Below are 55,758 nucleotides of genomic sequence, written 5' to 3'. Positions count from 1 at the left end.
CGAACAGCACGCCGATGTTGTTGGCGTTGACGGCGATGAGCGGCGCAACGGCCCCGCGGAGGGCGTGCCGCCGGATGATCGACCGCTCCCGGATGCCGTAGGCCCGGAAGGTCCGTACATGGTCCTCGGCGAGCGTCTCCAGCATCGAGGCGCGCGTCAGACGTGCGTAGGTGGCCGACTCGATCAGCGCGAGCGACAGCCAGGGCAGCAGCAGGTTCCAGGCCCACTGCTCCGGATCGTCGGAGAACGCGACGTACTGCGGGAACGGCAGCAGCTGCAGCTGACCGCAGACGACGATCATCAGGATCAGGCCGATGACGAAGACGGGCGTGGCCGTGCCCGCGAGGGTGAGGCCGGTCAGCAGCCGCTCGGTGAACCGGCCGCGCCGCCACACCGACAGCACGCCGGTGCCGACGCCGATGACCAGCCACAGCACCATCGCGCCGAGCGCGAGCGATGCCGTGACCGGCAGCTTCGCCAGGATCAGGGCCGTGACCTGCTGGTCGCTCCGGTACGACAGCCCGAGGCAGGGCGCCGCGCAGTGCTGTACGGACGTGCCCGTCGAGTAGTCCTGGCCGGCGACGAGGCCCTGGAGGAAGTGCCAGTAGCGCGCGTACAGCGGGTCGTTCAGCTGCAGTTGCTCGGCGACCTGCCGTACCTGGGCGGGCGAGCAGCGCGGACCGCAGGTGATCTGGGCGACGTTGCCCGGCGTGACGTAGAAGACGACGTAGATGATCACCGAGAGGGCGAGCAGCGTGACCACGGCGCCGAGCGCGCGGCGGAGCACGAAACCGCCGAAGCCGCTCATGCCCCTCATGCCCTGGCCTCCTTCTCTCCGCCGCTGCCGTCAGCCGCCCTGGCCTCCCGCTTGCGGCCCGTCCCGATCCGCAGCCGGGAGGCCGCACGCGGGTCCAGCGCGGTGCGCACTCCGTCTCCGAGGACGGTCAGCGCGAGCACGGTCACGAACAGCGCGCCGGCGGGCAGCAGCAGGTACTGCGGTGCCGCCTGGTACCAGACGTCCGCGGCGGTGAGCATCTGCCCCCAGGAGGGTGTCGGGGGCTGCACGCCCACGCCGAGGAAGGACAGGGCGGCCTCCACGGTGATGTTCTGCGGCACGAGCAGGGCCGAGTACGTGATGACGGGCGCCGCCAGGCCGGGCAGCAGCTCACGGCGGGCGATCCGCCAGGGGCCCCAGCCGCTGAGCCGGGCAGCGGAGACATAGTCGAGTTGTTTGAGGGTGAGGGTCTGCGCGCGGACCATCTTGGCCAGCGTGCCCCAGCCGGAGACCAGGCCGACGACGAGGGCGACGAGGACGGGCCGCGGGAAACTCGCGGGCACGATGGCGAGCAGCGCCAGCGCGATGACCATCAGGGGCATGGACACGAAGATGTCCGCGATCCGGGTGAGCAGGAGGTCCACCCAGCGGTTGCCGAGTCCGGCCGCGACGCCGATGGCGACACCGAGCACGACCTGCACCACGGTCGCCGCGAGCGCGACGCCCAGTGACACCCGCGCCCCGTACACCAGCCGCGCGAACAGGTCCCGCCCGGTCTGCGGTTCCACGCCGAGCCAGTGGTCGCCGCCGATGCCCCCGAAGGACCCGATGGGCACGCCGCCGCGGGCGGAGTCGATGAGGGACGGGTGGTAGGTGGTCGGGTCCTGGCCCTCGATCGCGGTGAGCAGCGGCGCGGCGAGCGCGACCAGGACGAGCAGCGCGACGACGGCCGCCGCGACGAGGGCGGCGCGCTGCGCCCGCAGCCGCCGCCAGAACTGACGGCCCCCCGAGGCCCCCGGGACGACGGTGTCCGTCCCGGGGGCGTGGGAGGCGAGAAGTGCCTCGCTCATCGCGTCACTTCACCGCGACCTGCGAGGGGTCCAGGACGCCGTCCCAGTCGCTGATCACGATGTTGCGGACGTCCTTGCCGTACAGCCGCTTGTAGACCGGGTGGAACAGCGGAACGGTCAGTGCCTTCTCGGCGATCTTCTTGTCCAGTGCACCCCACCGCTTGGCGGCCTCGTCAAGATCCGTCAACTTGTTGATCGAGTCAATCTCGGCATTGACGGACTTGTCGTTGAGGAAGCCGGTGTTGAAGTTCGCGCCGTCCTTCACGATCTGCCGGCCGTCGAAGATCGGGGCGAGGAAGGGGCCGCCCGAGGGCCAGTCGGCGCCCCAGTGGGCGAGGAAGAAGCCGGGTTCGGTCTTCACGTCGTGGATCCTGTCGGAGTAGTCGTTCTCCTCCAGACCCTGCAACCTGACGGTGATTCCGGCCTTCTTGAGCGCGTCCTGGACGGCGGTCGCGATCTCGGGGCTGGTCTCGAAGTCCTTGGCGTTGGAGTGGGTCAGGGTCACGGTGAGCCCGCTGCCGTACCCGGCCTCCTTCAGCAGCTGCCTCGCCTTCGCCGGGTTGCCGGACCTGCCCGCCGGGAAGAGGTCGTACGGCGTGTGGCCGAAGGACTTCTGGTCCGGCAGGAAGGTCGTCGCGGCCTGAGCCAGCGAGGAGCCGCCGGCCGCGTTGACCACGGACGACCGGTCGATGGCGTACGAGATCGCCTGCCGCACCTTGATGTTGTCGAACGGCTTCACCTTCGGGTTGAACGCGATGTAGTCGGTGTAGCCGAAGTGTCCGGTGCCGACGCGGGACGCAAGGTTCTTGTCGCCGGTGACCTTGGCCAGTTCGGCCGGGCCGAGGTTGGTGTCCGTGGTGACGGCGGCGGCGTCCGCACCCTGGGACGCGGCCAGCCGCTGGTTGATCACGGAGGAGTCCAGCCCGGACCGTACGTCGATCTTGTCCGGGTACGCCTTGCGCTCGGCGTCCGTGGAGGCGGACCAGTACGTGTTGCGCTCCAGAACGAGCCGCTCACCGTCGTTCTCGTTCCTGACCACCTTGTACGGCCCCGAGGAGATCGGGTGCTCCTCGTACTTGGTGCCGGTGTCCTTGTCCTTCGGCACGGGCGCGAACTGCGTCTGCGTGGCGAGGTAGGGGAACTCGCCCTCGGGCTTGTTGAGGCGGAAGACGATGGTCTGGTCGTCCGGCGTCTCGATCGACGCCAGGCCCTTCTTGTCCTTGTAGGGGCCCTGGTAGTCGGCGCCCCCGACCAGCCAGTCCCTCAAGTAGGGCGCGCCGCCGGAGAGTTCGGGCGCGAAGGAACGCTCGATGCCGTACTTGATGTCGGCCGAGGTGATCGGCGTGCCGTCCTCGTACTTCAGTCCCTTCTTCAGGGTGTACGTCCACACGGTCGCGTCCTTGCTGGGCCGCCCGGTGTCGGTGGCGAGGTCCGGCACGACCTTGGCGCCGGCGGCGCCGTTCTCGCGGTTGCGCGTGGTCAGCGTACGGAAGACCAGGGACGGGACCTTGCCGCCGCCGGAGGTGTACAGGCGGGCGGGGTCGAAGTCCTGCTGGGGCTGGGAGTTCAGGACCGTGAGCGTGCCGCCCTTGTGGGGCGTGGAGTCGCCACCGGCGCCCTTGGCATCGTTGTCCTTCGGCCCGCAGGCGGCGGCGCCCGCTGCCACGACCAGGCTCAGCAGGGCAGTCGCCACGCGGGCGCTGTGTACGGACGGTTGACGCATCGGAGACGACCTCTCGAATGGTGAGATGGATTGACGAAGGGTGAGACGAAAGTGAACAGACGTCTGCCCCGGCGCCGGGTCGTCGAAAGAGCCGTGACTCGGTCACGGAAGAAGCAAGGTTCGCGACGCGCGCCCGGGGGCGGACGTCAGCGACAGTGAATGTCGGCCACGCAGAGCGGGGTCACGCCGAAGAGCGCCAGCTCGATGGCGGCGCGGGAGGCGGCGTGAAGGGACGACATGCGCAGAAATATGAATGAACTTCCTGCGCATGTCAATGTGACGTAGGAGTCACCCGTCAACTTCCCGGATACGGCCAGGGGTTGGCCCGGCAGTGGATCCCGTCGTGGTCCAGGAACTTGGTCTGCTGCTGCATGACCGGCGCCAGATCGCCGTCCTTGTCGCAGGTCACGTGCGAGTGGCCCAGGCGGTGGCCGACCTCGTGGTTGATCAGCATCTGCCGGTAGGCGTGGATCTTGTCACCGTACGTCTTGGAGCCCTGTGCCCACCGGTAGGCGTTGATCATCACGCGCTCGGTGGCGGCGGAGTCGCAGGACACGTTGTCCACGGTGGTGTCCAGGCCGGACTTGGCGCACCAGACGGCGGTCGTGCCGGGGCTGGCCAGCGTGATGACGAAGTCGGGCTTGCCGGAGTAGACGCGCTCGAAGGTGCGGGCGCCGTTGTGGGCCCAGCTGCGATCGTCGTTGAGCGTCTTCTGCACGGCCTGCGCGAAGAGCTCGCCGTCGAGGCCGAGGCCCTGCTCGATGTCCACGCGGTAGGTGAACTTCTGCCCCGCCCCGGGCGCCTGGTCGATACCGGGGACCGCGTCGAACCTGCCCGAGCCCTTGAGCTCGGCGCTGAGCGGGTACTTCTCGCCCATCTTCTGCTCGTACGTCAGCGTCGCCACGCCTGCGGGCGTGGAGGGCGTCGGCCGCCGGTCCGTACGGGAAGCGGAGTCGCGGACGTCACGGGCCTGGTCGGCGGCGGACTGCGACCGCGCGTCGCCCTCGTCCTGCACGTCGGTGACCTGGCCGGCCACGATGACGGCCAGCACGGTGGTGACGGCGGCGGCCGCGATGCCGGTGAAGGCCCGCCCCTTGCCGCCCTTGGCCTGTGCGGGTCGGCCGGTGGGCGGTGGCTCCTCGGCGCCGTGCGCGGTCTCGGCGTCCGGGTCCCGGCGGGTGGCGGTGGCGTACGGATCGACCGGGGCGCCGGAGGCGCGAAGGGTGCCCGCGGCACGGGGCCTGAAGACGTCGTCGGCCTCGCCGAACGCGTCGAGGTACTCCTGCCGCGGTCCCGCCACAGGCGCCTGCCGCTGCCGCGGTATGGGCACACCGGGCCCCGCCGACGCACCGTGACCGAACTCGGTGCGCGCTCGCATCTCGCCCCAGCCACCGCCGGGTTCACGCTGCTCGGGGTGGCCGCCACGGACCTGGGGGGTGCCGTGGGCAGGTGTGCCGTCGGGCGAACGCGGCACACCGCGGGCCGGCGTACCGTCAAAAGCACGGGGCACCCCGTGCGCGGGCGTCCCGTCAGGCAGGCGCGGCGGCCAACCGCCCTGCCCCGCGCCGGGAACCGCCGTACCGGGTACGAAGCCGCGCGCCGCGTCCGGCGTCGGCCGGTCGTCCGGTGCTGTGCTGGTGTCCGCGGCGGCACCCTTGGGGGCCGGTCCGCGTCGGCTGTGGCGTCCCACGTCGCGCCTCAGCCTCCCGTGCTCTCGCCGGCGGCCGCGCCGTCGCCGGTCGCGTCCGCACGGGCGGCAGTCTCACGGGTACCCGCGGCCGGCCTGCCCGCTCCGGACCCCGACTCGCCCACGTCCCGCAGCAGTTCGCGAAAGGCCGCAGCCAGCGTCTCCGGATACTCCATCATCGCCACATGCCCCGCGTCCGGCAGGGTCAGCAGACGGGAGTCACGGAAGGAACGGGCCGCCTTCTGCGCCATGCGGTAGCCGACGAGCTGGTCCCGGCCGCCGTAGACGAGCAGCGTCGGCGCGAGGACGCGTTCGGCCTGCCGCCACAGCGCGTGCTGGCCGCCCACCGTGTAGGCGTTGACGAGCCCGCGCGCGGAGCGCGCCATCGCGTCCCAGAAGTACGGCAGCTGCAGCCGCCGCTCCATCTCCTCCACGGCGTGGCGGAACCCTTCCGGCGTCACCCGTCCGGGATCGCCGTAGCACAGCGCCAGGACCCCGCGGACCCGCTGCTCCGCCGTCCACTCCCTGGTGAGGCGGGTGAAGAGCGACGCCACTCCGGGCACCGCCAGCAGCCCGGTGGGCACGGCGGTGCGCTGGACGCGGATCTCCGGCAGCGCTGGTGACACGAGCGTGAGGGTACGCACGAGGTCGGGCCGCGCCGCGGCGACGCGCGTGGCGACCGCGCCGCCGAGCGAGTTGCCGAACAGGTGCACGGGACCGCGCTCGGCCGCGTCGAGATAGCGGATCACCGCGCGCGCGTGCGCGGTGATCGAGTAGTTGCCGTCGTCCGGCGGCGGGGAGTCCCCGAAACCCGGCAGGTCGATGGCTTCACTGTCGACGACATCGTCCAGGTACGGCATCATCGCCGACCAGTTCTGCGAGGAACCGCCGAGTCCATGGACGTACAGCGCGGGCGGCAGTCCCTCGCGCGCCGGTGGCCTCGACCGCACCGTCAGCGTGATCCCCGGCAGTCGGACCGACCTGAGCCGCTCGCCCTCCGCGACCCTGACGGCGGCCACCTTGGGAAGAACATTGGCGGGCGGCACGGACGGCAGCTCGGTCGAAGACATGCGGCAATGTTACGAGACGATCACACAGCGGTTCATGTGTTCGCCGTCACAACCACAGGTACACCCGCAGGTCTGTGGGCACTGCCATGGGTACTGCTCTCCGTCACGGAACGGCAGCAGATCGCATAGCGTCCGGATCGGGTGTCTCCTAGGCTCGTAGAAAGGGCACCCGCGTGTGGCCCCTGCATCTTTCAGGGACGTTCGTAGGAAGGGAGCCCAGCATGGCCGTAGACCCCACCGACCCCGAGACCTTCGCGGACGAGGCGGTCCAGGAAGCCCAGGAGTTCGGCGTCGAGGCCCCCGAGGTCGACGCGGCCGAGCAGCACGCGGACATCACGCCGGACCGGGACGACCCGCTGACCGGCGTGGACCCGGACCGCGCCAACGAGGCCGACCTCGCCGAACAGGCTCGCATCGTCTCCCTCGACGAGGACGACTACCGGTGACACCTGGCCGTCCAGGGTGTCACGGGAACGGGAAAGGGGCCGATTTTTGCCCGCTCTGAACCTGTTTGAAACCTTCTGCGCGTCTTTCGTCACCGTCCGGTCCGTGAAATTCTGCGCTCTCACCGCGCACACCACGGTTACCGAAAAGTACGATGGCGGCGCGGCCCACACCGCACATGGACGACTTTGGGAGGCGGCGTGACAGCCATCGAGCAGACAGAGGCGGTACGCCCGCGGGGCACGCGCCTGCCGCGTCGTGCCCGACGGAACCAGCTGCTGGGCGCCGCCCAGGAGGTCTTCGTGGCCCAGGGCTACCACTCGGCCGCGATGGACGACATCGCCGAGCGCGCCGGCGTCAGCAAGCCGGTGCTCTACCAGCACTTCCCGGGCAAGCTGGACCTCTACCTCGCGCTGCTGGACCAGCACTGCGAGTCCCTGATCCAGGCCGTACGGAACGCGCTTGCGTCGACGACCGACAACAAGCAGCGCGTCCGGGCGACGATGGACGCCTACTTCGCGTACGTCGAGGACGACGGCGGCGCCTTCCGCCTGGTCTTCGAGTCGGACCTGACGAACGAGCCGGCCGTGCGCGAGCGCGTCGACAAGGTCACCAACGAGTGCGCCGAGGCGATCTGCGACGTCATCGCCGAGGACACCGGCCTCTCGCGTGCCGAGTCGATGCTGCTGGCCTCGGGCCTCGGCGGCCTCGCCCAGGTGGTGGCCCGTTCCTGGCTGCACAGCGACCGCAGCGTGCCGCGCGACCAGGCGGTGCAGCTGCTGACGTCGCTGGCGTGGCGGGGCATCGCGGGCTTCCCGCTGCACGGCAGCGAGCAGCAGCACCACTGACGGGCTCGTTGTTCCCGGCCGTTGTTCGCTCGTGGCGTTCACGGGCGGAGCGTGTCCGTCCCCTCACCGGGCTAATGTGTGCGGGGTACGGCGCGGAAGGTCGCGCACTTCACTGACCGTCGGAGGGACATAGCCGTGGAGGTCAAGATCGGCGTGCAGCACGCGCCCCGCGAGATCGTTCTGGAGAGCGGTCAGAGCCCCGAGGAGGTCGAGCGCGTGGTGGCCGAGGCACTGGCCGGGAAGTCGCAGCTGCTCAGCCTTGTGGACGAGCACGGCCGCAAGGTCCTGGTCCCGGCGGACCGCCTCGCGTACGTCGAGATCGGCGAGCCGGCCCCGCGCAAGGTGGGCTTCGGCGCGCTGTAGGCGAGCACAGCACCCACAGCGGAGGGGCCCGGCGGTGTACCGCACCGCCGGGCCCCTCCGCTGTCAGTGCCGACCGGGGGTCTTCCTCCACAGATGGAGCACAGGTCGCCCACAGGTGATGATTGCATTCCGCAGGTCAGGGGTAAGACGGGCTACGACCGTTGTGGGCAGGCCGGCCATGTGGGAGGGACCCCGACATGCTCTTGGAAGCGCTCAGCTCCGCCATCCTCGGCCTCGCCCTGGCATGGGCCGCCACCCATCGCCTGTCGCACCGCCTCCCGGCCCGCGCCCTCGTCCTGCCGACGGGTGTCGCCGGAGCCCTCTTCGGCGCCTTCGTCACGCACAGCGCGCTGGACGCCGGCAACCTCCTGCTGATCCTCATCGGCGCGGCGACCGTCTCGGCGGCCTCGCTGTCGCTGCTGCTGCGCCCCTCGGGAAGACTCCGCCGCCGGTCGGCGACCGCCTGACCGGCCGCCGGCGGCGGAACCCCGTGCGTCTGCTCAGGCGCCGGTGACCGGCGTCAGGCGGCCAGCCCCAGCGCAGCCATCCGCTTGGTGTGCGCCTCGGTGATCCGGGAGAACATCTTGCCGACCTCGGCGAGGTCGAAGCCGTCCGCGACGCCGCCCACGAGCATCGTCGACAGTGCGTCCCGGTCGGCGACCACCCGCTGGGACTGCGACAGGGCCTCGCCCATCAGCCGCCGCGCCCACAGCGCCAGCCGGCCGCCCACGCGCGGGTCGGCGTCGATCGCCGCGCGCACCTTCTCCACGGCGAAGCCGCCGTGCCCGGTGTCGTCGAGCACGGCGAGGACCAGGGAGCGGGTGTCGGAGTCGAGCCGGGCGGCGACCTCGCGGTAGAAGTCGCTGGCGATCGAGTCGCCGACGTACGCCTTGACGAGCCCCTCCAGCCAGTCCGAGGGAGCCGTCTGCTTGTGGAAGCCGTCGTAGGCCGCGACGAACGGCTCCATCGCGAAGGTGGGCTCCTCGCCGATCTCGGCGAGCCGGTCGCGCAGCCTCTCGAAGTGGTGGAACTCGGCCGACGCCATCTTCGCCAGCTCCGCCTTGTCCTCCAGCGTGGGTGCCAGCTTGGCGTCCTCCGCGAGCCGCTCGAACGCCGCCAGCTCCCCGTAGGCGAGCGCACCGAGCAGATCCACGACCGCGGCGCGGTACTGCGGGTCGGCGGAGGCCGTCGCCCAGTCCAGGGCGGCGACCGAGGTGTGTTCGGCGGGGGCGTCTGCGGGGTGGTCAGGCTTGTCAGAGCTCGTCATGCAGCGCACAATAGTCCGCTCGCCGGGCCGAGGAAGGTCCTGGTCATCCAGTGTGACGACGACTACGTGACCAAATCGGCCATCGCGTGTGCGCGATTCCGGGGTATGGTGGTAATGCGCCTGCTGAATACTCCGACGTATTCGACAGGCCACACGTATGAGGATGCCCGGTCGGTGGCCCGATCGGCTCCGACCCGACAGCCCTCCATGACCGTACGGCGCACTATGCGTACGACGATCGGGGGGACCCCTCAGCGGTACGAGCGCTAGAGCGTCGGCAGTGGTCCCGTGCCCTACGGCACCGCCCGTAAGGCAGCCGACGTCCCCGGCACGGTCCGTACACGACCCCCGCGCTCGCCTCGCGCCGCGCACACAGAAGAGGCAGTAACCCTGACTACGACGTTTCGAGAACTCGGGATCCTCCCCGAGACCGCCGAGGCCCTGGAAGCCGTCGGCATCACCACTCCCTTCCCCATCCAGGAGATGACGCTGCCCGTGGCCCTCTCGGGCACGGACGTCATCGGCCAGGCCAAGACCGGCACCGGCAAGACGCTGGGCTTCGGCCTTCCGCTCCTGGAGCGCGTCACCGTCCCCGTCGACGTGGAGGCCGGGCGCGCCAGGCCCGAGGACCTCACGGACGCCCCGCAGGCGCTTGTCGTCGTCCCCACGCGCGAGCTGTGCACGCAGGTCACCAACGACCTGCTGACCGCGGGCAAGGTGCGCAATGTGCGGGTGACCGCGATCTACGGCGGCCGGGCCTACGAGCCCCAGGTCGAGGCCCTGAAGAAGGGCGTCGACGTGGTCGTCGGCACCCCGGGCCGGCTGCTCGACCTCGCCGGGCAGAAGAAGCTGAACCTGAAGCACGTCAAGTGCCTGGTCCTCGACGAGGCCGACGAGATGCTCGACCTGGGCTTCCTGCCCGATGTCGAGAAGATCATCGACATGCTTCCGGCCAGGCGCCAGACGATGCTGTTCTCGGCGACCATGCCGGGCGCGGTCATCGGGCTGGCCCGGCGCTACATGTCGCAGCCGACGCACATCCGTGCCACCGCGCCGGACGACGAGGGCGTGACGGTCGCGAACATCAAGCAGTTCGTCTACCGCGCGCACAACATGGACAAGCCCGAGATGGTCGCGCGGATACTGCAGGCCGAGGGCCGCGGACTGGCCATGGTCTTCTGCCGCACCAAGCGCACGGCGGCCGACCTGGCCGACCAGCTGAAGCAGCGCGGCTTCGCCTCCGGCGCGGTCCACGGCGACCTCGGCCAGGGCGCCCGTGAGCAGGCGCTGCGTGCCTTCCGCAACGGCAAGGTGGACGTCCTCGTCTGCACCGACGTCGCCGCCCGCGGCATCGACGTCGAGGGCGTGACGCACGTCGTCAACTACCAGTCGCCGGAGGACGAGAAGACGTACCTGCACCGCATCGGCCGTACCGGCCGCGCGGGTGCGAAGGGTACGGCGATCACGCTGGTCGACTGGGACGACATTCCGCGCTGGCAGCTGATCAACAAGGCGCTGGAGCTCGACTTCAGCGACCCGCCGGAGACGTACTCCACGTCCCCGCACCTGTTCGCCGACCTGGGCATCCCCGAGGGCACGAAGGGCGTCCTGCCGCGTTCGGAGCGCACGCGCGCCGGGCTGGACGCCGAGGAGCTCGAGGACCTGGGCGAGCCGGGCGGCCGGGGCCGCGGGCGCGGCCGGGACGGTCGGGGCGAGGCCCGCTCCGCCGACCGCGAGCGTCCGGCCCGTACGCCGCGTCGCCGCCGCCGTACGCGCGGTGGGGCTCCGCTGGACGCGCAGCCCTCCGGGACGGCCGTGGAGGCCGTGACCGGCGAGGAGACCGCCGAGGCTCCCCGCACCCTGCGCCGCCGTCGCCGCACCCGCGGCGGAGCGCCGGCCCAGCAGCCGGCGACGGCCACGGCCATCGACACCACGGCACCTGAGACCGCCGTCGACACGGCGGAGGGTACGGCTCCGCAGGCCACCGAGGCCCCGGCCGAGCCGCGCCGCCGCCGTACGCGCGGCGGGGCGCCGGCGGAGCGGCCGGCGACGGCGGCCGGCGACACCCCGGAGGCCGCGCAGATCGCCGTCGACACGGCGGAAGGCACGACCCCGGAGGCCACCGAGGCCCCGGCGAAGCCGCGCCGACGCACCCGCAAGGCGGCGGAGCAGCCGGTGACGGCCTCCCCGGCGCCGGAGGCCGCACAGGCCGCCGTCGACACGGCCGAGGGCACGACCCCCGAGGCCGCCGAGGCCCCGGCGAACCCGCGCCGACGCACCCGCAAGGCGACGGCCGCGGCGGAGACCGCCGTCGACAGCGCCGAGGGCACTGACGCCAAGCCGCGCCGCACCCGCAAGGCGACGGCCACGGACGAGGCGCCGGCTGCGGCTGACGCGGCCGAGGCCGCCGACGCCAAGCCGCGCCGCACGCGGAAGACGGCCGCCGCGGCGGAAGCCGCCGTCGACACGGCCGAGGGCACGGAGACCAAGCCCCGCCGCACCCGCAAGGCCACCGCCGCCGCGCAGGAGCCCGAGGCCACGGAGACCAAGCCCCGCCGCACCCGGAAGACCGCCGCCCCCGCGGACGAGCCGGAGGCCACGGAGGCCAAGCCGCGCCGCACCCGCAAGGCCACCGCCACGGCGGAGGCCGCCGTCGACACCGCCGAAGGCACGGACGCCAAGCCGCGCCGCCGGACCCGCAAGGCCGCCGAACCCACCGCCTCCGCCGACATCCCGGCGCAGACGGCTCAGGAGCCGGAGGCCGCAGCCGAGGCGAAGCCGCGGCGCACGCGGAAGACGGCCGCCGCGGCGGAAGCCGCCGTCGACACGGCCGAGGGCACGGAGGCCAAGCCCCGCCGCACCCGCAAGGCCACTGCCGCCGCGCAGGAGCCCGAGGCCACGGAGACCAAGCCCCGCCGCACCCGGAAGACCGCCGCCCCCGCGGAGGAGCCGGAGGCCACGGAGGCCAAGCCGCGCCGCACCCGGAAGACCGCCGCCCCCGCGGAGGCCGTCGACGGGACGGACGCCAAGCCGCGCCGCCGGACCCGCAAGGCCGCCGAACCCACCGCCTCCGCCGACATCCCGGCGCAGGCCACGCAGGAGCCGGAGGCCGCGCCGCGGCGCCGGACCCGTAAGGCCACGGCGGCTGCCGAGCCCACGGAGGGCTGATCTCCTGCCGACGGCCCGGTCCCCCACCACGGGGGCCGGGCCGTCGGCGTTCCCGGCCCTGCTCCGAGGCAGCCGCGGCCGCAACGGCAACGGCACCGGCAACGGCGGAACAAAAAGCCCCACCGCACTCCTCCGCCCCACCACACACCCCCACCCCACCCGATACCCTCACCCCGTGAGCAGGCACGTCACCTTCACCCCGCCACCCCACGCGCGCGCGTACCCACTCCGTACCGCGCGTGGTGAGTTCGCCGTCGTCGACACGTCCGTGGCCGACGGGGTGGAGCCGAAGGGGGTCGTGCTGATGCTCCCGGGGTTCACCGGGAGCAAGGAGGACTTCACGCTGCTGCACGAACCGCTCGCGGCGCGCGGGTACCGTACCGTCGCCGTGGACGGGCGTGGGCAGCACGAGTCCGACGGGCCGCAGGACGACGAATCCGCCTACGCGCAGAGGGAACTGGCACGGGACGTGCTCGCGCAGGCCGAGGCGCTCGGCGCGCCCGTGCACCTCGTCGGGCACTCCCTCGGCGGACAGATCGCCCGGGCCGCCGTCCTCCTCGACCACTCCCCCTTCGCCTCGCTCACCCTCATCGCGTCCGGCCCGGCCGAGATCTCCGTCTCGCAGCAGCAGCGCGTGAAGATCCTGCGGGATGCGCTCACGGTGATGACCATGGCCGAGGTCTGGGCGGCCATCGAGGCCATGGGCCCGCCCGAGGAGGTCGGCGGCCCCGCCCGCGGCATCGGCGGCCAGGAGCAGCTGCGCCGCCGCTGGCTGGCCACCAAGCCCGCGCAGCTCCTCGCCACGGGACGCCAGTTGTGCACCGAGCCGGACCGCGTCGCCGAACTCGCCGCCGTGCCGCTGCCGTTCCACGTGCTGTCGGGGGAACGCGACGACACCTGGCCGGTGCCGGTCCTGGACGACATGGCCGTACGGCTGCGCGCGCACCGGACCGTCATCGTCGGCGCCGAACACTCCCCGGCCGCCGACCAGCCCCTGCCGACCGCCGAAGCCCTCGCCGACTTCTGGGACGGCATCCTCGGCGAAGCCGCCTAGGCGCACCGCACCTCACGGCCGGCCTGATCCAAACGACAGGGCCTAGTACTGCGTCTGCAGATGCTCCCAGAAGCCGTCCCGCAAGGCCCGCCGCAGGTCGGCCTGGCCGCGCAGTGAGTACTGCAGCAGGCCCTCGGCCTCCACCAGCAGGTCCTGGTCGACCGAGCCGGGGAGATAGGGGTGTCCGGGCAGAAGTTCCACCAGCGATTCCCTGCCCCGCGCCGCCAGCCATTTCGCCGCGATCTGCGCGCCCACGAAGCGGACGTCCTCGCGGGTCGGCCGGCCCGCACTCGCCGCCTCGTACGCGGGGGCCGTGCGCCGGGAGACGTACGGCTTGAAGAAGTCGAGGTCGAAGGTGCGCTGGGAGTCGACCTCCCAGAGCAGGGGCTCCGCCTGGTTGCGGCCCTCGGGCGCCTCGATGCCCCACAGGTGGACGCGGGCGCCGTAGCCCTGCGCCGCCTCGACCGCCGACACCAGGTCCTCGTCGCCGCCGAGCAGGGCGGCGTCGCTGATGGCGCGGTGCCGGGCGAGGGACTCCAGGTCGGTCCTGATCAGGGAGTCGACGCCCTTCTGCTGGTTGTTGGCGTTGAGGTTGCCCAGGCGGACCTTGACATCCGGCAGTTCCGCGATGGACTGCTGCTCCGCCGTGTGGATCCGGCGCCGCGCACCGTCGTACCAGTAGACCCGCAGCAGCCGGCTGTCCGCGAAGATCGTGCGGGCCTTGTCGATGAGTGCCTCGATCAGCCCCTCGGCGTCCAGGTCGAAGGCCCGGCGGTCCTCGGTCCCGGCGACCAGGCGTCCCGTGGCCGCGTACAGATACCCCGCGTCGACGAAGATCGCATGGGTCGAGGGCGTCTTCGCCACCTCGGCGAGCATGCGCTGCAGCAGCTCGTTGGTGCGGTCGATGCGGGCGCGGAGGGCCGCGAGGTCGTCGTTCATCACGTCCATTGTCCCGGCGGTCACGCTGCGAACACAACCGGTCCCGGTCAGTCCTGCACCAACCGCCTTACCGGTCAGTAATTAGATGTTCGAAAAATTTCTTTAGCGTAGGGAATGTTTGTAACACGAAGCTCGTTGACTACATACGGAACACGGGGCACTGCGCCCCGTGGGCCATCCGCCAGTAGTTCTCCTCAGGAGGATGACCAGACGAAGGGAGAAGCCCATGCGCTTCGAAATCTTGCGACTCGACGACGTCGACGGCACGCCCGTGGACACCACCGTCGTGGACGCCGCCTCCGTCAACCGTATCGTTCAGCAGGCAGCCGCCATCGGACAGCGGCTGTGGATCCGCCCGGCCGGGACCTCGGCCTCGTAACCGCGGACTTTTCACACACTTCGGAGCCCCCGCCGGCATCGGTGCCGAGCGGGGGCTCCGCTGTTGTCGCTCCCGGGGAGGCCCCGTGGGACCGGTTGGACCCCTTCGGCTTGCGGTGCCGGTCGCGCCGACGAGTACTGGCTGAGGAACACAGCGGGAGCGAGAACAGGACGGTGGGTGCCATGCCCGTGACGGGTCGGTCGAACGAGGAGTTGCAGGAGCAGGCCACGGCGGAGGCCGCGCGGCGGTACCGGGACTCCGCCGCGCAGCGCGAGCAGGTCGAGGGCCGGCTGGCGGCGGGGGTGCGCTTCCCGGACGACCCGGAGGCGCTCGCCGTGCGCGCCGACCGGATCCTCGACCGGGGCGGGCTGTCGCCCTCGGCCGTGGTGGCCGGCATCCATGCCGAGGCCATGGACCTGCCCGACGCCAACGAGCGCATCATCGACCTGTCCAACGAACTGCAGGCCTGGAGCTTCCTGCCGCGCGGGGTCCGGGCCGGGGCCACCGTCGCCCGGATCACCCTGCGCCGCGAGGGCCGGGAGCTCCCGCACGGCACCGGCTTCCTGGTCTCGCCGCGGCTCCTGATGACCAACCACCACGTCCTGCCCGACGGGGACTTCGCCCGCCACTGCTTCGCGGAGTTCAACGCGCAGGTCACGGCCGACAACGTCCCCGACACGGTCGTCCGGCTGGAGTTCGACCCCGACACCTTCTTCGCGGCGGACAGACGCCTGGACTTCGCCCTGGTCGCGGTCGCGCCCAGCCCCGACGGCCGCCTGCCGGGGGAGATCTTCGGCTGGAACCGGCTCAGCGTTCAGCTCGGCAAGGTGGTGCTCGGGGAGAAGGTGAACATCATCGGCCATCCGGACGGGCGCCTGAAGGAGATCGCGCTGCGCGACAACGCCGTGCTCGTGCGGCTCGACGACTTCGTCCACTACAAGACCGACACCAGACCCGGCAACTCGGGCTCACCGGTCTTCAACGACCAGTGGGAGGTCGTGGCCCTGCACCACAGCGGCGTGCCGAAGAAGGACGACCAGGGGCGCGTGCTGCGCAAGGACGGCCGGCCGTGGGACCGAGGCGACGGCGACGACGCGATCGACTGGGTCGCCAACGAGGGCGTCCGCATCAGCTCGATCCTGGCGCACCTCGCGCGGCTGGACCTCGATGCCGGGCGGCGTGCGCTGCTGGCCGAGATGGGGCCGGACTCGGGCCTGGCCGCCGCTCCGGTCCGGCCCTCGCCGTCACCGCTACGGCCCGTCGCCGAGCCCCCCGAGCGCACCGCGACGGCTGTGACAGTGCCGCCACCGGGCGGCATCGGCGAGGCGACCGCCGCCGAGGCCATGCGGCACGGCAGCCGCGCGCGGAGCACCGCCTTCGGCGGCCGGCGGCACTTGGTGTTCCTGCACGGCAGGGACCAGCAGGGACAGGTTCCCGACGACCTGCGCCGGGCGTGGACGGCAGGCCTCAACCGGGGGCTGACCCTCGCGGCGATGGTCCCCCTCGACCCGGCGGACGTCTGGTTCCCGTTCTACGGCGACCGGTTGGACGCCCTGGTGAGCGGGAGGGAGAGCGTGAGCGGGGCGGTCGGCCTCGGCGCGGCCGGCCCCGCCGCAGCGGCGGCGGCGCAGGTGTTCGCCCGGGAGTCGCCCACCGGCTCCTACGAGCAGATGCTCCATGAGGCGGCCACCCGGGCGGGCATGCCCCAGGACGGGCCGGAGACCACGGAGGGATTCGGGGCGGGGCTGGTGGGCGCCCTGCAACGGCCGTTGAGCTGGCTGGCCGCCAGGACCGACGTCGACGAGTGGACCATCGCCACCTTCCTCCGGGACGTCGACCTGTACCTCGGCGACCGGGGCGTGCGCGACGCGGTGCTGGACAGCGTCCTTGAGACCATGCCCACCGCCGGCGAACTGGTGCTGGTCACGCACAGCCTGGGCACCGTCGTCGGCATGGACCTGCTCACCCGGCTCCCGGACGGTCTCGACCTGACGCTGCTCGTCACCGCGGGCAGCCCGCTGGGCCTGGACTCCGTCAACGGGCGGCTCCTGGCGGGCGGTCCGCACCGGCCCGGCAGGCTGCGCCAGTGGGTCAACGTCTGGTGCCCCACCGACGCGGTGGCCATCGGCTGTCCGCTGGAGGACGAGCGCTGGGGCAAGCTCAGCCAGCTGGCCGTCGCCAACGGCCGCGATCGCGCCCACAAGATCGACGAGTACCTCGGGCACGCGGGGGTGGCGAGGGAGATCGGCTCCGTGCTCAGCTCCCCCGGATCACCTGGGTGACCCCGTTGATGATCTGCTGCACGGCGATCGCGGAGAGCATCATGCCCGCCAGCCGGGTCACCAGGACCACTCCGCCGTCCTTGATGACCCGGATGATCAGCAGCGAGTACCGCATCACCAGCCACAGCACGACATGGATGGCGAGGATCGCCGCCCATACCGACACCTGTGCGGCGACGCCGTGGGCCTTCTGCACGGCGAGGATGACCGACACGATCGCCCCCGGCCCGGCCAGCAGCGGCATGCCCAGCGGTACGAGCGCGACGTTGACGTCCTTGGTCTGCTTCGGCTCGTCGGTCTTGCCGGTGAGCAGGTCGAGCGCGATCAGCAACAGCAGCAGCCCGCCCGCGATCATCAGCGCCGGCACGGACACGTGCAGGTAGTCGAGGATCTGATGCCCCAGCAGCCCGAAGACGGCGATGACGCCGCCGGCCACACAGACGGCCTGAAAGGCCATCCGCTTCTGCACCTTGCCGGGCCGTCCGGCGGTCAGGGCGAGGAAGATCGGGGTGATCCCAGGGGGATCCATGATGACGAAGAGGGTGAGGAAGAGGGAGCCGAAGACGGCGAGGTCGAACATGGTGGGGCCTTGCGGGGTGACGGGAACGAACGCGATCGGAGGCGAGGCGCGTCGCGGTGGACGGCATCGAGCCTCGACCGCTGGGCACAGCCGGCAGCGCCGGTACGGGGAACGGACCTGTGGACGAGGGGCCTCAGACCCCGCCGGCCCCCGGCACGGGGAACGCCCCGAACGCCCGCCGTGTGATCTCCCCGTACACCTCGGGGTCCGTCGTGTACTCGCCGAGGGCCACCGTCTTCCGGCTGCCGTGGTAGTCGCTGGACCCCGTCACCAGCAGCCCGAGCTCCTTCGCGAGCCCGCGCAGCCGTGCCCGCGTGTCCGCGTCGTGGTCCATGTGGTCGACCTCGACGCCGTCCAGCCCGGCGGCGGCCATCTCGGCGATCGCCGACTCCGGCACCGTACGGCCCCGCTTGGCGGCGCCCGGGTGTGCGAACACCGCGACTCCGCCCGCGCTTTTGATCAGCCGGATCGCCTCGAAGGGGTCGGTCTCGTGCTTCTCCACGAAGGCCCGGCCGCCGTCGGCGAGCCAGTCCTGCGTGAACGCGTCGCTCACGGTGGGTACGACACCCAGCTCGACCAGCGCGGAGGCGACATGCGGCCGTCCGACGGACCCGTCACCGGCGATCCGGGACACCTGTTCCCAGGTCACCGGCACGCCCAGCTCGTTGAGCTTGGCGATCATCCCCTTGGCCCGCGGCACCCGGTCGTCCCGCACCAGCTCACGCTCGGCGAGCAGCGCCGGCTCCTCGGGGTCGAAGAGGTAGGCCAGCATGTGCATGCTGATGCCGTCGATACGGCAGGAGAGCTCCGCGCCGGTGACCAGCGTGAGCCCCTCGGGCAGCGCGGCGACGGCCTCGGCGTGCCCGCGAGTGGTGTCGTGGTCGGTCAGCGCGACGACGTCCAGCCCGGCCGCGGCGGCGTTACGGACCAGCTCGGCCGGGGTGTCCGTACCGTCGGAAGCGGTGGAGTGAGTGTGCAGATCGATGCGCACGACGCGGACTCCAGGCGGTGACGGGACGGAAGGGACGCTCAAGGATAACCGTATTTTTCCGCACCCTGTCACACCCGCAGCTGCTGTGTGCCCCCTACATATGGGTTCCACGCGCGCCGCCGCACGCGGACCCCGCACGGTCCGCGGACTACGGTTCGAGCAAGCGCGGCGAAAGCGCGCCGCACGGCACGAGCTCCACCTCGGCCCCCGCCTCTCGCAGATCCGCCAGCACCAGCTCGTCGTACATCAGCAGCCCCGACTGTTCGGGCCAGACCACGGCCCACAGCCACATGCCGAGCGCCTCGCCCGCGAAGACCGCGCGGTCGTCCGGGGTGCCGGCGACATGCCAGAGCGGGGTGGGGCGTCCGGCGGCCAGGACCTTGGCCTGGGGCGGCTTCTCGACGTTCATGTACGGCCCCGGGTCCGGGGCGTCGATACCCGCGTACCGCGCGCCGAGGCCGACGCCGAGTTCCTCGGCCACCAGGATCAGTTCGCCGATGCCGCCGAGGGGGCCGGGCCCCGAGCAGGCCACCGCGGTGGCGCGGCCACCGCTGCGGTCGTCCCCCGCGCAGGTCACGCCCGTGAACAACCAGCCCACCGGGAGCGGCCAGGGCATCCACACCGGCACCTGCGTGCGACGCACCACGGCAGTGAGCGCATCGACGCTGGGCGGGATCACGGGCTGCAGCGGATACACGGCTCCGTGCACGTCACACTGCCAGGAATCGGCGAAGAGACCGGGAGCCCTGACCCGGCCACCACACTTCGGGCAACTGGGTTCGCCCCTCATAGGGCCCCACGGTCCTACCCCCGCGCCGCCACGTCAAGGACGATCACCCATCCGGACGGAACCGCCCATCCGGGAAGATAGATGTAGTTTGCATTAATTAGCTACTCTAACTTATTGTGTGCATGCACCAATCATCTTCTTGTCGGGATGGGAGAAAGCATGGACACCCTCGACACGGGAGCCGGCGGCATCCTGCGGCAGCCGAAGGCCGTGTGGGCGACCGCCGGCGCGTCCGTCGTCGCCTTCATGGGCATCGGACTCGTCGACCCGATCCTGCCGTCCATCGCCCAGGGCCTGAACGCCACGGCCAGCCAGGTCTCCCTGCTCTTCACCTCGTACTTCCTCATCACCGCCGTCGCGATGCTGGTGACCGGCTTCGTCTCCAGCCGGATCGGCGGGCGCAGGACCCTGCTGCTCGGCCTGGCGCTCGTCGTGGTCTTCGCGGGCCTCGCGGGCACGTCCGGCTCGGTCGCCCAACTCGTCGGCTACCGGGCCGGATGGGGCCTCGGCAACGCGCTGTTCGTCTCGACGGCCCTCGCGGTCATCGTCGGCGCGGCGGCGGGCGGCAGCGCCGCGGCCATCCTGCTCTACGAGTCCGCCCTCGGCCTCGGTATGGCGTGCGGCCCGCTGCTGGGCGCGCTGCTCGGGGACGCCAGCTGGCGCTATCCGTTCTTCGGGACGGCGTTCCTGATGGCGGTCGGCTTCCTGTGCATCACGGCGTTCCTGAAGGAGCAGCCGAAGCCCGCGCGGAAGACCTCGCTGCTGGACCCGGTGAAGGCGCTCGGCCACGGCGGACTCGCCTCCGCGGCGGTCTCGGCGTTCTTCTACAACTACACGTTCTTCACCGTGCTGGCCTTCACGCCGTTCGTGCTGAACATGAGCCCGTACAGGTCCGGTGCCGTGTTCTTCGCCTGGGGCGTGCTGCTCGCCGTCTTCTCGGTGATCGTGGCGCCGCGCCTGCAGAAGCGGTTCGGCTCGCTGAAGGTGCTCGGCGGCTCACTGGTGCTGCTGGCGGCGGACGTGCTCGTCCTCGGCTACGGCGACCACGCCACGGCCGTCGTCTGCACGATCCTGTCCGGCGCCTTCATCGGCGTGAACAACACCGTCTACACCGAGCTGGCCCTCGGCGTCTCGGACGCGCCGCGCCCCGTGGCGAGCGCGGGCTACAACTTCGTGCGGTGGTTCGCGGCGGCGGCCGCGCCGTATTGCGCCCCGAAGATCGAGGAGTGGACCGACGTCCGCATTCCGTTCGTGGTCGCGGCGGTCACGGCGGTGGCGGGTGCGACGGTCGTCGCCGTACGGCGCAAGGCCCTCACCGACGAGGCCGAGGAGCCGGCACCCCGGCACGCGACGGAGGACGGCGTCGCCGTCTTCGCCAACTGACGGATTCCGGCCACACGTTGGTGAGATCGGTCACTTCGGGTCAGTCCAGCGGGACGGACCTGCGGGCGGGGTCCCGTAGGTCCGTCCCCTGCGTGAGCCACCGCTCCTGGAGTGCCTGGGCGCCGTGCACCCGCTTCCAGGCGGCCTCGTTCGGGGTCATGGGCAGCAGGGGAAGGAACCGTACGGGGTCCAGGGGCGCGTCCAGTTCCAGGTCCTCGACCAGGCCGCCCGGCTCGGCGACCAGGACCGAGGTGAACGGGGCGCCGGGCCACAGGGGTTCGCCGACGTCGAGGGAGGCGCCGGGGGCCACGACCACGCCCTCGACCTGCGGGGAAGCGGCGAGCACGGCCAGCGGCCGGAGCACCTTGTCGGTGTCGGCGAGGCCGGTCCGCACAGAGAGGACCAGTTCGGCCCGGGGCCCCTTGACCGGGTCGGCGAGCACCGCGGTGGGGTCCGCCATGGGCTGCGCGGACATGCCGAGGGTGGCGTAGCGCACGATGTCGCCCTCGTGGAAGCGGAGCACCTCGATACGGTCCGTGCCGAGGAAGGTGACCGCGGCGCGTGCGTCCGGTTCGCCCAGCGCGGTACGCAACCGGGCCTCGACCAGAGGAAGAACATCTGCCATGTGGCGAGCATAGAACTCGTCAGTAGCGGGCAAAGGGGCGCCTTGACACAACGGGCGACTGGTACTCTGAGCCGGTGGTTTCGGGGCAGCACGTAGAAACGTCGCCATCAGGCCCCGACGCGACGCGATGAAATCTCTCCCTACGGGGAACCCCTACAGGGGTATGGAACGTCCCTCACGAGGGACCGGCCGGAGGAGGTGGGGCTGTCATGGATCGAAGTCGACCGTGCAGTACCACGCGCTCTTCCGCCCGCTGATGTAGCTGCTCTGGCTCTGCTGGCTGCCACCTCTCGCACTCGCGCCTTCTTACGGAAGAGCACTTCGTCTCGTTTTGCCTGATCTGTCTGGCCTGCCGTACGCGCTGACGCGCATCGGCAGCTGAATCAGTAGCGAAGTTCGCCACCGCGACGGTGCGGTGCTCCCCGCTTTGTGGACGCGCCAAACATCCGCAGTCAGGACGTCCCCATTCCGGGTAGTTCCACCCGTCGTCGGCGCCTTTCGTTGCCCGCCTGCGAAGGAGCCTGCCATGTCGATGATCCGCGACCTGCGTGCCGTGGTCCGCCCGTCCCGCGTCTCACTGCGCAAGGACGGCGGCGTGTACGACGCCACCCGCGACCCCGCGACCGCCTCCGCCGTCGTCGACTGCGCCGTCTACCGGGACGGCCGGCGCCTGACGACCGACGCGCCGCTGACCCCGCACGAGGCGATGCGCCTGGTGCGCCGCGACGGAGGCTTCGTGTGGATCGGTCTGCACGAGCCGACGGAGGCCGAATTCGCCGGTATCGCCCGGGAGTTCGGGCTGCACCCGCTGGCCGTGGAGGACGCGATCCAGGCCCACCAGCGGCCCAAGCTGGAGCGCTACGACGACTCCCTCTTCACCGTCTTCAAGACGATCCACTACGTCGAGCACGAGCAGCTCGACGCCAACAGTGAGGTCGTCGAGACCGGAGAGGTCATGTGCTTCACCGGCCGGGACTTCTTCATCACCGTCCGGCACGGCGGTCAGGGCTCGCTGCGGGGCCTGCGCCACCGGCTGCAGGACGACCCCGAGCTGCTCGCCAAGGGCCCGTCGGCCGTGCTGCACGCCATCGCCGACCACGTCGTCGACGGCTACCTCGCGGTGGCCGACGCCATGCAGGACGACATCGACGAGGTGGAGACGGAGGTGTTCTCGCCGGGCCGCAAGGGCACGCCGCGCGGCACGGACGCCGGCCGGATCTACCAACTCAAGCGTGAGGTCCTGGAGTTCAAGCGGGCGGTGTCGCCGCTGCTGCGCCCCATGCAGCTGCTCAGCGAGCGCCCGATGCGGCTGATCGACCCGGACATCCAGAAGTACTTCCGGGACGTCGCCGACCACCTGGCCCGGGTGCAGGAGCAGGTCATCGGCTTCGACGAACTGCTGAACTCCATCCTCCAGGCCAACCTCGCGCAGGCGTCCGTCGCGCAGAACGAGGACATGCGGAAGATCACCTCGTGGGCCGCGATCATCGCCGTACCGACGATGGTGTGCGGGGTGTACGGCATGAACTTCGAGCACATGCCCGAGCTGCACTGGAGGTACGGCTACCCGGTGATCATGAGCATCACGGTGGCCATCTGTCTGGGCATCCACCGCACGCTTAAGCGCAACGGCTGGCTGTGAGGGCGCCTGGATAGGCTGGGCGCATGACAAGCGAGCTGCTCGACCGGGCCCTCGTCGAGGAGGCCACCAAGAAGTCCGGGCTGATCTGGGTCAAGGGACCCGGGGTGCCGGCGCGTGCGCTGTGGCACGTGTGGCACGAGGGTGCGGCGTGCGTGGTCGGTGACGGGCCGGGCGAGCAGCCGCTGCCGGGGCTGACCGACGGCGCCGAGGCCGAGGTCACGGTCCGCAGCAAGGACAAGGGAGGCCGGCTGGTCTCCTGGACGGCGAAGGTCGTGGAGCCGGCGCCCGGGTCCGAGCAGTGGGAGGCCACGGTCGCCGAGCTCAAGGGCAAGCGTCTCAACGCCCCCGACGGCGAGGCCATGCCGGAGCGCTGGGCCCGCGAGTGCCGGGTGCTCCGCCTGGTGCCGACGGGCGCGACCGCGCCGCTGCCCGACGGCTCGCTGGCCGAGGCGCCGCTGCCGACCCCGGCGACGACCCGGCAGGCGATCCCGGAGGCACTCCCCCGGCTGCTGCTGAAGAGGCGCAAACGGAAGTAGCCGCCCGGTCAGGACGTCGGCAGCTGCTTGCCGTAGTCCAGCGTCTCGTCCTTCGCCGGCTTCTCCAGGGCGAAGTCCTTGCCCCAGTCCGAGAAGCGGAGCGTGCCCGCGCTGCCCGCCCGCACCAGGCGCAGCGGGTACGGCTTGCCGTCCAGGGAGACGTCCAGCGTGCCGCCGGAGCCCTTGTCACCGGTGATGCGGATGATGCGGACGCCCGCCTGCTCGTGATGGCCGTCCTTGGCCAGTGCGCCGTGCAGTGTCAGCAGACCGTCGAGGAGGACGTCCTTGTGCGTGAACCCGATGAACTTCTTGTACGAGGGGTCGCCCTGCGGCACCTTCACGTACTTGCCGCCGAGCTTGTCGGCGGCGGCGTCGGCGTCCCCTCCGTTCTGGCTCCAGAAACTCGCGTCGGCCTTGAGGAAGAGCTGCTCACCGATGCGTAGCAGCTGGAAGGACAGCCCTTTGGTGGTGACCGACCCGGTGGCGCCGGCGGACTTCAGGCGCATGTCGAGGCTGTACGTACGCCCGCTGGTGGCCACGGTTCCGGACAGATGCACCGCGTCGGCCGCCCGGGCGGCGGAACGGGTACGGCTCTGGATCTTGTCCGGGGGCAGCTTGCCGACACCGTTGGTGCCCGCGTCCGGGTCCTCACTGCACCCCGTCAGCCCCATGCCCGTCACGACCAGCGCGCACATCGCGCTCACCAGCGCGGCCCGGCGGGTGCGGCCCTGGGGAATCACAGTCACAGGTGAAGCTGCCTTTCTGACAGGTCCGGATCGGCGTACCGCAGCGTACCGGGGCCGTGGGCACCCGGCGGAGCCAGTCCGACCGGACCGCCCACCAGCGCGGATCCGATCGGGACGGGCTAGCCTGAACCCCACCTGGCGGGCAATTCGGAATAAGAACCTCACCACGGAACGCAGCACGAACCCCGCACGAAAAGGAACCACAGCCATGGCAGCGGGCGCCCCCCGGATCTTCGTCTCGCATCTGTCCGGTGTCGCCGTCTTCGACCCGACCGGCGACCAGGTGGGCCGCGTGCGCGATCTGGTCGTCATGCTCCGCGTCGGCGGGCGGCCACCGAGGCTGCTCGGCCTGGTCGTCGAACTCGCCACCCGCCGCCGCATCTTCCTGCCCATGACCCGGGTGACGGCCGTCCAGTCCGGCCAGGTCATCACCACCGGCGTGCTCAACGTCCGGCGCTTCGAGCAGCGGCCCACCGAACGCCTCGTCTTCGGCGAACTCCTCGACCGGCGCGTGAAGCTCGTCGAGACCGGCGAGGAGGTCACCGTCCTCGACCTGTCGGTGCATCAGCTGCCGGCCCGCCGGGACTGGGAGATCGACCGGGTGTTCGTCCGGAAGGGACGCAAGGGCGGCGCCTTCCGGCGCACCAGGGGCGAGACGCTCACCGTGGAGTGGTCCGCCGTCACCGGCTTCTCCCTGGAGGAGCAGGGCCAGGGCGCCGAGACCCTGCTCGCCACCTTCGAGCAGCTGCGCCCCGCCGACCTGGCCAACGTGCTGCACCACCTGTCCGCCAAGCGCCGCGCCGAGGTCGCCGCCGCCCTCGACGACGACCGGCTGGCCGATGTCCTGGAGGAGCTGCCGGAGGACGACCAGATCGAGATCCTCGGCAAGCTGAAGGAGGAGCGGGCCGCCGACGTCCTGGAGGCCATGGACCCCGACGACGCGGCCGACCTGCTCGGCGAGCTCCCGGAGGAGGACAAGGAGCGGCTGCTGAGCCTGATGCAGCCCGGCGACGCGGCCGACATGCGGCGCCTGATGCAGTACGAGGAGCACACGGCCGGCGGGCTGATGACGACGGAACCGGTGGTGCTCCGCCCGGACGCGACGGTCGCCGACGCCCTGGCCCGCGTCCGCAACGCCGACCTCTCCCCCGCCCTGGCCGCCCAGGTCTACGTCTGCCGACCACCCGACGAGACCCCGACCGGCAAGTACCTCGGCACGGTCCACTTCCAGCGCCTGCTGCGGGAGCCGCCGTACTCCCTGGTCAGCTCGGTGCTCGACAGCGACCTGCAGCCGCTCGACCCCGAGGCGGATCTGCCCACCATCGCGGGGTTCTTCGCCACGTACGACATGGTCGCGGCGCCCGTGGTCGACGAGGGCGGCTCGCTGCTCGGCGCGGTGACGGTGGACGACGTACTGGACCACATGCTGCCCGAGGACTGGCGGGAGACTGAGTACCACCTGAACCAGGAGGACGAGGCGGAGGAGGTGGCTTCCCATGACTCCTGAGCGTGAGACGGCGGCTCGAGAGCGCACCCCGGCGGGAGCCACGGCCGCCGGCCGGCCCCGCGCCCTCCGCCTCGACCAGCCGCGGCCGCCGCGCCGCAAGGTCCTGCCCGAGTGGGACCCGGAGGCCTTCGGACGGCTGTCGGAGCGGGTCGCCCGCTTCATCGGCACCGGGCGGTTCCTGGTCTGGATGACGGTCGTCATCGTCGTGTGGGTCGCCTGGAACACCCTCATGCCGCGTGACCTGCGGTGGGACGAGTACCCGTTCATCTTCCTGACGCTCGTGCTGTCCCTGCAGGCCTCGTACGCGGCCCCGCTGATCCTGCTCGCGCAGAACCGGCAGGACGACCGTGACCGGGTCAACCTCGAACAGGACCGCAGGCAGAGCGAGCGGAGCATCGCCGACACCGAGTACCTGACCCGCGAGGTCGCCGCGCTGCGCATCGGCCTCGGCGAGGTCGCCACCCGCGACTGGATCCGCTCCGAGCTCCAGGACGTCGTCAAGGAGCTGGAGGAGCGGCAGAACGGCCACCGCGACCGTGCCGTGTTCCCGGCGGAGCGGTCACGGGGACGTGACGCAGACGACCGCTGACGGGCTTTCCTACGCACCGGTACGGCGCCGTACCATCGACCTTATGGCTACGGAAGACGCGGTGCGCGAGGCACTGGCGACGGTTAACGACCCCGAGATCAACCGGCCCATCACCGAGCTGGGGATGGTCAAATCGGTGGAGATCGGGGCGGACGGTGCGGTCGCGGTCACCGTGTATCTGACGGTCTCCGGCTGCCCCATGCGGGAGACGATCACCCAGCGTGTGACCGAGGCGGTCTCGCGGGTCGAGGGCGTCACCCGCGTCGACGTCACGCTCGACGTCATGAGCGACGAGCAGCGCAGGGAGCTGGCGAGCGCCCTGCGAGGCGGCCAGACCGAGCGCGAGGTCCCCTTCGCCAAGCCCGGCTCCCTCACCCGCGTGTACGCGGTCGCCTCCGGCAAGGGCGGCGTCGGCAAGTCGTCGGTGACGGTGAACCTGGCGGCGGCGATGGCGGCGGACGGTCTGAAGGTGGGCGTGGTCGACGCCGACATCTACGGCCACTCCGTGCCGCGCATGCTGGGCGTCGACGGCACGCCCACCCAGGTCGAGAACATGATCATGCCGCCGTCCGCGAACGGCGTGAAGGTCATCTCGATCGGCATGTTCACCCCGGGCAACACCCCGGTCGTCTGGCGCGGCCCGATGCTGCACCGCGCGCTCCAGCAGTTCCTGGCGGACGTGTACTGGGGCGACCTGGACGTCCTCCTGCTGGACCTGCCGCCCGGCACCGGCGACATCGCCATCTCCGTGGCCCAGCTGGTCCCGAACGCCGAGATCCTGGTCGTGACGACGCCCCAGCAGGCCGCCGCCGAGGTCGCCGAGCGGGCGGGTGCCATCGCCGTCCAGACCCACCAGAAGATCGTCGGCGTGGTCGAGAACATGTCCGGCCTGCCCTGCCCCCACTGCGGCGAGATGGTCGACGTCTTCGGCACGGGCGGCGGCCAGCTGGTCGCCGACGGCCTGACCCGTACGACGGGCACGACGGTCCCGGTCCTCGGCAGCATCCCGATCGACGTCCGCCTCCGCGAGGGCGGCGACGAGGGCAAGCCGGTGGTCCTCACCGACCCCGACTCCGCGGCGGGCTCGGCCCTGCGGTCGATCGCGGGGAAGCTGGGGGGACGGCAGCGGGGTCTTTCGGGGCTGTCTCTGGGGATCACTCCCAAGAACAAGTTCTAGGCCGACCTGAGGGGCAGCGCCCCAAGGGGCGCGGGGCTGTTTCCTTGTGCGGCTCCGCCGCGTGGGCGCGAGCAACCACACACAACCCGCAGCCGCCCGAGAACCGGAAGCACTACGGCGAAGGGGCGCCGCCATCCCCACGGCGCCCCTCTGTCATGCGTAAGCCGAGATGTCCTTGACCACGGCGAAGCCCAACCCGTACGCGCTCATCCCTCTGCCGTACGCCCCGACATGAACGCCCGCTTTCGTGGACCCTGCGAGCACCCACCCGAACTCGGACTCCCGGTAGTGGAACGGCGTCGGCACGCCGTCCACCGGCAGGGACAGCGTCGACCAGTCCGGTCCGTCGAGATCGTCCGCGAGGACCCACGCCGTCTCGGTCTGCTGCTCCAGCCAGTCGTCCCGCAGGGAGTGGTCCATCTGGCCGGGCCAGGTGAAGGACAGCAGCCCCACACCCGCGAGCCAGGCCGCCGAGGACACCGTCGTGGCCTCCAGCAGCCCCGTACCGTCCGCGCTGCGCCGTACGGGGTGGGCCGCGACGGTCACGACGACGGCGAACTTCTCCTTGACGTCGTCGCCTCCGGTCGCGTACTCGTTGCGCACCGACGGTTCGTCACCGTGCCCGATCGATCCGTGTTCCACGGCCCCGTCGGCCGCCGTACCGACCTGCATCAACCAGCGCGGCCCCGTGAAGGCCTCGTCGAGGCCGTACCACGGGAAGGGCGCACGCAGGTAGCCGTCGACCGCACCCCGGGCGGAGGGGACCTGTTGTCCACTCTCCGCGGCCGGCGCCTGCGCGACTGCCCGACTCGTCGTCTCCATGTGCCCGGACGCCTCCTCGCTCTCGTCGGATCGCGGCGGCCCGCCCCCCTTCGGGCGTACTCGCCGGATCCGCACAACAACTCGGCAGCATAGCCACCCCGCTGCGAGCAGCAGGGAAACCGCCCGGCGCGTGGGTCGCGCGCGAGTCGTGTTCAGGCCGTGCGCGGCAGGCGCCGCATATGAAACACGTCACGTGTGCCGGGGGCGCAGGCCCCCGGACCTGCGTTTCGGCGGAAGCGTCCCCCGTACGGCTCAGGTGGCGTCGGCGTCGAAGGGCGGACGCTCGTCGCGGCCGGTGTCCTCGGGCTTCTTCGTCATGTCGACGCGGCCACCGGACGAGCCCGAGGCGCCCGAGGAGGACGACTCGGAGTCGCGGCTGTGGACCGCGTCCGTGACCTCGGCCATCTCCTTCTTCAGGTCGAAGCCGTTGCGGATCTCCTTCAGCCCCAGGTCGTCGTTGTCCAGTTGCTTGCGGATGAACGTCTTGGGGTTGAGGTCCTCGAACTCGAAGTCCTTGAACTCCGGTCCGAGCTCCTGCCGGATGTCCTGCTTGGCGCTCTCCGAGAACTCACGGATCTTCCGGATCGTGCGCGTCACGTCCTGGATGACCTTCGGGAGCTTGTCCGGACCGAAGACGAGCACGGCAAGGACGATGAGCGTCACCAGCTCTAGCGGTCCTATGTCATTGAACACCTGAAGCTCCTTGAGATGCCCTCGGTCCTCGGCCCTCGGTGGTCTTAGCGGGTCTTGCCGTGGTCCGGGCCGGGTCCACGGTACCCGGCGATCCTGTACGACCGGTACTGTCCCGAGGGCTCCGAGTGCGGGTACGTGGGCGGTTTTCCGGGTTGTTTGCCTTGCGGAACCCCGGGTGGGGCGCGAAGTCAGCCCGGATGGAGCAGGGGAGGGTGGCCCATCTGTGAGGTTGCTGTGAGGTGCGGCGCGTCCCTCACCTCCCGCCCGAGGAACCGAGCACCAGCGAGACGGTCCTCTCCTTGCCGTCGCGCCGCAGGGTCAGCTCCAGACGGTCGCCGGGGCGGTGGGCACGGGTCTTGACGATCAGTTCCTCGCCGGAGTGGACGCGCTGTCCGTCGACCTCGGTGATGACATCACCCGCCTTGATGCCGGCCTTGTCGCCGGGGCCGCCGGTGGTGACCGGGGGTCCGCCGTCGTTGCTCTTCGTGCCGACGCGGGCGCCGTCGCCGGTGTAGTTCATGTCGAGCGTGATGCCGATGACCGGGTGGGTCGCGTGGCCGGTGTCGATCAGCTCCTCGGCGACGCGCTTGCCCTGGTTGATGGGTATCGCGAAGCCGAGCCCTATGGAACCGGCCTGACCGCCGTCCGGGTCGGAGCCGCTGCCGGCGGAACGGATGGCGGAGTTGATGCCGATGACGCGGGCCTTGGAGTCGAGCAGGGGGCCGCCGGAGTTACCGGGGTTGATGGGCGCGTCGGTCTGGAGCGCGTCGACGTACGACACATCGCTCCCGTCGCCCTTCTCGCCGCCCGCGGTGATGGGCCGCTCCTTGGCGCTGATGATGCCGGAGGTGACGGTCCCGGCCAGGTCGAAGGGCGCGCCGATGGCGACGACGGGGTCGCCCACCTGCACGTTGTCGGAGTTGCCGAGGGGCAGCGGGGTGAGTCCGCGTACGCCGCTCACCCGCACGACGGCGAGGTCGTAGCCGCTGTCCCGGCCGACGACGGTGGCCTTGGCGGTGTCGCCGCTGTTGAACGTCACGGATATCTCGCCGTCGTCTCCGGCGGGTTCCACGACGTGGTCGTTGGTGAGGATGTGGCCGCTGGTGTCGAGCACGAAGCCCGTGCCGGTGCCCTGCTCGCCGGCGCCGCTGACATGCAGGGTCACCACGCTGGGCAGGGCCCGGGCCGCGATCCCGGCCACACTGTCCGGTGCCCGCCCGGCCGGCTCCTTCCCGGCCTGCGGCAACTCCACCGTCCCCACACCGCCGTTCCGCTCCAGATACGTCCCTACGACGCCACCGAGGCCCCCGGACACGAGCGCGAGCAGCACCGCGCCACCCACGAGCAGCTTCTTCACCCGCGCGCGCCGCTGCCGCGTGCTGAGAACGACCGCACCGTTCTGCTGGAGCGGCGCGGGAGCGGAGGGAGCGGCCCAGGGGTCGTAGCGCTGCCAGGGGTTCGGCGCCGGGGGCTGGGCGAGGTCGGGGGCCGCGGTGTGGGAGGGCCCGGAGGTGCCGAGCACCGGGGATGCCTGCGTGGAGTCCGGCACCGGGGTGGGCGTTGCCTGCGGGCCGACCGGGGCGTGCGCGCCGGCGGCGCTGGGCGTGCCGACGGGCGGCGGGACAGGGGTGCCAGGCACCGGAGGCGGCGGGGTCACCGAGCCGGGCGCCAGGGGCACGGGCGGGGCAGGCACGCCGTGCGCGCCGGCGGCGCCGGGCACGCCCACGGACGGCGGGACAGGGGTGCCAGACACCGGAGGCGGCAGGTGTGCCGCAGGGTGCTGGACCGGTGGCGCGGGGGCCCAGGGGCCCGGTTCGCCGTACGGCGGGGTGCTGTACGGGTCGGGGTCGTGCAGGGGCTTGGGGTGTTCGACGGCAGGGGCGGCGCCGGACGCGGAGGCGATGGCATCCCCGGGCTCGTCGCCGGCCGGGGCGGCGGCCACGGCATCCCCGGCTGCCGCTACGGCAGGCGCGGCGGCCCCGGCATCACCGTCACCGGACGCGCGGTCGGCAGGCGCGGCGGCCCGCACCTCGCCGGTCTCCGGGCCTGCCGCCCCCGCGGCCCCGTCATCGGTGTGGCTCCCCGACCGGTCGCCCTCGACCGTCACGGCCAGGTCGGCCCCCGAAGGCCCCGCGCTTGGCTCCGTACGACCGCTCCCGGCCGCCACGGGCCGGTCCAGTTCGTAGTCCCCCTCGTCGGTGCTCCGGGCCGCGGCGGGGCGCTCCAGCTCGTAGTCGCCCTCCGGGCCGGCGCTGCCCTGCTGGACCGCACCGGGGCGCGCGAGCTCGAAGTCGCCGTCGGCCGCATGCCCCTCCGCCGGCCCGGCAGGGGCCTGCGGGCGGGGTCGGCTCCACCACTTCGCCTTCGTGGGTTTCCCCTCGTTCACTGCTCTCCCCACAGCTGGCCCGCGGCATGGCCCGTCGGCGCTGGCCGCAAGATCATCGACTCCGCGCCCGGCACCCTGGCCAGGGCGCGCCCCACCCTGGATTCAATCAGGTTCGCGCACCAAAGCGCAGAGCTCGGTCAGTCGGCCGGCTGGGAGGAGGCGGAGTGGGAGGGGGACGCGGTCGTGTCGGGGACGGGTGCGGCGAGCAGGCCGGGGGCCGCGGACCATGAGGTCAGGGCGATCGGCGGGGTGGCCATGAGCGGACGTATCAGCGGGGACATGGCGGCGGCACCGGCCACCACGGGCGCCGTCAGCGCATGCACGGCCTGCGCTTCCCGGCCGGACGCAGGAGAGGGCAGCCCGGGCAGCAGCGGCGCGGAGACCTCGGTCGGGGCCACCGGGGTGTCGCCGAGCGACTGCTGGCCGCCCTGGGCCTGCCCGAGCAGCGGGCCGAGCGAGCGGCGGCGCTGGGCGTCGGGCGCCGTCGCGGCGCCCGCACCACCCTGCGTGCGCATCGGGGTCACATTGCTGCCCGTCCCGGAGCCGCCGCGCGCCTCGGTGTCGGTCGGCATACCAGTGGTGGCGACACCGCCGAGCGCGATCGCGGCCAGCGACACGGCCCCGGCGGCGGCGAACGCGAACCGCAGCCCGCGCGAGGCCGACCTCTCGGCCTCGTGGCGGCTGACGTCATGGATGCGGAAGCCACGGTTCCCCGAGGCCGGGGGCAGGACCGGAGAGTGCGGGCGGGCGGGAACGTAGTCGAACTCGAAGCGCTCGCCGCGCTTCATGCCGAAGGCTCCGAGGGATCCGAAGGCGCCGAACCGTCCGGACGCTCCCCCGGGCAGTCCACCCCCGTCCAGCGGCGAGCCACCGCCGTCCGGATCACCCCCCGCCGGAAGCCCTTGGAGGCGGGCCAGGAAGCTCTCGGAGGGCGGCGGCGGGGCCGCTTCCGCGAAGACGTTCTTCAGCCGGCGCTGTGCGTCGACCTCCGCCTTGCACTTCGGGCAGGTGGCCACGTGCGCCAGCACGCGCTCGCGCGCGTCATGACCGAGCTCTCCGTCCACCAGGGCGGAGAGGCGGTCTCCCAGGTGCTGCTCTGCGAGGTGCCCCTCGGGTTTCGGCCGTGATCCACTCACGCGGACGCGCCCCCTCCCCCCAGCGCGGGGACACGGGCCATGAAGGAGCGGCGCTCGGCCCGGGCTTCCGGAGAGCGGTGCGCGAGGGCCTTGCGCAGCTGGGAGCGGCCACGGTGGATCCGGGAGCGGACCGTGCCGAGCTTGACGCCGAGGGTCGCGGCGATCTCCTCGTACGACAGTCCTTCGATGTCGCACAGGACGACGGCGGCGCGGAACTCGGGGGCGAGGGTGTCGAGGGCCTGCTGGACGTCCGCGTCGAAGTGCGCGTCGTTGAAGACCTGCTGTGGCGTCGGCTCCTTGCTGGCCAGCCGCTCGGCCGCGTCCTCGCCGAGCGCGTCGAAGCGGATGCGCTGCTTGCGGCGGACCATGTCCAGGAAGAGGTTGGTGGTGATGCGGTGCAGCCAGCCCTCGAAGGTGCCCGGCGTGTAGGTCGACAGGGACCGGAAGACGCGGACGAAGACCTCCTGGGTGAGGTCCTCGGCGTCGTGCTGGTTGCCGGTGAGGCGGTAGGCGAGGCGGTAGACGCGACCGCTGTGCGTGCTGACGATCTCCTCCCACGTGGGCGGAGTCCACGCCTGCCCGTCCGCGTCGGTGGAGAAGGTCGCGGTCTGGGCATGGCCAGCGGCGTGGCTGTGGTCAGCAGCGGTGTCGTTCACGGATTTCGGCCTGCCCGCTGATCCGAGGAAGCGCCTCAGCACTCCTCCACGATCCACAGGCGCAGCCGCACCTCCCCTGTTGGCTCTGGTGGTGTCCAGTGGAGCCCCTACCATAGCCACCTCGCCCGTTAGCTCCGGATAAGCGGTTTTACGAGAATTTGATCTGGGCTGATACGGCTCGTACGGCTGCGTCAGCAGTTGCTCGTCGTCCCAGTCCATGCACTGCCCCCGTCGCAGCCCCGGCCACTTCCTTCATCCCTGTAAACGCCCGGTCCCATCTGCGGGTTCCCGGCGGCAACGGATACAGTCACGCCGAGGCAACCACGGGGACAGGAGAGGGTCATTACCGGCAACCGGCTGACGAGCTGGGCGTTCGCCGACGCCTATGTCGCCGAGGACGAAGCGCTGCGCTGGGCCCGCGACCGGGCCCGTGAGGCAGGGCTGCGCTCGGTGTCGCCCGGCACGGGCGCGGCACTGCGGTTGCTCGCGGCCACCGTGGACGCGAAGGCGGTCGCGGAGATCGGGACCGGCTGCGGTGTCTCCGGGATCCATCTGCTGCACGGCATGCGGCCGGACGGGGTGCTCACCACGGTCGACCCGGAGCCGGAGCACCAGCAGTTCGCCCGCCAGGCCTTCCGCGCCTGTGGCTTCGCCAGCAACCGGGCCCGCTTCATTCCGGGCCGCGCCCTGGACGTCCTGCCCCGGCTCGCGGACGCCGGTTATGACCTCGTCTTCTGCGACGGTGACCGTCTGGAGGTCATGGACTACCTCGCCGAATCGTTGCGTCTGCTGCGTCCCGGCGGGCTCGTCGTCTTCGAGGGCGTCTTCGCCAACGGCCGGACGGTGGACTCCGGACCGCAGCCCACGGAGGTACTGCGGCTGCGGGAGCTGCTGCGTACGGTACGCGAGAGCCAGGAGCTGGTGCCGTCGCTGCTTCCGGTGGGGGACGGATTGCTGTGCGCCGTGAAGCGGTGATGGTGTCGCCCGGGAAATAGCGGGAACACGAAAACCCGGGAAGCCGGGAAACAGCTACCCCGGCACCGCGTCAGGTGCCGGGGCCGCTGAAAGGGTATGGTCGCTTGCGCGTCAGCCGACGACCTTCTTGAGGGCGTCGCCGAGCGCGTCGGCCTCGTCAGGGGTCAGCTCGACGACGAGCCGACCGCCGCCTTCGAGCGGAACGCGCATGACGATGCCCCGCCCCTCCTTGGTCACCTCGAGCGGGCCATCACCCGTCCGCGGCTTCATGGCCGCCATGCTCGTTCCCCTTCCTGAAACCCAGCTCATCGTCAAAGCCGACGGCCCGTGAAGGGCACGCGCGGTCCGGGGGACACGCGACACCGGCATCGAACACATTGCTTCCCAGCCATTATCCCGCATCTCAGGACCCGATGACCAACATCAGTCGGCATCGCTTGGGCAACGCGCCCGAGCAAAACCACTCAATTCGGCGATGGGACTGCGATACTGCTCGGCTGCTCGCACTTCCGCCGAACGGATACGAGTCCGCATTCTTTGACGCAGGTCACACGTCCGCCCCGGTCCTTCACCGATGATCTCCGTCATGCTGTCCTGCAGACACCGGACGTACCCGTCGGTACGTCCGCCAGCCACGACGGAGGGGAAACGCCATGGCCGACACCGTGCTCTACGAGGTGAGCGACGGGCTCGCGACGATCACGCTGAACCGCCCGGAGGCGATGAACGCGCTGAACATCGAGGCCAAGGTCGCTCTCCGGGAGGCGGTGCGGACCGCGGCGGCGGACGACGCCGTCCGGGCGGTGCTGCTGACCGCCGCCGGTGAGCGGGCGTTCTGCGTCGGTCAGGACCTCAAGGAGCACATCGGGCTGCTGGCCGCCGACCGGGAGACGGGCTCGGGGCAGACCATGAGCACGGTGCGGGAGCACTACAACCCGATCGTGCGGGCGCTGACGGAAGCGCCGAAGCCGGTGGTGGCCGCGGTGAACGGGGTCGCGGCCGGGGCGGGCTTCGGGTTCGCGCTCGCGGCGGACTACCGGCTGGTGGCGGACACGGCGGCGTTCAACACCTCCTTCGCGGGGGTCGCGCTGAGCGCCGACTCGGGGATCTCGTGGACGCTCCCGCGGGTCGTCGGCCCCGGGCGCGCCGCCGACCTGCTGCTCTTCCCGCGGAGCATCGGCGCGCAGGAGGCGTACGACCTGGGGATCGCGAACCGGGTGGTGCCGGCGGACGCGCTGCGCGAGGAGGCCGAGAAGGTCGCGCGGGCGCTGGCCGAGGGGCCGACGGTGGCGTTCGCGGCGATCAAGGAGGCGGTGGCGTACGGGCTCAGCCACTCCCTGGCCGAGACCCTGGAGAAGGAGGACGAGCTGCAGACGCGGGCGGGGTCCTCCGAGGATCACGCGATCGCGGTGCGGGCGTTCGTGAACAAGGAGAAGCCGAAGTACCTGGGCCGCTGAGCTCGGGCGGTGGGGGGCCGGCGTCTAAAGGGCGCTGCGCGCCACGCATGTGTCCAGGTGATCGTTGACCAGCCCGCAGGCCTGCATCAGCGCGTACGCCGTCGTCGGCCCCACGAACCGCAGCCCCCGCTTCTTCAGCGCCTTGGACAGGGCCGTCGACTCGGGGGTGACCGCCGGGACGTCGGACAGGGTCTTCGGGGCCGGGCGGGCGGCCGGGGCGGGGGCGTGGGACCAGATCAGCTCGTCGAGCTCGCCCGGGGACCAGTCGGCGAGCACGCGCGCGTTGGCGAGGGTGGCGTCGATCTTGGCGCGGTTGCGGATGATGCCGGGGTCGGCCAGGAGCCGCTCGCGGTCGGCGTCGGTGAAGGCGGCGACCGACGCGATCTTGAAGTCGGCGAAGGCCGCGCGGAAGCCGGGGCGGCGGCGCAGGATGGTGATCCAGGACAGGCCGGACTGGAAGGCCTCCAGGCTCAGGCGTTCGTACAACGCGTCGTCGCCGTGGACCGGGCGGCCCCACTCCTCGTCGTGGTACGTCACGTAGTCCGCGGTGGACAGGGCCCAGGGGCAGCGCAGCGCGCCGTCCGGGCCCTCGATGGCGGCGCCGGCGGTCACTGCTGGTCCTCGCGGGCGGGCTTCTCCATCGAGACGTGGTGGGCGGCGGCCTGAGCGCCGGCCAGCGCGGACTCCAGGTCGGCGATGCGGGCGTCCCGCTCGGCGAGCTCGGCGCCGAGTCTGCCGAGGGCGTCGTCCACGTCCGCCATGCGGTAGCCGCGGGCGGCGAGCGGGAAGCGGAGGCTCTCCACGTCCGCGCGGCTGACCGGGCGGTCCGGGGGCAGGGAGTCCTGCAGCCGTTCGGGGGCGGCCTCGGGCAGCGGGCCGTTCTCGCCGCCGCCCACCACGGCGAGGGTCACCGCGGCGACCACCACGGCGAGCGCGACGACCAGGAACAGGAACATAACCATCGCTTGAGGCCCCCACGCTCGGCGCCGGCGCGTGGGCGCCGACGTGTCGGTGTCGAATGTGTCAGGTCGATCGTGCCATGCGAGTCTGACAGTTAGGGTCGCAGGCGGCCGCAGTCAGGACGGACTAGGAGAGGTCACAGGGGATGCTCAGGCTGGGCAAGCGCGTATTCGAGGCGCACGAGCCGGTGATCATGGCGATCGTGAACCGGACCCCGGACTCCTTCTACGACCAGGGTGCCACCTTCCGCGACGAGCCGGCCCTCGCGCGCGTGGAGCAGGCCGTGGCCGAGGGAGCCGCGATCATCGACATCGGCGGGGTCAAGGCGGGGCCGGGCGACGAGGTGTCCGCGGCGGAGGAGGCGCGGCGCACGGTCGGGTTCGTCGCGGAGGTGCGGCGGCGCTTTCCCGAGGTGGTGATCAGCGTGGACACGTGGCGGGCCGAGGTCGGCGAGGCCGTGTGCGAGGCCGGGGCCGACCTGCTGAACGATGCCTGGGGTGGCGTCGATCCGGGGCTTGCCGAGGTCGCGGGGCGGTACGGGGTGGGGCTCGTGTGCACGCACGCCGGCGGTGCGGAGCCGCGGACGCGGCCGCATCGGGTGGCGTACGACGACGTCATGGCCGACATCCTGGAGGTGACGGTCGGGCTGGCCGAGCGGGCGGTGTCGCTGGGGGTGCCGAGGGAGTCGGTGCTGATCGATCCGGGGCACGACTTCGGGAAGAACACGCGGCACAGTCTGGAGGCGACGCGGCGGCTGGACGAGATGGTGGCGACCGGGTGGCCGGTGCTGGTGTCGCTGTCCAACAAGGACTTCGTCGGGGAGACGCTGGACAAGCCCGTGAAGGAGCGGGTGGTGGGCACGCTGGCGACGACCGCGGTGTCGGCGTGGCTGGGGGCGCAGGTGTACCGGGTGCACGAGGTCGCCGAGACCCGGCAGGTACTGGACATGGTGACGTCGATCGCGGGCCACCGCCCGCCCGCGGTGGCCCGGCGGGGGCTGGCGTAGGACTTTCCTCGCCCCGCCGCCCCTACCCGTCCCTTCCCCAGGGGCTCCGCCCCTTCGACCCCACCGGGGGCTGCGCCCCCTGAACCCCCACGGGGCTCCGCCCCTACACCCCACCGGAACGTCCACGCCAACACCCCCAAGGGGCTCCGCCTTGCGGCCCCGCTGGGGCTGCGTCCCCTTAAGCGCCGCGCTAGCGGCCCGCCTCCTTGGACACCAGTGCCACCGCCTCGTCCACGTCGTCCGTGACGTGGAAGAGGAGCAGGTCCTGCTCCGCGGCCTTGCCCTGCTTGATGACCGTGTCTCGCAGCCAGTCCACCAGGCCGCCCCAGTACTCGGTGCCGAAGAGGACGATGGGGAAGCGGGTGACCTTCTGGGTCTGGACGAGGGTCAGGGCCTCGAAGAGTTCGTCGAGGGTGCCGAGGCCGCCGGGCAGGACCACGAAGCCCTGGGCGTACTTGACGAACATCATCTTCCGGACGAAGAAGTAACGGAAGTTCAGGCCGATGTCCACGTACGGATTGAGGCCCTGCTCGAAGGGCAGTTCGATACCCAGCCCCACCGAGATGCCGCTCGCCTCGCAGGCGCCCTTGTTGGCGGCCTCCATGGCCCCGGGGCCACCGCCGGTGATCACGGCGAAGCCGGCCTCCACCAGGCCCCGCCCGAGCCGCACCCCCGCCTCGTACTCCGGCGAGTCCACCGGCGTCCGGGCCGAGCCGAACACGCTGATGGCGGGCGGGAGTTCCGCGAGCGTGCCGAAGCCCTCGATGAACTCCGACTGGATACGCAGGACGCGCCAGGGGTCGGTGTGGACCCAGTCGGAGGGGCCGCCCGCGTCCAGCAGCCGCTGGTCCGTGGTGCTCGCCTGGACCTGGCTCCGCCTTCGGAGGACCGGCCCCAGGCGCTGCTCCTCCGGCGGCTGCTTCTTCCCTTCGGGGTTGCCGGTAGCCATGTGCGCTCCCTCCGTTGCAGTCGTTCCGCCCCAGCGTAGATCTACGCGGGTTACAGACGGGGGACGTCAGCATGTCCGCCTTGAAGCGTCGTAAACCACAGACGCGACTACGTCGTCAGCCACGCCCTGAGGCGCTCCTCGCCCGCCAGGACCTTCGCCGTCTCCACCCGCTCGTCCCGCTTGTGCGCCAGGTGCGGGTTGCCGGGCCCGTAGTTGACGGCCGGGACGCCCAGCGACGAGAAACGGGACACGTCCGTCCAGCCGTACTTGGGCTGCGGGGTGCCGCCCACCGCCTCGATGAAGGCCGCTGCGGCCGGGTGGGACAGGCCCGGCAGGGCCCCGGGGCTGTGGTCGTCCACCACGAACTCCGCCACGCCGCAGTCCGCGAAGACCTCCTGGACGTGGGCCAGCGCCTCCTCCTCGGTACGGTCCGGCGCGTAGCGGAAGTTGACGGTCACGACACACTCGTCCGGGATCACATTTCCGGCCACACCGCCCGAAACACCCACCGCGTTCAGGCCCTCGCGGTACTCCAGGCCGTCGATGACCGGGTAGCGCGGTTCGTACGCCGCCAGCCTCGCCAGGATCGGGGCCGCCGCGTGGATCGCGTTCGACCCCATCCAGCCGCGGGCCGAGTGAGCGCGTTCGCCCCGCGTCTTCAGCAGCACCCGCAGCGTGCCCTGGCAGCCGCCCTCCACCTGGCCGTCCGACGGCTCCAGCAGCACCGCGAAGTCGCCCTGAAGCCACTCCGGGTGCGCCTCGGCCACATGCTTCAGGCCGTTGAGCTCGGCGGCGACCTCCTCGTTGTCGTAGAAGACGAAGGTCAGGTCGCGGTTGGGCGCCGGCACCGTCGCCGCGATACGCAGCTGCACCGCCACGCCGGCCTTCATGTCGCAGGTGCCGCAGCCCCACAGCACCCCGTCCTCGTCCAGCCGCGACGGGACGTTGTCCGCGATCGGCACCGTGTCGATGTGCCCGGCCAGGATCACCCGCTCCGCCCGCCCCAGGTTCGTACGGGCCACCACGTTGTTGCCGTACCGGTCGACCGTCAGGTGCGGCAGCGTGCGCAGCGCGGTCTCGATCGCGTCCGCGAGCGGCTTCTCGGAACCGCTGACGGAGGGGAAGTCGACGAGCTGCGCGGTGAGCTTCGCAGCGTCCAGCGTGAGGTCAAGCGGGGTATCGGCCATGCCGTCGACCCTAACGCGCCAGCTGTCGGCACACTCTCCACACCCTGCACAGAACGCACCGTACTCTCCAGTACCTTGTACGCGTGCTACAGCCGTCCCCCACTCGCAAACGCCGTGGCCGCCTCTTCCGCTTCGGGGCGGCCTTCGTGACCCTGCTCGCGGTCGCCGGTTACCTCGTGGTGCAGTACGTCACCGGCGGCACGGGCGCCCCGGGCTGCAAGGTCGTCTCCGGAGAGGACGACGGGGCGACGTACGAGTTCACGCCGGAGCAGGCGGTGAACGCGGCGACGATCACCGCCGTGGGCACCGCGCGCGGCGTGCCCGAGCGGGCCGTGACGATCGCGCTGGCGACCGCGCTGCAGGAGTCGGGGCTGCGCAACATCCGCCACGGCGACCGGGACTCACTGGGCCTGTTCCAGCAGCGGCCCTCGCAGGGCTGGGGCACGCCGAAGGAGATCATGGACCCGACGTACGCGGCGGGGAAGTTCTACGACCACCTGGTCAAGGTGCCCGGCTACACGCGGCTGCCGCTGACCGTCGCCGCGCAGCGCGTACAGCGCAGCGGATTCCCGCAGGCGTACGCCAAGCACGAACCGGACGCCACGCTGCTCGCCGCCGCCCTCACCGGCACCTCCGCGGCCACCCTGACCTGCGACGGGCGCCCGGCCGCCACGAGGGCGGCGGGGCCGGACGCGGTGCGCGCCGCGCTGGTGCGGGACTTCGGGCGCGACGCGCTGGAGCCGGTCGGCGCGGAGGTGAGCGGGTCCGCGGCGGCCACGCCGTCGCCCTCCGCGAACGCCACGGGCGGGGGCGCCGGGCGGACGGTGACGCTGCCCGTGACCGCCGACACGAATCCGGGGGCGGGGCGGAGCCTGCGGGAGCGCGGCTGGCAGCTGGCGCACTGGGCGGTGGCCAACGCCTCCGCCCTGCACATCCAGCGGGTGTCGTACGCCGGTCGCGAGTGGACGGCCGGGAACACCGACAGCCAGTGGCGGCCGACCGGAGCGGCCGGCGCGCAGAGCGGGGAAAAGTCCGGGGATTCCGTTCGGATCGTCACTGCTCAGTAGTACGAGCCTTCCCCCGCTGGGGTTACACGAGTGACATGAGGGCGCCGGGGGTGGGCAGGTTTTCGTGTTGCCCCCGGGAATCCGGCGAGACCCTTCACAGCCAAGGGCTGGAAGGATTCGGCAGCCTTTCGCGCCCGGCGCTTTTTGCCCGTCTTTATCCGCAGGCGATTATGCGACGCATTACCAACTCTTTACGTTGGCCTGCGGAACCTTCGGGGGGTTCAAGCGGTAGTCACTGCGTCCGCGCCCGGACGGATCGACCAGACGACCCACGCCGGATGCGGTCGGATAATCACCGTCATCTCCCGTCGAAGGAGCATCATGTCCCTCCCCCTGACCCGCCGGATCGCCCGTGCCGCGCTGCTCGTCGCTGCCGGAGCGGCTGCCGGGGTCGGTGCGGCCGGCTCCGCCAGTGCGGCCCCCGAGCTGCCGGCCTCCCCGAACCTTGGTGGGCTGACCGCCCTGGACGGGGCGAGCGTCGGCAACACCGTCGACGGCACGGCGCAGAACGTCACCCGGACCGCCGGCGACACCGGCAGCAAGGCCGTCAAGAAGGCCGTGCCGGCCGCGGGCAAGACCGGCGGCAAGACGGTCAAGAAGGCCGCGCCCGCCGCGCAGAAGGCCGCCGGTGAGGCGGTCGGCACCACCGGGGAGATCCTCGGGGACACCAGCAGGACGGCCACCAAGGGCGGACTGCCCACGGGCTCACTCGGCAAGGGCGGCCTGCCGGCGCAGGGCCTGCCGCTCAGCTGACGGCTTCCTTCGGCCGAGTCGTACGGCGACGGGGTCCAGGACGTTCCTGGACCCCGTCGTTGCGCTCTGCGCCGCCGTGCGCCAGGGCGCCGACGTGCTTACGCCAGCCGTTCCACCGCTGCCCGTACCCGCTCGTCCGTCGCCGTGAGAGCCACCCGTACGAACGTCGCGCCCGCCGGGCCGTAGAAGTCGCCCGGCGCGACCAGGATGCCTCGGTCGGCCAGGTGGGCCACCGTGTCCCAGCAGGACTCGTCGCGTGTGGCCCACAGGTAGAGGCTGGCCTCGCTGTGTTCGATGCGGAAACCGTGCCCGACCAGCGCCTCGCGGAGGGCCGTGCGGCGGGACGCGTACCGTTCCCGCTGCTCGCGGACGTGGTCGTCGTCGCCCAGGGCCGCCACCACCGCCGCCTGCGTCGGCGCCGAGGTCATCATGCCGCCGTGCTTGCGGATCTCCAGGAGGGGCGCGAGGACGGCCGGGTCGCCGGCGAGGAAGGCCGCGCGGTAGCCCGCGAGGTTCGAGCGCTTGGAGAGGGAGTGAACCGAGACGATGCCCTCGTAGGAGCCGCCGTTGACCTCCGGGTGCAGGACCGAGACCGGGTCGGCCTCCCAGCCCAGCTCGATGTAGCACTCGTCGGAGAAGACGAGGACGCCGTGTTCGCGGGCCCAGGCGACGATCCGGGTCAGTTCGGCCTTCGACAGGACCCGGCCCGTGGGGTTGGACGGGGAGTTCAGCCAGAGGAGCTTCAGGTCGGCCGGGTCCAGGTCCGTCGGATCGTCGTAGACCTCGTACTCCGCACGGGCCAGACGCGCCCCCACCTCGTACGTCGGGTAGGCCAGGCGGGGGTAGGCCACCTTGTCGCCGGGGCCGAGGCCCAGCTGGGTGGGGAGCCAGGCGACCAGTTCCTTGGAGCCGACGATGGGCAGGACGTGGCGGTGGGTGACGTCCCGGGCGCCCAGGCGGCGCTCGACCCAGCCGGTGATCGCGTCACGCAGCTCGGACGTGCCCCAGACGGTCGGGTAGCCCGGCGAGTCGGCCGCGGCGATCAACGCCTTCTGGATCAGCTCGGGCACCGGATCGACCGGAGTGCCTACGGACAGGTCGACGATGCCGTCGGGGTGGGCGGCGGCCGTCGCCTTGTAGGGCGCCAGCTTGTCCCAGGGGAAGGTGGGGAGACGGTCGGAGACTGCGGACACGGATCTGGCTCACTTTCTGGTTCGTACGAGCCGTGTGTACGGCAAACGCCTCGGTCCCGTACGGCGGCGATCGAAGGCGATCAGGCCGTACGGGACCGAGGCGGCACGGTTGCGGGCCGCTTGTGGGCCGCCCGGGGCTTACTCGCCCTGCGGCGGGAGCGCCGCGACGAAGGGGTGGTCCCGCTCGATCAGCCCCAGCTTGCTGGCGCCGCCGGGCGAGCCGAGCTCGTCGAAGAACTCGACGTTCGCCTTGTAGTAGTCCTTCCACTCCTCCGGCACGTCGTCCTCGTAGAAGATGGCCTCGACCGGGCAGACCGGCTCACAGGCCCCACAGTCGACGCATTCGTCCGGGTGGATGTACAAGGACCGCTGGCCCTCGTAGATGCAGTCGACCGGGCACTCCTCGATGCACGCCTTGTCCTTGACGTCGACACAAGGCTGCGCGATGACGTAGGTCACGCTGTCGTTCCTCCTCGATAGGGCGCTGGCGGGCCTCCTCAGGCTCCGCCGCCTGGCGCGCGGGAGCGCGGCGTCGTCGATGCCCGCCCCTAGTATCTCCGTTCCTGGGCATGATCCGAACAGGAGGGGTGAACTGACCTGTGGAAATCTCGGCCGCCGGGCGTTATGAGGTCCGTATCACCGCTGCTGACGTGGGCAAACGGGTCTCCGTGCGGCGCTTGAGTGAAGCTGGGACCGGAAACGAGAAGTTCACCGACACGGTGGGTGTTCTCACATCATGGGACGATGGTGTGCTGCTGATCACACGGAAGGGCGGCGAAACCGTCCGGATTCCGGAATCGACGCTGGTCGCGGGCAAGGTCGTCCCCTCCGCACCGGCGCGTCGCCGCGGTCCCGCCGCCTCCTACGAGGAGCTCGCGCGTGTCGCGTCGCGGGCCTGGCGGCCGGTGGAGAGCGAACGGCTGGGTGACTGGGAGATGCGGGCGGCGGTCCAGAAGGTGCCGCGCGAAGCGCACCCGTGCGAGGCGGTGGCCGGGCGACGGGCGGGCTTCACGCGGCGGGCCAACTCCGTGCTGCCGCTCGGTGACCCCCATCTGCCGCTCGACGAGGCGCTGGCCGTCGTACGGCGGTGGTACGGCGAGCGCGGTCTGCCGGCGTACGTGCAGACCGCGACCGGCGCCGAGGGCACGCAGGAGCTGCTGTGCGCGGAGCTGGAGCGGCGGGGCTGGGTGCGGGAGGTGACCGCCGAGATGTGGATCGGGGCGTTGGCGCCGGTCGCCGACCGGGCGGATCCGTCCGCGGTGTCCCAGGTCGTGCTGTCCCGGGAGGCGGACGAGGCGTGGCTGGCGCGCTACCAGCGCAAGGGCGTGAGTGACGTGGCCCTGCGGGTGCTGAGCAGCGGGCCCTCCGTGTGGTTCGCGACGGTTCCCGGGCAGGAGGCGCCGGCCGCCATCGGGCGGTGTGTCGTCGACGGGCGGTGGGCCGGGTTCGCGGCCGTCGAGGTGGACCCGGCGCTGCGGCGGCGGGGCCTGGCCACCGCCGTGATGGCCGCGCTGGCCCGGCAGGCGCTGGACGAGGGCGCGTCGGCGGCCTGGCTCCAGGTCGAGGCGGACAACGGCGGTGCGCGGGAGCTGTACGCCGGGATGGGCTTCACCGCGCATCACGCGTACCACCACTACCGTGAGCCGGATTCCGCCGCCTCCGGCCGGTACGGATCGCCGTGAGCGGGCACGAGCCTGCTATGCGGTCCCCCCATCCACCGCCGCCCGAACGGTCCGCCGAACTGCGTCGGCGGTTCGCCGAAGAAGCGCGCTGCGAGCAGCCCGACCTGTCGACGCTGTGCCTGCTGATGGCCGCCGCGGCGGACGGGACGCTGGACGAGGCCGGTATCGACGCCGCCCAGGTCGAGCTGGACCGGCTGGCCGGGCAGGTGCCGTTCCGTCCCGGTGGGCCCCGGGCCTGGGCCGTGGCGCTGCGGGACCTCCTCGGCGAGCAGTGCGGCTTTCACGGCTCCCCCGCGGACTATCAGCGCCTGGAGTCGTCCTTGCTGCATGAGGTGCTGCGGCGCAGGCGGGGGCTGCCGATCCTGCTGTCGGTGGTGTGGATGGAGGTGGCGCGCAGGGCGGGGGCGCCGGTGTACGGGGTGGCGCTGCCCGGGCATTTCGTGGTCGGGTTCGGGCCGGAGGAGGGGCAGGTGCTCGCCGATCCGTTCGACGGGGGTCGGGTGCTGACCGGGTCCGACGCGGAGCTGCTGGTCGTGGGGGCCACGGGGGCGCCCTTGCAGCGGTCGATGCTCGGTCCCGCGGACCCGCTGGAGGTGGTGTTGCGGATCCTGAACAACATCCGGGCGTGGGCGGCGGCCCGGCCGGAGCGGTCGGATGTGTCGCTGTGGGCCGTGGACCTGTCACTGCTGTTGCCTTCGCACCCGGCGCGGTTGCGGTATGAGCGGGCGCAGTTGCTGGTGCAGCGGGGGGAGTTCGCGGCGGGGGCGGCCGAGCTTGAGCAGTATGCCGATGTGGTGGGGGCGGTGGATGACGTGGCTTCGGAGCGGGTTCGGGGGGAGGCGCTGGCCGCGCGGGCGATGTTGAACTGATCGCCGTGGGGGCTTGTGTCGTCCCTCGGCTGCGGATTCGTTGTGGCTGGTCGCGCCCACGCGGCGGAGCCGCATATTCAACACAGCCCCGCGCCCCTTCGGGGCGCTCTACAGCCAGCCCTTCTCTCGTGCGATCCGTACGGCTTCCGTCCTGTTCCGTGCCGCCAGCTTCTGGATCGCCGTCGACAGGTAGTTGCGGACGGTGCCCTGGGAGAGGTGCAGGGCCGCTGCCAGTTCCGCGTTCGTGGAGCCGTCGGCCGCCGCTCGCAGGACCTCGCGTTCGCGGTCCGTCAGGGGGTTGGCGCCGTCGGCCAGGGCCGCGGCGGCGAGCGTGGGGTCGATGACTCGCTCGCCGGCGAGGACCTTGCGTACCGCCTCTGCCAGTTGGGCCGCCGGGGCGTCCTTGACGAGGAAGGCGGCGGCGCCGGACTCCATGGCGCTGCGGAGGTAGCCGGGGCGGCCGAAGGTGGTGAGGATGACCAGCTTCACGTCCGGCAGCTCGCGGTGCAGTTCGGCCGCCGCTTCGATGCCGGTCGCGCCCGGCATCTCGATGTCGAGGAGGGCGACGTCCACGGCGTGTTCGCGGGCCGTGGGCAGCACCTCGTCGCCGCGTGCCACCTGGGCGACGACCTCGATGTCCTCCTCCAGGCCGAGCAGGGTGGCCAGCGCCTCGCGGACCATGGCCTGGTCCTCGGCCAGCAGGACCTTGATCGGGCTGCTCATGCCCCGGATCCTATGTCCCTGGCGGCGGCACCGGGCACGCGGGCGACCAGGCGGAAGCCGTGCCGGATGCCGCCCGCCTCCAGGGAGCCGCCCGCCTTTTCGAGCCGCTCGGCCAGGCCCGTCAGTCCGTTGCCGGGGCCGCTGCCCGGGCCTGTGGAGCCGTTGTCCTCGACGCAGAGTTCCAGCACCGGGCCGTCGAGGGTCTGGCGGCGCAGCAGCTCCACCGTGCAGCGCCGGGCGCCGCTGTGCCGTACGACGTTGGTGACCGCCTCGCGCAGCGCCCAGGCGAGGGTCGACTCGCTCTCCTCGGGGACCCCGGTGAGGTCCGGTTCGGCGGGCAGGTCCGCGGTGATGCCGGCCGCGGTCAGGGCGGCCCGGGCGCCGGCGAGTTCGGCGGTCAGGCGGGGCCGCCGGTAGCCGGTGACGGCCTCGCGTACGTCGACGAGGGCCTGGCGGCTGACCTGCTCGATGTCGGCGACCTGCTGGGCCGCCTTGTCGGGGTGGCCGGGGAGCATCCGGCCGGCCAGCTCACTCTTCAGCGCGATCAGTGACAGGGAGTGGCCCAGGAGGTCGTGCAGGTCGCGGGCGAGGCGCAGGCGCTCCTCGTTCGCCGCGAGCTGGGCGACCGTCGCCCGGGCCTCGCGCAGGGCGATCGTCGTGCGGACCAGTTCCCGTACGCCGGTCATGGCGAAGCCGCCCAGCAGCGCCGGGATGAGCAGTCCGGCCAGGTAGGACCGCCCACCCGGCGCCTCCAGAGCGAGCGCCGACATCAGGGCGCAGGCGCCCGGGATCGTCCAGCGGGCCATGCGCGGCGGCAGTGCCGCGCCGGACGCGATCGAGACGTACACGAAGAGGACCAGCCACTCCCGGCCCAGGCTGAGGACGAGCACCGTGGACTGGGCCGCGAGGACCGCGAGCGAGCCGAGCACCAGGCTGTTCCGTTCGCCGCGGCCGGTGCGGAAGACCAGCACCATGTACCAGACGACGAAGGCGAGGAGACCGATTCCGCCGAGGACCCGGACGCCCGTGCTGTGGCCGCCGTGCAGCAGATCGCTGACGGGCGCGCTCAGGTACACCAGCCAGATGCCGGTCCACATCGCCTTGACGGCCTTCTGCCTGCGGTTTACCGGGCGCTGCCCGATGCCGACGCCGCTCACGCCTTCAGCGTGTCCTTCCGGTACAGCCAGGCCGCGCCGCCCGTGAACAGGGCGAAGGAGACGGCGAGGATGGCGAGGTCCTTCGCGTGCGGGGCCCGGCTCTGTTCGATGGCCTGCCCCAGGGCGGCGTACGCGCGGGTGGGCACCCACTTGGCGATGTCCTGGAGCCAGTTCGGGAAGGTCGTCGTCGGCATCCACAGGCCGCCGAGGATGGACAGCCCGAAGTAGGTGATCATCGTGATGGGGCGGACCGCGTCCCCGGTCGCGAGGTAGCCGATCGCGACGCCGAGGGCGGCGAAGACGAGGCTGCCGGCCCAGATCACGCCGGTGAGGGCGAGCCACTGCCAGGCGTCCATGTGGACGTCCTTCACGGCCGCGGCGACGGCGAAGACGATGACGATGGACGGCAGGCTGACGACCCCGGCGCCGGCGGTCTTCGCGAGGACGTAGCCGCGCCCGGGCAGCGTGGTCAGCCGCAGCTGCCGTACCCAGCCGGACTCGCGCTCCTTGGCGATGCGCTCGCTGTTGCCCATCAGGACGGCGGTGAGGGCGCCGAAGGAGGCCATGGAGACCATCATGTAGGTCGGCAGGGTCAGGCCGGTGCCGTCGACCTTCGTGGTGCTGTCGGCGCTGCCGGCGATGAGCAGGAACAGGACCGACGGGTAGATCACGGAGAAGAACAGGAACTTGCGGTTGCGCAGGGCCCGGGTGAGTTCCAGTCTGATCAGGCTGTTCATGAGCGGCGGGCCTCCTCGGCCTCGGTGATGGCGACGAAGGCCTGCTCCAGTCCGAGCCCGGCGACTTCCAGGTTGCGGGGATAGACGCCGAGGCCGTACAGGGCGTGGACGGTCGCGTCGGCGTCGGAGGACTGGATACGGACGGTGGCGCCGGACACGTCGAGGGCGGTGAGGAAGGGCAGGGTGCGCAGGGAGGCCTCGTCGATCTGTCCGGCCAGGTCGAAGGAGATCCTCCGGGCCCCGGCCTTCGCCTTGATCTCGGCCGCGGTGCCGTCGGCGAGCAGCCGGCCGCGGTGCAGCACCAGCACCCGGTCGGCCATGGCGTCGGCCTCCTCCAGGTAGTGGGTGGCGAAGAGGACCGTACGGCCTTGGTCGGCCTGCTCGCGCATGGTGGCCCAGAAGGCCTGGCGGGTGGAGACGTCCATGCCGGTGGTCGGTTCGTCCAGGACGATCAGGTCGCTGTCGCCGGCGGTGGCGAGGGCGAAGCGGACGCGCTGGGACTGGCCGCCGGAGAGCTTGTCGACCCTGCGGTCGGCGATCTGCGCGATGCCCGCGCGGGACAGCACGTCGGACGGCCTGTACGGCTTCGGGTGCAGGGCGCAGGCGAGCCGCACCAGCTCGGCGACCGTGACCTCGTCCATCAGCCCGCCGCTCTGCAGCATGGCGCCGACCCGCCCGGCGACGATGGCCTCGCGCGGGCTGGTGCCGAAGAGCCGGACCGATCCGGCGTCCGGCTGCTTGAGGCCGAGCAGCAGGTCGAGGGTGGTGGACTTGCCGGCCCCGTTGGGCCCGAGCAGCGCCACGGTTTCCCCGGGGCGCAGGGTCAGAGTCAGGGCGTCCACCGCCCGGACGGCGCCGTATGCCTTGCTCACCTGGTCGAACACGACCACTGAGGCTGTGTCAGTCATACGGCCATGGTGGCTTCGGGGGTGCGGACCCCGGCAGTGTCGGGCGTCCGGAGTGCCGCATGACAGATGTCATGCGGCACTCCGCGCGGGTCAGCTCGGGGTGGTGTCGATGACTCCGACGCGCTCCGCCGGCGTCTTGCCCCGCAGGACCTTGCGCAGCACGGAGACGACATCCTGCGGCAGGACGTCCCGCTTCCCGCTCGCGGTCTGGATCTTCACGCCGTCGAAGGTGCTGCCGTACGCCGCCTTGAGCGCTTCGAGGTTGTACGTCTCCACGAGCTTGCCGTTGACGGCCTTGAAACCGAGGATCTTCGGCAGTGACACGGGGCCGAACTTGATGCTGTGCGCGGCGTCGGTCCGGACCGTGGCCAGGCCCGACATCGCCGGCTCCGCGAACTCCTTCATCACCCGGTCGACCTCGGCGTTCGAGACCGTCGGCTGCTGGGTGGTCGTGGGGACCGCGACCGGGGAGGACGTGCCGGTCTCCACCTGGGTGCGGTACGCGTCCTCGACCGCCTTTGTCGACTTGTCGGCGTCGATGCCCTTACCCGGCTTCCCGTACACGGCGACGGCCTTGCCGCCCACGAACTTGATCGTGCCCTCGGTCATCGAGCCGGAGCCGCCGGCCACGCTCTTGAGCGCGGCGTGCAGCTTCTCCTCGTCGATGGGCATGACCGGAGCGACCACGCGGTGGTTGCCGAAGAGGGAGCCGATCACGGAGACCGGGTTGTAGTCGCTCCCCGCGGCCGCGCCGACCGTGGCGTCGGTGTCGAACTGCAGCCCGGCCTGGTCCGGCTTGAGGGAGACGGTCCTGCCGCCCACCTCCAGCTTCAGCGGCTTGTTCATCCGGTCCTCGAAGGCCGCGTCGAGCTTCTTGACGGCGTCGTCACGGGTGCCGCCGCCGATCTCGACGCCGAGCACGGTGGTGCCCTTGGGGACGTCGGAGTGGTTCATCAGCAGTCCGGCGCCGTAGGCGAGACCGGCGATCGCGATCACGCCGCCGCCGAGCAGCACCAGTTTGTTGCGGCCCTTCTTCTTCGGCTGCCTGGCGGAGCTCGCCGGGGGCGGGGAGACCGGCTCGGGCAGCTTCGGGGGCGTGTGCGGCACCGGTCCGTCGGCGGACGCGCCCGGCGCGAAGGGTGTGCTGCGGTCGGACGGGACGACGGGGATGCCGCTGGTGACGGTGTGCCCGGAGACGTTGTCCACCGGGGTGGCGTAGGGAGGGTCGGCGGGCTCGGGGGCCGGCTTCTGCGGGGTGAGGATCGCGGTGTCGTCGCTCATGCCGCCGCCGGGGCCGCGGCCTGTCCCGGGGCCTGCGCCGGGACCGGCCGCCATGGGGCCGGGGGCACCCGGGCCACCCGGGCCACCCGGAACGCCCGGTGCGCCGGGACCCCGCAGTCCGCCGGGCCCGCCCGGAGCGCCGGGACCCCGCAGCCCGCCGGGCCCGCCAGGACCACCGGGACCACCGGGCCCGCCAGGACCACCGGCACCGCCGGGACCTCCGCCCGGTCCGCCGGGACCGCCGCCCGGTCCGCCGGGACCGCCGCCCACCGGCGGCACCATCGGCCCGTCTCCGGTGACCGGCCCGCCGGTCGGCCCCGCAGGGGCCTTCGGCGCGTCGTGGCCGCCCGGCTCGTGGAAGCCGCTCGGGCCCGCCTGGCCGCCGTAGCCGTTCTCCTCGTTCCCGGTGCCGTGACCGCCCTGGCCACTCTCGCCGCCCTGGCCGTTCTCCGCGAAGTACGGCAGATCGTCGCGGCGCGGCCCGGCGGGGCCGCCCGTGCCCGGACGCGAGCCGTTGCCCAGCGGGCCCGCCGCCAGCACCTCGGTCACGTCGAAGGAACCGGTACCGCCGCCGTGCCCGGGCGCCACGGGACCGCCGGTCGCACCGGGCAGACCGGCACCGTTGGTGGAACCGGGACGGGAGCCGCCGCCGGGCCGGGAGCCGCCCGGCACGCTCATCGAGCCGACCACGCCACCGGGCCGCCCCGCGCCCGGCCGCGCACCGCCGGACGCGCCCGCGCCCGGGGCCCCCGCACCCGCACCCGCCGTACCGGCGCCGGGCGCACCCGTGCCGGGAGCGCTCGCACCCGAACCACCGGGCAGACCTGCCCCGTTGGTGGAGCCGCCGCCCTGACCGCCCTTGGCGGGCGCGGACTTGCGGGGTGCGAACCAGTCGCTGGTGGGCTTCTCCTCGCCCGGCTGGGCGGGTTCGGCGGGAGGCTCGACGGTGCCCGTGGACGTGGCGGCGCCCGGGGCCGGCGTTTCGGCGTCCGTGTCAGCCGAGTTGCCGGCGTCACCGACGGGCTTGCGTACCACGACCGGCGGAATGGGCCGCGACCCGGGGATGTTGATCCGGATCCGGGTGGTCAGCGTCGTCTCGGTCTTGCGTTCCTCCGGCCGCGCGGGCGAACGGCCCGCGTCCGTGCCGTCGCCGGAAGCCGTCGGGGTCCCGTAGGGCGGCGTGCCCGACGGGTAGGCGGCTCCGCCGCGCCCGTTGGGCCCGGAGGACGGGGTGTCAGTTTCACGACTCAAGGCAGGTTCTCCCGGTTGGCTCCGCCGCCCGTCACATGACCTCACGCGGGCAGCTCGGCGGCGCGCACCACCATACTGGCCACTTCTCGCCCACATCCCATGACCGCTGGGGAAACTCACACCGGACCCGCACGCTCACGCCGTGGCGAAGTGGTACGTCACTTGCCAAGTCGGACTTGCTCACCGCCCGGTTGCCGCCCCGGCGCGAGGGTGGCGCACATCACAGCCACGGCCATGCCGCCGAGCAGGAAGAGATAGGAGCCGCCACCCGCGGCGAAGACGAAGTCCCCTTCGGGACGGCTGGCGGTGAGCACGATGACGGAGATCATCCAGCCGCCGGCGGGCGCGACGGCCCCGGCACGGCTGCGGGCGGCGCGGGCCCCGCCGAGGCAGAGCCCGGCCTCGCCCGCGAGGGCGAGCAGCAGCCCGCCGGGGAACCACGCCGACTGCACCAGCGCCCCGGCCACGCCGATCACGGCACCGAGCAGGAAGAGGCCCAGGTAGGCGGCGGCCCGCCCGGCCGACGGCGGCCGCAGGGGCTGGGCGAGCATCGGGGGGCCCGCGGTCCGGTCGTTCACGATGCCTCCTCGATTCCGGCGAACAGGTCGGTCTCGCGTTCGCCCGTGGTCCCGCCGCGCTCGCCGCGCACCAACTCGTAGTACTCGGTGGTGAGGATCGGCTGCGCGAGTTCGTTGGAGAGCACGAAGTACGGCTCGGCCACCTCGATCTGCGTGGCGTGCGCCCGCATCGCGGCGGCCTTGGCGGCGGCGTGCGCGGTGCCGTCGATCGCGGTGGTGATCCGCTCGTCGGCGACGACACCCGGTACGTCGTCGATCGCCGCCGCCTTGGTGAAGGGGAGGCCCGGCAGATCCCCCTCAAGGCGTGCGAAGGCCTCCTCGGCAACGGGGCGGGGCACCCGGTTCCAGTAGACCTTGGCGATCGGGCAGCCGGACGCGGCGGCCAGCTCGGCGGCGCGCATGGCGACGCGGTGGGCCTGGATGTGGTCGGGGTGACCGTACCCGCCGTGGTCGTCGTAGGTGACGAGGACCTGGGGGCGTACCTCGCGGATCACCTCGACGAGCTGCCGGGCCGCCTCGTCGACGTCCGCCTGCCAGAAGCAGGCGGGGTCGTCGTTGTCGGGCAGACCCATCATCCCGGAGTCCTGGAACCGGCCCCTGCCGCCGAGCAGACGGAAGTCCGTGACGCCGAGCTCCCGCATGGCGGCGGTGAGCTCGCGCAGCCGGTACTCGCCGAGCGCGCCGCCGGTGAGGTGCCGCAGCTCGGGCGGGATGACCTCGCCGCGCTCGCCGAGCGTGCAGGTCACCAGCGTCACGTGGGCACCCTCGGCCGCGTACCTGGCCATGGTGGCGCCGTTGTTGATCGACTCGTCGTCCGGGTGCGCGTGCACCAGCAGCAGACGGCGGGTGGGGAGTTCCGTCATGACCCCACCCTACGGGGGTACTCAGAACTTGATGCTGCCGATCATCCCCGCGATGTTCGTGGTCAGCTCGCTGATCGTCGGGGCGACCGTCGAGGAGGCGAGGTAGAAGCCGAGCAGCATGCACACGACCGCATGCCCGGCCTTCAGTCCTGACTTCTTGATCAGCAGGAAGACGATGATCGCCAGCAGCACCACCGCCGAAATCGAGAGTGCCACGGCGGCTCACCTCCAAAGAACCCTAGGGACGTGGGGGGTCGGACGGGGTCAGAACTATGGGGGCAGATAAATCCGTACTTCAGCCAGCAGGTTCATACCCACTATGCGCCAGTGATCATAACTATCCGTACGTGCGCATCGATCGGCGCACGGCCGCACAAGGGGGCGCATGGCCAATATGGTCGTGACATGCAGACCGAGCCTGACTCCTTCCCCCGTCGACACGCGCGCACCCAGCGGTTCTCGCTCGGCGCGCCGCGTTCGTTCACCGTGGCGCCGGACGGTTCGCGTGTCGTCTTCCTGCGCTCCAGTACCGGTACGGACCGGGCGAGTTCGCTGTGGGTCCTGGACCTGGCGGACGGCGGGGAGCGCCTGGCGGCCGACCCGCGCACCCTGCTCGGCGGTGCGACGGAGCACCTCTCGCCCGAGGAGCGCGCGCGGCGCGAGCGCAGCCGCGAGGGCGGCGCCGGCATCGTCGGCTACGCCACCGACACGGCCGTCGAGTTGGCCTCTTTTGCCTTGTCAGGGCGGCTTTTCACAGCCGAGCTGCGGGCCGGGACGGCCCGTGAACTCCCTGTCCCCGGGCCCGTGATCGACCCGCGCCCCTCCCCCGACGGACGGCACATCGCATACGTCGCGCAGGGCGCCCTGCGGATCGTGGGCGCCGAGGGCGAGGGCGACCGGGCGCTCGCGGAGCCGGAGTCGGAATCGGTCACCTACGGATTGTCCGAATTCATCGCGGCCGAGGAGATGGGGCGTTCACGGGGCTTCTGGTGGGCTCCGGAGTCGGACCGGCTGCTGGTGGCGCGCGTGGACGACACGCCGGTACGGCGGTGGTGGATCTCCGATCCGGCCCAGCCGGAACGTGACCCACAACACGTCGCGTACCCGGCGGCGGGCACCGACAACGCGGACGTGCAGCTGTTCGTGATCGGCCTGGACGGGGTGCGCACGGAGGTCGTCTGGGACCGGGCGCGCTACCCGTATCTGGCGCGAGTGCACTGGTCAGCGGCTGGTGCGCCGCTGCTGCTCGTCCAGGCGCGCGACCAGCGCAGCCAGCTGTTCCTGGCCGTGGACACCGAGTCCGGGGCGACCCGGATGGTGCATGCCGATGAAGATCCAACATGGCTGGAACTTTTCCCTGGCGTGCCCTGCTGGAGCCCCTCCGGACGGCTCGTGCGGGTCCTCGACGAGGGCGGGGCGCGGGTGCTGGCGGTCGGCGAGCGGCCGCTCACCGGCGCGGCGCTCCACCTCCGCGCGGTGCTGGACGTCTCCGACGACGACGTGCTGGTCTCGGCGTCCGCGGGTGAGGAGGCGTCCGCCCCGGAGACCGGCGAGGTCCACGTGTACCGCGTGAACGAGCTCGGGGTGGAGCGCGTCTCACAGGAACCCGGCGTGCACACGGCGGTGCGCTCCGGTGGCGTGACCGTACTGATCTCCGCCACCCTGGACCGTCCGGGCGCCCGGGTGCAGGTGCTGCACGACGGGAAGCCGGTGGCGACCATCCCCTCGTATGCCGAAGATCCCGGTATGTCCCCGCGCGTGACCCTCACCCAGGGGGGCGCACGCCGCATCCCGTGCGCCGTGCTTATGCCTCGGGACTACGCCGGTGACACCCCCCTGCCGGTTCTCATGGACCCCTACGGCGGTCCGCACGGCCCGCGGGTGGTGGCCGCGCACAACGCCCACCTCACGTCCCAGTGGTTCGCCGACCAGGGTTTCGCGGTGGTCGTCGCCGACGGCCGGGGCACCCCCGGCCGCTCCCCGGCCTGGGAGAAGGCGGTCCACCACGACCTCACCGTCTCCCTGGACGACCAGGTGGAGGCGCTCCAGGACCTCGCGACGTCGTACCCCCTCGACCTGTCCCGGGTCGCGATCCGCGGCTGGTCGTTCGGCGGCTGGCTCGCGGCGCTGGCGGTGCTGCGCCGCCCGGACGTCTTCCACGCGGGTATCGCGGGCGCCCCGGTCACGGACTGGCGGCTGTACGACACCCACTACACCGAGCGGTACCTGGGCGATCCGGCCGCGCATCCGGAGTCGTACGCGAAGAGCTCCCTGATCACGGACGAGGGCCTGTCCTCCCCCGCCGAGCCGCACCGCCCGCTGATGATCGTGCACGGTCTGGCCGACGACAACGTCGTCGTGGCCCACGCCCTGCGCCTGTCCTCCGCCCTGCTGGCCGCCGGCCGCCCGCACGAGGTGCTGCCGCTGTCCGGAGTGACGCACATGACCCCGCAGGAGCAGGTCGCGGAGAACCTGCTGCTGCTCCAGGTGGACTTCCTGAAGCGCTCGCTGAAGATGCCGTAGACGAAGCAACGGACCGGGGCGACATCGCGCCCCGGTCCGTTTACGGCACCCGCACGGCCGTACGCTGTACACACTGACGCGTCCGTATATCGGGATCGGGTCGGTGAAGTTGCGTGCGTGTTAACGCGGTTGCCGCATATTTGTGCGCATATGTCACCCCACCGCCCTCCCGGGGCCTCCGTCCCCCGTCCGGCGGCACCCGTTCAGGTGCCGTCAGGCCTCCACCAGGGACGCTTCACCGGTCTGGACCACTGACTGCCCCTTGGTCGAGAACTCGCCGTTTTCCCAGGCCAGATGGCCTCTCACGCGCC

55 protein-coding genes (1 of these 55 running past the window's edge) are annotated in these 55,758 nt (G+C 71.8%); 22 read left to right on the top strand and 33 right to left on the bottom strand.

Annotated features, from left to right (window positions below; genetic code table 11):
- From NW895_RS11185 to NW895_RS11165, 6 genes are all read right to left on the bottom strand, one after another.
- Nucleotides 1–808, bottom strand: partial view of an ABC transporter permease gene (locus NW895_RS11185; RefSeq protein ID WP_289935519.1) — the 5' portion only. It extends 191 nt beyond the left edge of the window; only the first 808 of its 999 coding nucleotides appear in the window; its start codon is at nucleotides 806–808; its stop codon lies off the left edge, out of view.
- Nucleotides 809–813: 5 nt separating this feature from the next.
- A complete protein-coding gene (locus NW895_RS11180) occupies nucleotides 814–1,845 on the bottom strand; it encodes an ABC transporter permease (protein ID WP_289935257.1) in 1,032 nt (343 codons plus the stop codon).
- A gap of 4 nt (nucleotides 1,846–1,849) precedes the next feature.
- Entirely contained in the window at nucleotides 1,850–3,568 is a 1,719-nt protein-coding gene (locus tag NW895_RS11175) for an ABC transporter substrate-binding protein (protein ID WP_289935256.1), read from the bottom strand.
- A 146-nt stretch (nucleotides 3,569–3,714) separates the two neighbouring features.
- Nucleotides 3,715–3,807: an Ms4533A family Cys-rich leader peptide gene (locus tag NW895_RS41175; protein ID WP_354670084.1), complete on the bottom strand. Its 93-nt coding sequence runs from the start codon at nucleotides 3,805–3,807 to the stop codon at nucleotides 3,715–3,717.
- Between the two features lie 56 nt (nucleotides 3,808–3,863).
- A complete protein-coding gene (locus NW895_RS11170) occupies nucleotides 3,864–5,258 on the bottom strand; it encodes a DUF3152 domain-containing protein (RefSeq protein WP_289935255.1) in 1,395 nt (464 codons plus the stop codon).
- A gap of 8 nt (nucleotides 5,259–5,266) precedes the next feature.
- Complete coding sequence (locus NW895_RS11165) at nucleotides 5,267–6,325, bottom strand: alpha/beta hydrolase (RefSeq protein WP_289935254.1); 1,059 nt, start codon at nucleotides 6,323–6,325, stop codon at nucleotides 5,267–5,269.
- Nucleotides 6,326–6,546: 221 nt separating this feature from the next.
- Here NW895_RS11165 and NW895_RS11160 point away from each other — a divergent pair, with 221 nt between their 5' ends.
- The 4 genes from NW895_RS11160 to NW895_RS11145 all read left to right on the top strand — a co-directional run bounded on the left by NW895_RS11160 (nucleotide 6,547) and on the right by NW895_RS11145 (nucleotide 8,447).
- Nucleotides 6,547–6,771: a hypothetical protein gene (locus tag NW895_RS11160; RefSeq protein ID WP_289935253.1), complete on the top strand. Its 225-nt coding sequence runs from the start codon at nucleotides 6,547–6,549 to the stop codon at nucleotides 6,769–6,771.
- A 198-nt stretch (nucleotides 6,772–6,969) separates the two neighbouring features.
- Entirely contained in the window at nucleotides 6,970–7,617 is a 648-nt protein-coding gene (locus NW895_RS11155) for a TetR/AcrR family transcriptional regulator (protein WP_289935252.1), read from the top strand.
- 135 nt (nucleotides 7,618–7,752) lie between these two features.
- Complete coding sequence (locus NW895_RS11150) at nucleotides 7,753–7,980, top strand: DUF3107 domain-containing protein (protein ID WP_030232462.1); 228 nt, start codon at nucleotides 7,753–7,755, stop codon at nucleotides 7,978–7,980.
- 197 nt (nucleotides 7,981–8,177) lie between these two features.
- Nucleotides 8,178–8,447, top strand: a complete 270-nt coding sequence (locus tag NW895_RS11145; protein ID WP_289935251.1) for a hypothetical protein — start codon at nucleotides 8,178–8,180, stop codon at nucleotides 8,445–8,447.
- A 53-nt stretch (nucleotides 8,448–8,500) separates the two neighbouring features.
- On the opposite strand, the gene NW895_RS11140 is transcribed toward NW895_RS11145, so the two are convergent.
- A complete protein-coding gene (locus NW895_RS11140; RefSeq protein ID WP_289935249.1) occupies nucleotides 8,501–9,247 on the bottom strand; it encodes a ferritin-like fold-containing protein in 747 nt (248 codons plus the stop codon).
- 483 nt (nucleotides 9,248–9,730) lie between these two features.
- Here NW895_RS11140 and NW895_RS11135 point away from each other — a divergent pair, with 483 nt between their 5' ends.
- Both NW895_RS11135 and NW895_RS11130 read left to right on the top strand, forming a co-directional pair.
- Entirely contained in the window at nucleotides 9,731–12,415 is a 2,685-nt protein-coding gene (locus NW895_RS11135) for a DEAD/DEAH box helicase (protein ID WP_289935518.1), read from the top strand.
- Nucleotides 12,416–12,590: 175 nt separating this feature from the next.
- Entirely contained in the window at nucleotides 12,591–13,469 is an 879-nt protein-coding gene (locus NW895_RS11130; RefSeq protein WP_289935248.1) for an alpha/beta hydrolase, read from the top strand.
- Between the two features lie 42 nt (nucleotides 13,470–13,511).
- Here the strand turns inward: NW895_RS11130 and NW895_RS11125 are convergent, their stop codons facing one another.
- Complete coding sequence (locus NW895_RS11125; protein WP_289935517.1) at nucleotides 13,512–14,417, bottom strand: NYN domain-containing protein; 906 nt, start codon at nucleotides 14,415–14,417, stop codon at nucleotides 13,512–13,514.
- A gap of 217 nt (nucleotides 14,418–14,634) precedes the next feature.
- Here NW895_RS11125 and NW895_RS11120 point away from each other — a divergent pair, with 217 nt between their 5' ends.
- Both NW895_RS11120 and NW895_RS11115 read left to right on the top strand, forming a co-directional pair.
- Nucleotides 14,635–14,787: a hypothetical protein gene (locus NW895_RS11120; RefSeq protein ID WP_289935247.1), complete on the top strand. Its 153-nt coding sequence runs from the start codon at nucleotides 14,635–14,637 to the stop codon at nucleotides 14,785–14,787.
- Nucleotides 14,788–14,969: 182 nt separating this feature from the next.
- Nucleotides 14,970–17,069, top strand: coding sequence for a serine protease (locus NW895_RS11115; RefSeq protein ID WP_289935246.1), 2,100 nt, complete (start codon nucleotides 14,970–14,972; stop codon nucleotides 17,067–17,069).
- On the opposite strand, the gene NW895_RS11110 is transcribed toward NW895_RS11115, so the two are convergent.
- The 3 genes from NW895_RS11110 to NW895_RS11100 form a co-directional block, all read right to left on the bottom strand.
- Nucleotides 17,044–17,649 (bottom strand): MarC family protein, encoded by a 606-nt coding sequence (locus NW895_RS11110; RefSeq protein ID WP_289935245.1) that lies wholly within the window; start codon nucleotides 17,647–17,649, stop codon nucleotides 17,044–17,046. The genes NW895_RS11115 and NW895_RS11110 overlap by 26 nt on opposite strands.
- Before the next feature lie 133 nt (nucleotides 17,650–17,782).
- Nucleotides 17,783–18,640, bottom strand: coding sequence for a PHP domain-containing protein (locus tag NW895_RS11105; protein WP_289935244.1), 858 nt, complete (start codon nucleotides 18,638–18,640; stop codon nucleotides 17,783–17,785).
- Nucleotides 18,641–18,788: 148 nt separating this feature from the next.
- Nucleotides 18,789–19,430: a DUF6758 family protein gene (locus tag NW895_RS11100; protein ID WP_289935243.1), complete on the bottom strand. Its 642-nt coding sequence runs from the start codon at nucleotides 19,428–19,430 to the stop codon at nucleotides 18,789–18,791.
- Between the two features lie 159 nt (nucleotides 19,431–19,589).
- On the opposite strand from NW895_RS11100, the gene NW895_RS11095 reads away from it, so the two are divergent.
- Nucleotides 19,590–20,813 (top strand): MFS transporter, encoded by a 1,224-nt coding sequence (locus tag NW895_RS11095; RefSeq protein WP_289935242.1) that lies wholly within the window; start codon nucleotides 19,590–19,592, stop codon nucleotides 20,811–20,813.
- Nucleotides 20,814–20,853: 40 nt separating this feature from the next.
- Here the strand turns inward: NW895_RS11095 and NW895_RS11090 are convergent, their stop codons facing one another.
- Entirely contained in the window at nucleotides 20,854–21,438 is a 585-nt protein-coding gene (locus tag NW895_RS11090; RefSeq protein WP_289935241.1) for a suppressor of fused domain protein, read from the bottom strand.
- A gap of 526 nt (nucleotides 21,439–21,964) precedes the next feature.
- Here NW895_RS11090 and NW895_RS11085 point away from each other — a divergent pair.
- Both NW895_RS11085 and NW895_RS11080 read left to right on the top strand, forming a co-directional pair.
- Complete coding sequence (locus NW895_RS11085) at nucleotides 21,965–23,080, top strand: magnesium and cobalt transport protein CorA (protein ID WP_289935240.1); 1,116 nt, start codon at nucleotides 21,965–21,967, stop codon at nucleotides 23,078–23,080.
- Nucleotides 23,081–23,103: 23 nt separating this feature from the next.
- Nucleotides 23,104–23,616, top strand: a complete 513-nt coding sequence (locus NW895_RS11080) for a hypothetical protein (RefSeq protein WP_289935239.1) — start codon at nucleotides 23,104–23,106, stop codon at nucleotides 23,614–23,616.
- Nucleotides 23,617–23,624: 8 nt separating this feature from the next.
- Here NW895_RS11080 and NW895_RS11075 read toward each other — a convergent pair whose 3' ends face one another.
- The gene (locus NW895_RS11075; protein ID WP_289935238.1) at nucleotides 23,625–24,362 is read right to left on the bottom strand and encodes a hypothetical protein; all 738 of its coding nucleotides are present in this window, start codon (nucleotides 24,360–24,362) and stop codon (nucleotides 23,625–23,627) included.
- Nucleotides 24,363–24,570: 208 nt separating this feature from the next.
- Between NW895_RS11075 and NW895_RS11070 the strand changes: the two genes are divergently transcribed.
- The 3 genes from NW895_RS11070 to NW895_RS11060 are packed head-to-tail and all read left to right on the top strand — an operon-like array spanning nucleotide 24,571 to nucleotide 27,635.
- Nucleotides 24,571–25,869: a CBS domain-containing protein gene (locus tag NW895_RS11070; RefSeq protein WP_289935237.1), complete on the top strand. Its 1,299-nt coding sequence runs from the start codon at nucleotides 24,571–24,573 to the stop codon at nucleotides 25,867–25,869.
- The gene (locus NW895_RS11065) at nucleotides 25,859–26,458 is read left to right on the top strand and encodes a DUF1003 domain-containing protein (protein WP_289935236.1); all 600 of its coding nucleotides are present in this window, start codon (nucleotides 25,859–25,861) and stop codon (nucleotides 26,456–26,458) included. Before NW895_RS11070 ends, NW895_RS11065 begins: the two co-directional genes overlap by 11 nt.
- Before the next feature lie 43 nt (nucleotides 26,459–26,501).
- On the top strand, nucleotides 26,502–27,635 hold the full coding sequence (locus NW895_RS11060) for an Mrp/NBP35 family ATP-binding protein (protein WP_289935235.1): 1,134 nt from the start codon (nucleotides 26,502–26,504) through the stop codon (nucleotides 27,633–27,635).
- A gap of 153 nt (nucleotides 27,636–27,788) precedes the next feature.
- On the opposite strand, the gene NW895_RS11055 is transcribed toward NW895_RS11060, so the two are convergent.
- The 5 genes from NW895_RS11055 to sigE all read right to left on the bottom strand — a co-directional run bounded on the left by NW895_RS11055 (nucleotide 27,789) and on the right by sigE (nucleotide 33,442).
- Nucleotides 27,789–28,457 carry a hypothetical protein gene (locus NW895_RS11055; protein WP_289935234.1) on the bottom strand — a complete coding sequence of 223 codons (669 nt, stop codon included), beginning with the start codon at nucleotides 28,455–28,457 and terminating at the stop codon, nucleotides 27,789–27,791.
- Nucleotides 28,458–28,709: 252 nt separating this feature from the next.
- Nucleotides 28,710–29,150 carry a sec-independent translocase gene (locus tag NW895_RS11050; protein ID WP_289935233.1) on the bottom strand — a complete coding sequence of 147 codons (441 nt, stop codon included), beginning with the start codon at nucleotides 29,148–29,150 and terminating at the stop codon, nucleotides 28,710–28,712.
- 253 nt (nucleotides 29,151–29,403) lie between these two features.
- Nucleotides 29,404–31,536, bottom strand: coding sequence for a trypsin-like peptidase domain-containing protein (locus tag NW895_RS11045; protein ID WP_289935231.1), 2,133 nt, complete (start codon nucleotides 31,534–31,536; stop codon nucleotides 29,404–29,406).
- A gap of 137 nt (nucleotides 31,537–31,673) precedes the next feature.
- Nucleotides 31,674–32,672, bottom strand: coding sequence for a zf-HC2 domain-containing protein (locus NW895_RS11040; RefSeq protein WP_289935230.1), 999 nt, complete (start codon nucleotides 32,670–32,672; stop codon nucleotides 31,674–31,676).
- Entirely contained in the window at nucleotides 32,669–33,442 is a 774-nt protein-coding gene (gene sigE, locus NW895_RS11035) for an RNA polymerase sigma factor SigE (RefSeq protein WP_289935229.1), read from the bottom strand. The genes NW895_RS11040 and sigE overlap by 4 nt, the downstream gene beginning before the upstream one ends.
- 162 nt (nucleotides 33,443–33,604) lie before the next feature.
- Here sigE and NW895_RS11030 point away from each other — a divergent pair, with 162 nt between their 5' ends.
- On the top strand, nucleotides 33,605–34,303 hold the full coding sequence (locus NW895_RS11030; protein ID WP_289935516.1) for an O-methyltransferase: 699 nt from the start codon (nucleotides 33,605–33,607) through the stop codon (nucleotides 34,301–34,303).
- A 111-nt stretch (nucleotides 34,304–34,414) separates the two neighbouring features.
- Here the strand turns inward: NW895_RS11030 and NW895_RS11025 are convergent, their stop codons facing one another.
- Nucleotides 34,415–34,582, bottom strand: coding sequence for a DUF3117 domain-containing protein (locus NW895_RS11025; RefSeq protein ID WP_003966491.1), 168 nt, complete (start codon nucleotides 34,580–34,582; stop codon nucleotides 34,415–34,417).
- Between the two features lie 374 nt (nucleotides 34,583–34,956).
- On the opposite strand from NW895_RS11025, the gene NW895_RS11020 reads away from it, so the two are divergent.
- Entirely contained in the window at nucleotides 34,957–35,760 is an 804-nt protein-coding gene (locus NW895_RS11020) for an enoyl-CoA hydratase-related protein (RefSeq protein WP_289935228.1), read from the top strand.
- A 24-nt stretch (nucleotides 35,761–35,784) separates the two neighbouring features.
- On the opposite strand, the gene NW895_RS11015 is transcribed toward NW895_RS11020, so the two are convergent.
- Nucleotides 35,785–36,372, bottom strand: a complete 588-nt coding sequence (locus tag NW895_RS11015; protein WP_289935227.1) for a DNA-3-methyladenine glycosylase I — start codon at nucleotides 36,370–36,372, stop codon at nucleotides 35,785–35,787.
- Nucleotides 36,369–36,716 carry a DivIVA domain-containing protein gene (locus tag NW895_RS11010; RefSeq protein ID WP_289935515.1) on the bottom strand — a complete coding sequence of 116 codons (348 nt, stop codon included), beginning with the start codon at nucleotides 36,714–36,716 and terminating at the stop codon, nucleotides 36,369–36,371. Before NW895_RS11010 ends, NW895_RS11015 begins: the two co-directional genes overlap by 4 nt.
- Nucleotides 36,717–36,865: 149 nt before the next feature.
- Here NW895_RS11010 and folP point away from each other — a divergent pair, with 149 nt between their 5' ends.
- Nucleotides 36,866–37,726 (top strand): dihydropteroate synthase, encoded by an 861-nt coding sequence (gene folP, locus NW895_RS11005; RefSeq protein WP_289935226.1) that lies wholly within the window; start codon nucleotides 36,866–36,868, stop codon nucleotides 37,724–37,726.
- A 190-nt stretch (nucleotides 37,727–37,916) separates the two neighbouring features.
- Here the strand turns inward: folP and NW895_RS11000 are convergent, their stop codons facing one another.
- On the bottom strand, nucleotides 37,917–38,675 hold the full coding sequence (locus NW895_RS11000; protein ID WP_289935225.1) for a TIGR00730 family Rossman fold protein: 759 nt from the start codon (nucleotides 38,673–38,675) through the stop codon (nucleotides 37,917–37,919).
- Nucleotides 38,676–38,782: 107 nt separating this feature from the next.
- Entirely contained in the window at nucleotides 38,783–39,862 is a 1,080-nt protein-coding gene (gene dapE / locus NW895_RS10995) for a succinyl-diaminopimelate desuccinylase (protein ID WP_289935224.1), read from the bottom strand.
- A gap of 83 nt (nucleotides 39,863–39,945) precedes the next feature.
- Here dapE and NW895_RS10990 point away from each other — a divergent pair, with 83 nt between their 5' ends.
- Together NW895_RS10990 and NW895_RS10985 are read left to right on the top strand one after the other, a co-directional pair.
- The gene (locus NW895_RS10990; protein ID WP_289935223.1) at nucleotides 39,946–40,929 is read left to right on the top strand and encodes a heavy metal transporter; all 984 of its coding nucleotides are present in this window, start codon (nucleotides 39,946–39,948) and stop codon (nucleotides 40,927–40,929) included.
- 321 nt (nucleotides 40,930–41,250) lie between these two features.
- Nucleotides 41,251–41,682, top strand: a complete 432-nt coding sequence (locus NW895_RS10985; RefSeq protein ID WP_289935222.1) for an ATP-binding protein — start codon at nucleotides 41,251–41,253, stop codon at nucleotides 41,680–41,682.
- 98 nt (nucleotides 41,683–41,780) lie between these two features.
- Here the strand turns inward: NW895_RS10985 and NW895_RS10980 are convergent, their stop codons facing one another.
- Nucleotides 41,781–42,875 (bottom strand): bifunctional succinyldiaminopimelate transaminase/glutamate-prephenate aminotransferase, encoded by a 1,095-nt coding sequence (locus NW895_RS10980; protein WP_289935221.1) that lies wholly within the window; start codon nucleotides 42,873–42,875, stop codon nucleotides 41,781–41,783.
- 138 nt (nucleotides 42,876–43,013) lie between these two features.
- The gene (gene fdxA, locus NW895_RS10975) at nucleotides 43,014–43,334 is read right to left on the bottom strand and encodes a ferredoxin (protein WP_014674796.1); all 321 of its coding nucleotides are present in this window, start codon (nucleotides 43,332–43,334) and stop codon (nucleotides 43,014–43,016) included.
- A 140-nt stretch (nucleotides 43,335–43,474) separates the two neighbouring features.
- Between fdxA and NW895_RS10970 the strand changes: the two genes are divergently transcribed.
- A complete protein-coding gene (locus NW895_RS10970) occupies nucleotides 43,475–44,557 on the top strand; it encodes a GNAT family N-acetyltransferase (RefSeq protein WP_289935220.1) in 1,083 nt (360 codons plus the stop codon).
- Nucleotides 44,558–44,574: 17 nt separating this feature from the next.
- Nucleotides 44,575–45,426, top strand: coding sequence for a transglutaminase-like domain-containing protein (locus NW895_RS10965; protein ID WP_289935219.1), 852 nt, complete (start codon nucleotides 44,575–44,577; stop codon nucleotides 45,424–45,426).
- A gap of 108 nt (nucleotides 45,427–45,534) precedes the next feature.
- On the opposite strand, the gene NW895_RS10960 is transcribed toward NW895_RS10965, so the two are convergent.
- The 8 genes from NW895_RS10960 to NW895_RS10925 all read right to left on the bottom strand — a co-directional run bounded on the left by NW895_RS10960 (nucleotide 45,535) and on the right by NW895_RS10925 (nucleotide 53,140).
- Nucleotides 45,535–46,149: a response regulator transcription factor gene (locus NW895_RS10960; RefSeq protein ID WP_289935218.1), complete on the bottom strand. Its 615-nt coding sequence runs from the start codon at nucleotides 46,147–46,149 to the stop codon at nucleotides 45,535–45,537.
- Complete coding sequence (locus tag NW895_RS10955; protein WP_289935217.1) at nucleotides 46,146–47,306, bottom strand: histidine kinase; 1,161 nt, start codon at nucleotides 47,304–47,306, stop codon at nucleotides 46,146–46,148. Before NW895_RS10955 ends, NW895_RS10960 begins: the two co-directional genes overlap by 4 nt.
- Complete coding sequence (locus NW895_RS10950; RefSeq protein ID WP_289935216.1) at nucleotides 47,303–48,043, bottom strand: ABC transporter permease; 741 nt, start codon at nucleotides 48,041–48,043, stop codon at nucleotides 47,303–47,305. The genes NW895_RS10955 and NW895_RS10950 overlap by 4 nt, the downstream gene beginning before the upstream one ends.
- The gene (locus NW895_RS10945) at nucleotides 48,040–48,951 is read right to left on the bottom strand and encodes an ABC transporter ATP-binding protein (protein WP_289935214.1); all 912 of its coding nucleotides are present in this window, start codon (nucleotides 48,949–48,951) and stop codon (nucleotides 48,040–48,042) included. Before NW895_RS10945 ends, NW895_RS10950 begins: the two co-directional genes overlap by 4 nt.
- A gap of 90 nt (nucleotides 48,952–49,041) precedes the next feature.
- A complete protein-coding gene (locus tag NW895_RS10940) occupies nucleotides 49,042–51,483 on the bottom strand; it encodes a hypothetical protein (protein ID WP_289935213.1) in 2,442 nt (813 codons plus the stop codon).
- 158 nt (nucleotides 51,484–51,641) lie between these two features.
- The gene (locus NW895_RS10935) at nucleotides 51,642–52,061 is read right to left on the bottom strand and encodes a DUF6113 family protein (RefSeq protein ID WP_289935212.1); all 420 of its coding nucleotides are present in this window, start codon (nucleotides 52,059–52,061) and stop codon (nucleotides 51,642–51,644) included.
- Entirely contained in the window at nucleotides 52,058–52,924 is an 867-nt protein-coding gene (gene mshB, locus NW895_RS10930; RefSeq protein WP_289935211.1) for an N-acetyl-1-D-myo-inositol-2-amino-2-deoxy-alpha-D-glucopyranoside deacetylase, read from the bottom strand. The genes NW895_RS10935 and mshB overlap by 4 nt, the downstream gene beginning before the upstream one ends.
- Nucleotides 52,925–52,945: 21 nt before the next feature.
- Nucleotides 52,946–53,140: a hypothetical protein gene (locus NW895_RS10925; protein ID WP_019755516.1), complete on the bottom strand. Its 195-nt coding sequence runs from the start codon at nucleotides 53,138–53,140 to the stop codon at nucleotides 52,946–52,948.
- 189 nt (nucleotides 53,141–53,329) lie between these two features.
- Between NW895_RS10925 and NW895_RS10920 the strand changes: the two genes are divergently transcribed.
- A complete protein-coding gene (locus NW895_RS10920; RefSeq protein ID WP_289935210.1) occupies nucleotides 53,330–55,447 on the top strand; it encodes a prolyl oligopeptidase family serine peptidase in 2,118 nt (705 codons plus the stop codon).
- Nucleotides 55,448–55,758 lie beyond the last annotated feature (311 nt).

The organism is Streptomyces sp. S.PNR 29 (assembly GCF_030386795.1).
In the GTDB taxonomy this organism is placed as follows: domain Bacteria; phylum Actinomycetota; class Actinomycetes; order Streptomycetales; family Streptomycetaceae; genus Streptomyces.
This window is presented reverse-complemented; position numbering and strand designations above follow the sequence as displayed.

Bases quoted from the DNA above. Each gene is read 5' to 3' on its own strand.
- NW895_RS10920 (WP_289935210.1), top strand. From the start codon at position 53,330: ATGCAGACCGAGCCTGACTCCTTCCCCCGTCGACACGCGCGCACCCAG.
- NW895_RS11135 (WP_289935518.1), top strand. From the start codon at position 9,731: ATGACGCTGCCCGTGGCCCTCTCGGGCACGGACGTCATCGGCCAGGCC.
- NW895_RS10985 (WP_289935222.1), top strand. From the start codon at position 41,251: ATGTCCCTCCCCCTGACCCGCCGGATCGCCCGTGCCGCGCTGCTCGTC.
- NW895_RS11090 (WP_289935241.1), bottom strand. From the start codon at position 21,438: ATGGCAGATGTTCTTCCTCTGGTCGAGGCCCGGTTGCGTACCGCGCTG.
- NW895_RS11160 (WP_289935253.1), top strand. From the start codon at position 6,547: ATGGCCGTAGACCCCACCGACCCCGAGACCTTCGCGGACGAGGCGGTC.
- dapE (WP_289935224.1), bottom strand. From the start codon at position 39,862: ATGGCCGATACCCCGCTTGACCTCACGCTGGACGCTGCGAAGCTCACC.
- NW895_RS11025 (WP_003966491.1), bottom strand. From the start codon at position 34,582: ATGGCGGCCATGAAGCCGCGGACGGGTGATGGCCCGCTCGAGGTGACC.
- mshB (WP_289935211.1), bottom strand. From the start codon at position 52,924: ATGACGGAACTCCCCACCCGCCGTCTGCTGCTGGTGCACGCGCACCCG.
- NW895_RS11180 (WP_289935257.1), bottom strand. From the start codon at position 1,845: ATGAGCGAGGCACTTCTCGCCTCCCACGCCCCCGGGACGGACACCGTC.
- NW895_RS10945 (WP_289935214.1), bottom strand. From the start codon at position 48,951: ATGACTGACACAGCCTCAGTGGTCGTGTTCGACCAGGTGAGCAAGGCA.
- NW895_RS11125 (WP_289935517.1), bottom strand. From the start codon at position 14,417: ATGGACGTGATGAACGACGACCTCGCGGCCCTCCGCGCCCGCATCGAC.
- NW895_RS11165 (WP_289935254.1), bottom strand. From the start codon at position 6,325: ATGTCTTCGACCGAGCTGCCGTCCGTGCCGCCCGCCAATGTTCTTCCC.
- NW895_RS10960 (WP_289935218.1), bottom strand. From the start codon at position 46,149: ATGAGCAGCCCGATCAAGGTCCTGCTGGCCGAGGACCAGGCCATGGTC.
- NW895_RS11010 (WP_289935515.1), bottom strand. From the start codon at position 36,716: ATGTTCCTGTTCCTGGTCGTCGCGCTCGCCGTGGTGGTCGCCGCGGTG.
- NW895_RS11085 (WP_289935240.1), top strand. From the start codon at position 21,965: ATGTCGATGATCCGCGACCTGCGTGCCGTGGTCCGCCCGTCCCGCGTC.
- NW895_RS11115 (WP_289935246.1), top strand. From the start codon at position 14,970: ATGCCCGTGACGGGTCGGTCGAACGAGGAGTTGCAGGAGCAGGCCACG.
- NW895_RS11140 (WP_289935249.1), bottom strand. From the start codon at position 9,247: ATGACGAGCTCTGACAAGCCTGACCACCCCGCAGACGCCCCCGCCGAA.
- NW895_RS11100 (WP_289935243.1), bottom strand. From the start codon at position 19,430: ATGAGGGGCGAACCCAGTTGCCCGAAGTGTGGTGGCCGGGTCAGGGCT.
- NW895_RS11095 (WP_289935242.1), top strand. From the start codon at position 19,590: ATGGACACCCTCGACACGGGAGCCGGCGGCATCCTGCGGCAGCCGAAG.
- NW895_RS11020 (WP_289935228.1), top strand. From the start codon at position 34,957: ATGGCCGACACCGTGCTCTACGAGGTGAGCGACGGGCTCGCGACGATC.
- NW895_RS11080 (WP_289935239.1), top strand. From the start codon at position 23,104: ATGACAAGCGAGCTGCTCGACCGGGCCCTCGTCGAGGAGGCCACCAAG.
- NW895_RS11070 (WP_289935237.1), top strand. From the start codon at position 24,571: ATGGCAGCGGGCGCCCCCCGGATCTTCGTCTCGCATCTGTCCGGTGTC.
- NW895_RS10950 (WP_289935216.1), bottom strand. From the start codon at position 48,043: ATGAACAGCCTGATCAGACTGGAACTCACCCGGGCCCTGCGCAACCGC.
- NW895_RS11060 (WP_289935235.1), top strand. From the start codon at position 26,502: ATGGCTACGGAAGACGCGGTGCGCGAGGCACTGGCGACGGTTAACGAC.
- NW895_RS41175 (WP_354670084.1), bottom strand. From the start codon at position 3,807: ATGTCGTCCCTTCACGCCGCCTCCCGCGCCGCCATCGAGCTGGCGCTC.
- NW895_RS11175 (WP_289935256.1), bottom strand. From the start codon at position 3,568: ATGCGTCAACCGTCCGTACACAGCGCCCGCGTGGCGACTGCCCTGCTG.
- NW895_RS11065 (WP_289935236.1), top strand. From the start codon at position 25,859: ATGACTCCTGAGCGTGAGACGGCGGCTCGAGAGCGCACCCCGGCGGGA.
- NW895_RS11000 (WP_289935225.1), bottom strand. From the start codon at position 38,675: ATGGCTACCGGCAACCCCGAAGGGAAGAAGCAGCCGCCGGAGGAGCAG.
- NW895_RS11120 (WP_289935247.1), top strand. From the start codon at position 14,635: ATGCGCTTCGAAATCTTGCGACTCGACGACGTCGACGGCACGCCCGTG.
- NW895_RS11110 (WP_289935245.1), bottom strand. From the start codon at position 17,649: ATGTTCGACCTCGCCGTCTTCGGCTCCCTCTTCCTCACCCTCTTCGTC.
- folP (WP_289935226.1), top strand. From the start codon at position 36,866: ATGCTCAGGCTGGGCAAGCGCGTATTCGAGGCGCACGAGCCGGTGATC.
- NW895_RS10965 (WP_289935219.1), top strand. From the start codon at position 44,575: ATGCGGTCCCCCCATCCACCGCCGCCCGAACGGTCCGCCGAACTGCGT.
- sigE (WP_289935229.1), bottom strand. From the start codon at position 33,442: ATGGTAGGGGCTCCACTGGACACCACCAGAGCCAACAGGGGAGGTGCG.
- NW895_RS11145 (WP_289935251.1), top strand. From the start codon at position 8,178: ATGCTCTTGGAAGCGCTCAGCTCCGCCATCCTCGGCCTCGCCCTGGCA.
- NW895_RS11055 (WP_289935234.1), bottom strand. From the start codon at position 28,457: ATGGAGACGACGAGTCGGGCAGTCGCGCAGGCGCCGGCCGCGGAGAGT.